The sequence below is a fragment of the Aliiroseovarius sp. genome, from assembly GCF_030148435.1.
Classification (GTDB): domain Bacteria; phylum Pseudomonadota; class Alphaproteobacteria; order Rhodobacterales; family Rhodobacteraceae; genus JASBTN01.
On the sequence record NZ_JASBTN010000079.1, the window covers coordinates 110,084 to 165,943 of the forward strand.

A 55,860-nucleotide genomic window follows, 5' to 3' on the forward strand; every position below is an offset into this window, starting at 1 on the left:
TCATCGAAATGGCGACGCCGGAAGTGGCGCTGGCGAACCCGGATCCGGCTCCCGCGCCGGCCCCGCGCGCATCCGGTCATCCCGAACGCCGACACGAAGAGCCCCGGTATGGGGAGCGCCGGGATGATCGCCGCGGCGACCGCCATGGCGACCACCGCGACGACCGGCGCGACACCTACAAATCCGCCAAACGGTACAGGAAGAAGCGGCGCAAATCCTTTCTGGAGGACATGTTCGACTTCTTCGATTGACGGTTTGATCGATGGCCCCTCTGGCCTTTTGCCCGCAGGGTGCTAGGCTGATCCTGCGCGAGCCAAATGCCAGCGGAGGAACACATGCCCGTCATCAAGAAAGACGCTGATCTTCAGACCGTCATCACCACCTATGAAGTGACCCCCGGCACCTGTGCCGATCTGTGCGAGGAAATCCGCGTCGCCTGCAACGAGTTCATCTCGAAACAGGACGGGTTTATCGGCGCCGCCCTGCATGTGAATGACGCGCAGACACGCATCGCCTCCTACACGCAATGGCGTACGCGGGACGATTTCATGCGTGTCCTCCGGTCCGAGGAAATGCGGGTTTATCATCGCAAATTCAATACCTTGTCCAAGAATTTTGCCCCAGTTCTCTATGACGTGGTGATGGTTTCTGACGGATGAGCGACCTGCCGGTCATCGGCGCGCAGCTTTCGGTGCTGGACCTCGCCCGGCACCGGGATTGGCTTTTCGCCAAGGATCGCGACCTGGAGCTGCCCGAATTCTGCATGGGCGACATTCTGGCCCAGCCTGCACCCTTCATCGAGATGGCACAGAAGACGCTGGAGGGCTGGCACGGGCGGTTGGGCATCCACGGGCCTTTCGCCGGGTTCGAGCTTGACGTGAAGGACCGGGAAATCCGTCCCGTGGTGCAGCGCCGGATCGACCAGGCCCTGGACGTTTGCGAGGCTCTGGGGGCGGTGCAGATGGTGCTTCATTCGCCCTATGACCGTTGGGACGAATGCAACCTCGACAACACGCTGGCCGGGCGCGACAAGCGGGTCTCGGCGATCCTCGACACGCTGGAACCGGCGCTGACCCGGGCGCGGGACATCGGCGTACAGATCGTGCTGGAAAACATCAAGGATACGGACCCAGCCGACCGCATGGCGGTGGTCGCCGCCGCCGATACCGCCGCGCTGGCCCTGTCGGTGGACACGGGGCACGCGCATTGGGCGCATTGGGTGGACGGCGCGCCCCCGGCGGATCGTTTCATCTCGGCGGCCGGCAGCAGGCTGGGCCATGTGCACCTTCAGGACACCGATGGCTGGGCCGACCGGCACTGGGCGCTGGGCGAGGGCAACATCGTCTGGCCGGCCGTGTTCAAGGCCCTGGCGGGCTGTGACGCGCGGCCCCATCTGATCGTCGAGATCAATGAATTCGACAGGGTCGAGGACAGTGTCGCCCACCTGGAGGCGCTGGGACTGGCGCAGTAGGCCCGTGGTCCGCGCGCCTCTGCGTCGGATGGGTTTAGCGACCGAAAACTGCCAGGATGGCCGCAGCGATTGAGGAGGAAATAATGCATTATTTCAAAGGCATGGCAATCTCGACTGCGCTTCTGGCGGTCATTCCCACCGCCGGTCTCGCACAGGAGTTGATCGGGTCTTACGTGGCCCATATCGGGCGCGAGGATCTGTACAATTCCAGCGGCGCGCGTCTGTCTGAGCCCTGGCAGATCATTCGCCAGGATCGGGCAAACTTTCACCGTTTCGGCATCCGGCACGCAGGCGACGAGTGGGACAGTTTCTTCGGGGATATCGACAACCGCGCAGCGATGGAGCGCATGATCATGAACGGTTCCATCAACCCGGTGGCCGCGCGGGATATCGTCTCGGGCGGGGCGACGGTGGTGGTCGAGGTCTGGGGATATGGGGACACCGGCAACTCGGTGCGGGTGGATGTCTATCGCTGAGGGCGGATCAGGTACCAGGCCAGCGCCACCAGCTCGCGTAGGGACATTTTCAGCAGGCGCCAGGGGCTGCGGCCCTTGAGGCCCGGATGTGCGCCGGTCGCCCGCATTCCCAGCCGCCGCGCCACCAGATGTGCACGGGGCAGGTGGTAGAGGTCGGTGACGATCACCACCGGGCCAGTCGGGTCAGGCAGCATGGGCTGCGAAAAGGCGAGGTTCCGCGACGTGGTGGTCGAGCGGTCCTCCAGCTGGATGGCCTGCTCTGGTACGCCCAGATTGATGCAAATGTCCCGGATTGCCGCAGCCTCTGCGGGCGGATGCACACCCATGCCCCCGGAGGCAATGATCCCGCTCACCCGGCCATCAAGATAGAGCCGCGCCCCATGTTCCGCCCGCAGCCTGAGCGTGGGCGAGGGCACGCCACCCGGCCAGACCGCGGCGCCGAGGATGATGGCGGTGGGTTTGCTCATGTCGGCAAGGTAGGGGGTGCGGCTGGCGAGGGCAATCCGCTGCGGCGGTCCGCGAAGCCGCGCGGTGGAAAGTGATACCGGACGGGCCGAAGGCCCGGACAGCGCCCGCCCCGCCCCGACAAGCGGGTGCTTCTCGCCCACCCGCGTGGCGGCACTGTCCTTTTTGGAGCGTAAACCTGCAAGCGGTCAATCTGCGGAATTTGAAAAAGTTACGAGCTGTTTACGAATATCGACAATTGGCATGTGAGGGGGCATCCAATTCCGTCGAAAGTGATTCCCAGTCAGTCACCGCCTCTTCCCTCGTCCCGCCCGCTGCCCCGGTTTCCCCGCGGTACTCCGCCCCTTCGGCTCGGATGCCGCCTCCACCGCCGATTGCCGTGCCAGCGGGTCGTCGGCCACGGCCAGCTCCACCGCTTCCAGACGGTGGACTTCGTCGCGCAGGCGGGCGGCTTCTTCGAATTCCAGGTTCTCGGCCGCCTTGCGCATCTCGGCGCGCAACCCGTCGAGGTGGGCCATCAGGTTGGCGCCGACCATCGGCTTGTCGACCCTGGCGGTGACGCGGTTCATGTCGACGTCACCCTCGTAGAGCCCGGCCAGCACGTCCTCGACATTCTTCTTCACCGTTTCCGGCGTAATGCCGTGCAACTCGTTATAAGCCATCTGTTTTTCGCGCCGCCGGTTGGTCTCGGAAATCGCGCGTTCCATGGAGCCGGTAACGCGATCGGCATACATGATGACGCGCCCCTCGACATTTCGTGCGGCCCGGCCGGTGGTCTGGATCAGCGAGGTCTCGGAGCGCAGGAAGCCCTCCTTGTCGGCGTCCAGAATGGCAACGAGCCCGCATTCGGGAATGTCCAGACCTTCGCGCAGCAGGTTGATGCCGACCAGCACGTCAAACGCCCCCAGCCGCAAATCCCGAAGGATTTCAATGCGTTCGATCGTGTCGATATCCGAGTGCATATAACGCACGCGAATGCCCTGTTCGTGCAGGTATTCGGTCAGATCCTCGGCCATGCGTTTGGTCAGCGTCGTGACCAGGGTGCGCAGGCCTGTTTCGGACACCCGGCGCACCTCATCCAGCAGGTCATCGACCTGCATTTCGACCGGGCGGATTTCGATCTCGGGGTCCAGCAGGCCGGTGGGGCGGATGATCTGTTCGGCAAAGACGCCACCGGACTGTTCCAGCTCCCAGCCCGCAGGTGTGGCCGAGACAAAGACCGACTGCGGGCGCATGGCGTCCCATTCCTCGAATTTCAGCGGGCGGTTGTCCATGCAGCTGGGCAGGCGGAACCCGTGTTCGGCCAGGGTGAACTTGCGCCGGTAGTCGCCGCGATACATGCCGCCGATCTGTGGCACCGACACATGGCTTTCATCGGCAAAGACGATGGCGTTGTCGGGGATGTATTCGAACAGGGTGGGAGGCGGTTCGCCGGGCGCGCGGCCGGTGAGATAGCGCGAATAGTTCTCGATCCCGTTGCAGAACCCGCTGGCTTCGAGCATTTCCAGATCAAACCGTGTGCGCTGTTCCAGCCGCTGGGCCTCCAGCAGCTTGCCTTCGTCTTCGAGCTGTTTCAGCCGCACGGCGAGCTCTTGCCTGATGCCCTGAATGGCCTGTTTCAGGGTCGGCGTCGGCGTCACGTAATGCGAGTTCGCATAGACGCGCACCTTGTCCAGAGCGTCGGTCTTGGCCCCGGTCAGCGTGTCGAATTCGGTAATGCTTTCCAGTTCCTCGCCAAAGAAGCTCAACCGCCAGCCGCGATCTTCGAGGTGGCTGGGCCAGATTTCCAGACTGTCGCCGCGCACGCGGAACGAGCCGCGCTGGAACGCGTTGTCATTGCGTTTGTATTGCTGGGCGACCAGGTCCTTCATGACCGAGCGCTGGTCGTAGTCCTTGCCGACCTCCAGATCCTGGGTCATCGCCGTGTAGGTCTCGGGGCTACCGATGCCGTAGATGCAGGAGACCGAGGCGACGATGATCACGTCGTCCCGCTCCAGCAGCGCCCGCGTGGCCGAGTGGCGCATGCGGTCGATCTGTTCGTTGATCTGGCTTTCCTTCTCGATGAACGTGTCGGTGCGCGCCACATAGGCTTCGGGCTGGTAATAGTCGTAGTAGCTGACGAAATATTCGACCGAGTTGTCCGGAAAGAAGCCTTTCATCTCGCCATAAAGCTGGGCGGCGAGGGTCTTGTTCGGGGCCAGGATGATGGCCGGGCGCTGGGTTTCCTCGATCACCTTGGCCATGGTGAAGGTCTTGCCGGTGCCGGTCGCGCCCAAGAGCACCTGGTCCTGTTCGCCCGCGTTCACACCTGCGGCCAGTTCCGCAATCGCCGTGGGCTGGTCGCCCGCCGCCGTAAAGGGGGTGTGCATGACGAAACGCTTGCCGCCTTCCAGCTTGGGACGGGCCTGGGGCGCGGTGGTGGGCGAGGTAAGCGGGCTGTCGGTCATGACTGATTCCTTCCGGGCCTCCCTAAGATGGTCGCATTCTGGTCGCGCGCAAGGGCCTGCCGCGTGGTCATCATGGCCTGTCCTGTCAGCGGCTGTCAGCATGGCGCGCATGAAGGTCTGGGATTGGCCCGGTACGGGCGAGAAAGCGTGGTTTTACGGGGGGAACGGCTTCCCCCTGGGCTTTTATGAACCGCTGATGCGGCGGCTGGCGCGGCGGGTATCCCTGTCCGGTCTGCACAACCGCGCCTGTTGGTCGGAGGCGGGGGCGCCCGGGCGCGGGGATGGCTGGCGGCGCTACGGCGCAGACCTGGCCCATGCGATCCGGGCGCGGGGGGCGGGCGTGATCGGGATCGGCCATTCGATGGGCGCCTGTTCCATGGTGCTTGCGCAGCGGGCCGATCCTTCGCTGTTTCGCGCGCTGGTGCTGGTGGAGCCTGCCGTTGTCTCTCCCCGTGCCGTGAGAGTGGCGAAAAGGATGCCGAAATGGGCCGGGCGTTTCGTGAAACCCGTGCGCGCGGCGCGGGACCGCAGGGATCATTGGCCGGATGGGGCGCAATATCTGGCCGAGCTGCAATCCCACCCCGCCTATCGCCGTTTCGACGCGGAGGCTTGGGCGGCGGTCGCGGCCCATGGGACGGTTGCAAACGGGCAGGGGGTGCAGCTGGCCTTTCCCAAGGCCTGGGAGGCGCATAATTTCTTTCATGCCGAGGCGGTGCTGGCCGATGTTGAAACGCTCGACATCCCGGTGGCGGTGATCCGCGGGCGGCCGAGCTATTTCTTCCCGGAGCCGATGTGGCATGAACTCGCCCGGGTGCGGCCGGACTTTGTTACGCTGGAAGACCCCGCTTTCGGCCATCTTTTGCCGATCGAGGCGCCCGGATCGGCATATGATCTCATCTCTCAGGCGCTTTCCCGCCTGTCCGCTTGACCCTCTCGCGGGGCCTCCTGCAACTGGGGAAAACCGCGAAAAAAGAGGGAGAGCAGAATGGTCACGATCCGACGCGCAGAGATGAAGGACGCCCCGGCAATTGCCCGGCTGGTGGAGGCACTGTTGACGGAATTGAGCGGCGATGGGCTCGCCCCCGTGGCCCCCGTGGCCCCCGTGGCCCCCGTGGCGCGACAGCTTCTGGCCGGGCAGCAGGTGATCGGGCTGTTGGCCGAATCCGACCGGCGTGCAGTGGGCGTGATGATGCTGAACCGCTGCGCGGCGATCTACGCGGGCGGCGGCTTTGGCGAGATTTCCGAGCTTTACGTCGATCCCGCCTTTCGGTCACGCGGTGTGGCGGCCGAGCTGTTGGGTTTTGCGCGCGAAGTGGCCCGGCGCGAGGGCTGGACCCGGCTGGAAGCCGGCGCACCCGCGCAACCCGCCTGGGCACGCTCGCTGGCCTTTTTCGAACGCGAAGGTTTTGCCGAGGTCGGACCGCGTCTGCGCTGGGTGGCGGCATAGGCCCTCCCCATTTCTGGGGAGGTGCGCGGACCCTGACGGCGCGGTAAAAAACCGACACGACTGGCACGTGGTTGACCGATTGGGGTCTCCGCGCTCTTTCCGCGCCAATTCCTTGAAAAGATTAACAAATCGTTACCACTTAAAGGTGATTTATTTTCAATAAAACACAACCAAAAGTGTATTTTCCTGTTGCACGATTATTCTCCTCGCGCTAGCGTCAAGGGGCAAGCAGCAAGACAGGCTGTCGGCCCTGACGAAACACCCACCCCACCCCTCGCTCCCTCGTCAGGTGCCGGCAGCCCACCTTTCCTGAGACGAGTTGTCTTGCACGAGACCAAGGGCGTTTCGGCTTGTTGTTGAGACACGGCAATCAGGCGAAGTGCACGGAACTGGTTGAAGTTGTAGGCGTTTCGAAATCAAGTTGTATCCCAACTTAATCTCGAAACGCTTCGGTAAATGGTACTACGCCCCGGGCATGTCCCGGGGCTTGTTTTTTATGGTGCCCGGGGTGTCTCGGGGCTTGCGCTGGGGGCCAAGGTTTCGGATAACATGCCCAGCCCTATCAAGGAGTCGATCCATGCGCGCCCGTATCTATCAACCCGCCCGCAACGCCATGTCCTCGGGCATGGGCAAGACGCGGGTCTGGCTGTTGGAATTTGCCAATGACGAGGCGCGCGAGATTGATCCGCTGATGGGCTGGACCGGCTCGGGTGACACGCAAAGCCAGGTGCGCCTGCGCTTTGACAGCAAGGAGGCCGCACTGGCCTATGCCGAGGCCAAGGGGATCGAAGCCACGGTGACTGAGCCCCACAAGCGCGTGGCGAACATCCGTCAGGGCGGCTATGGCGAGAATTTCGCCACCAACCGCCGCGGTCCCTGGACCCACTGAAGCCACAGGGCCGGGGGCGGGCGATCCGCTTTGCCGGTCCGTCTGCCGATGCGCGCCCGGTTTTCCGGATGCTTTCTGCCTGTGACATTTCGCCCCGGGAGCGGTCTCAGCCGTTCAGGAACATGCGCGCGGCGGCTTCGAATTCACGCGGCTTCTCGGCATGCAGCCAATGGCCGGTGCCAGGAATCTTGGCCTGTCTGGCATTCGGGAACAGCCGTTTGATCAGCGGACGGTGTTCTGCCAGCACGTAATCCGAATTCGCCCCGGCCAGGAACAGGGCAGGGCCGTCGAACCGGCCACTCACAGCCGGGAAGCCGGTGATCTTTTCCATGTCGCGTTCCAGCACTTCGAGGTTCAGCATCCAGCGCTGCCCCTTCACGTCCAGCGACTGCAGCAGGAAGGCGCGCACGTCGGGTTCCGGGATGGCGGCCTCCAGCGCCGCGTTGGCCTGGCTGCGCGTGGGGGTCAGTGTCAGGTCCAGCGCGCGCATGGCGTGGATCAGGTGCACCTGAGTGTGACTGTAGGCGACCGGCGCGATGTCCGCCACCAGCAAGCGGCGCACCCGGTCCGGGCTGTCCAGCGACAGCACCATCGCGGCCTTGCCGCCCATCGAATGGCCGATCACATCCGCCTCGCCACCGATCGCATCCACCACCTCGCCCAGGTCGGCGCCCAGGTCGTGGTAATCGTGGCTTTCTTCCCAGCGGCTGGCGCCGTGGTTGCGCATGTCCACCGTGACCACCCGGCGGTCGTCTGCCAGACGGCGGGCGATCACGCCCCAATTGCGGCCGGACCCGTAAAGGCCGTGCACGATCAGGATGGGCGGGCGGGTGGCGTCGTCGCCGAAGGTCTGCATCTCCAACATGGTCCCGACATAGCGCAGGGCGGTTGAGGCGGAAAGCCCTCTCCGCTAGGGTCGCGCCGCAACGAGAGGACACGAGATGGATCTGGACCCCCGGGTGGAAATCCTGACCCGGTTGATGGAGGAACGCCTGGGTCTTGGCGGGGAGGGGTTCGCGGCCAAGCTGGCCCGGGCCGGACGCCGCCTGCCGCGTCGTATCCGCCGTGACGGGGCGCTGATTGTCGACGCGCTGTCCCTGCAAGCCCACCCGAAACTGTCGCGCCAGCTCGACGCGGCGCGGCTGGATCGCTCGCTGACCCATGTCGAACGCCACCTGCGCGGCATCGACCCGTGGGACCGGCGCAAGGGGATTGTTCTGAACTGGCTCGCCGGGATTGCCTTCAGCCTGCTGGTGGTGGCCGCCCTGTTTGTTGCCGCGCTGCGCTGGCGTGGGCTGATCTGAGCCTTCGCAACCGGTCCGGCCACGGCGTCGGGGCGGTTTGCCTTCCGGCGCGCCGGCGCTAGGATGAACGCGGTTCATGAACAGGAGGTCCGGATGAGCGAAAAGACCAAGGCACGGCGCGCGGCCCTGGGTCAGGCCCTGGTGGACGCGGCCGAGCGCGGCGTGGTCGCCGGTGGTCTGGCCTCGGTCAAGGCGCGGGATCTGGCGGCGGAGGCAGGCTGTTCCCTGGGCGCGATCTACAATGTCTACCCCGACCTTCCGACCCTGTTCATGGAGGTGAACGCGCGGACCTTCGCGGAGCTGGACGCGGCCCTTTCCGCCAGCCAGGACGGGCAGGCAACCCCGCGCGAGGCGCTGGTCGCCATGGCGCTGGCCTACCTGGACTATGCGGAGGCCCATACCAACCGCTGGCGCGCTTTGTTTGACCTGGAATTGCCGGACGATCCCGCCCTATCGGACTGGTACCTGACCCGGCTGCGCGGGCTCTTTTCCCATATCGGGCGGGCGCTTGCGCAGCTCTGGCCCGACCGTGACAGGGCCGAGATCGAGATGATGACCCGCACCTTGTTTTCCTCGGTGCACGGAATCGTGCTTCTGGGGTTGGAACGGCGGTTTTCCAATATTCCGCCCGAAGAGGTCGGGCGCATGATCCGTGGTTTGCTGGCGGAAATCTGAGGTTGGAGCGTTCTGACCGGCGTTCGGGAAAGCTCCTCCGTCCGGGCCGAAAAACGAGAAGCTGCTTGAGGAGTTCACCGCCAAGCCGAGGCCTGGAGGCTCCGGGGAGGGCAGGCAGGCGGGCAGGCCTGCAGGCAAAGAAAAAGGGCCCCGCTGGGGGCCCTTTTGTCTGTTCGGCAATCCGCTTACAGGTTCGGATACATCGGGAAGCGGGCGCAAAGCGCGGCGACCTTGCCACGCACGGCCTCCTCCACCGCCCCGTTGCCATCCGCGCCATTGGCGGCCAGACCGTCCACGACCTCGATGATCAGATCCCCGATCTCGCGGAATTCTGCCTCGCCAAAGCCACGGGTGGTGCCGGCGGGGGTGCCCAGACGGATGCCCGAGGTCACGGTCGGTTTTTCCGGGTCAAACGGAATGCCGTTCTTGTTGGTGGTGATATGCGCGCGGCCCAGGGCGGCGTCCACGATGTTGCCGGTCACGCCTTTCGGACGCAGGTCCACCAGCATCAGGTGGGTGTCGGTGCCGCCGGACACGATATCCAACCCGCCCTTGACCAGCTGGTCGGCCAGAGCCACGGCATTTGCGCGCACGGCTTTCTGGTAGTCTTTGAACTCCGGCTTCAGCGCCTCGCCGAAGGCCGCGGCCTTGCCGGCGATGACATGCATAAGCGGACCGCCCTGGATGCCCGGGAAAATGGCCGAGTTGACCTTCTTGGCGATTGCCTCGTCATTGGTCAGGATCATGCCACCACGCGGGCCGCGCAGGGTCTTGTGGGTGGTGGTGGTGGCAACATGGGCATGTGGGAAGGGCGAGGGGTGTTCGTCGGCCGCGATCAGACCGGCGATATGGGCCATGTCGACCATCAGGTAGGCGCCAACCGAATCGGCAATCTCGCGGAACCGGGCGAAGTCGATGACGCGCGGGATGGCCGAACCACCGGCGATGATCAGCTTGGGCTGGTGCTCGGTCGCCAGCGCCTGGATCTGGTCATAGTCGATCAGGCTGTCTTCCCTGCGCACGCCGTAATGCACCGCGTTGAACCACTTGCCCGACTGGTTCGGACGGGCGCCGTGGGTCAGGTGGCCACCGGCCGACAGGTCCATGCCAAGGATGGTGTCGCCGGGCTGGATCAGCGCCTGGAACACACCCTGGTTGGCCTGGCTGCCCGAGTTCGGCTGAACATTGGCAAATTCGCAGCCGAACAGCTGTTTGGCACGGTCGATCGCCAGGTTCTCGGCCACGTCAACGTACTGGCAGCCACCATAGTAGCGACGGCCCGGGTAGCCCTCGGCGTATTTGTTGGTCAAGACCGAGCCCTGCGCCTCCATCACGGCGGCGGAAACGATGTTCTCGGACGCGATCAGCTCGATCTCGTCGCGCTGGCGGCCAAGCTCATCGGTCATGGCGCCGAACAGCTCGGGGTCACGGGTCGACAGGGATTCGGTGAAGAAACCGGGGTCGCGGGTGGTGGTCATGTGCGTTTTCCTTGGGTAAGGCGACTGGATTGCTGATTTCCTATCGGAAACATATCGGGGCGCAAAGAGCGGAATGCGACCAACTGCCGGAAAGACGCGGCATCTCTGGCGCTTCGCGGAAACATGTGGTTGTTTCGGAAACAGGGGGCAAGACAGGAAACAGCCTATGAGTCGCAATATCGCATTCGTGGCCTCGAACACGGACGTGTCCCGCGAGGCACGCGCCGAGCTGGTCTCGCGCTACGGCGACGTGGCGCCGGACAGGGCCGATATCATTGTCGCGCTCGGGGGCGACGGTTTCATGTTGCAGACCCTGCACGAGACCCAATCCCTGCCCGCGCCGGTCTATGGCATGAACTGCGGCACCGTCGGCTTCCTGATGAACAAATACAGCCCGGACGGGTTGATCGACCGGCTGTTTGCCGCCGAGGAAGAGGTGATCAACCCGCTGTCGATGCGCGCCGAGTGCCGGGATGGCTCGGTGCATGAGGCATTGGCGATCAACGAGGTCTCCCTGCTGCGCGCAGGCCCCCAGGCGGCCAAGCTGCGCATCAGCGTGGATGGCAAGGTGCGGCTGGAGGAGCTCGTCTGCGATGGCGCGCTGCTGTGCACGCCCGCCGGTTCGACCGCCTACAACTATTCCGCTCACGGGCCGATTCTGCCGATCGGCTCGGACGTGCTGGCGCTGACCGCCATGTCCGCCTTTCGCCCGCGCCGCTGGCGTGGCGCGCTGCTGCCCAAGACCGCCGTGGTGCGCTTTGATGTGCTGCAGGGCGAAAAACGCCCGGTCATGGCGGATGCGGACAGCCGGTCGGTGCGCGACGTGACTTCGGTCGAGATCCGCTCGGAAGAGGCGATCAGGCACCGCATCCTGTTCGATCCCGGCCACGGGCTGGAAGAGCGGCTGATTCGCGAACAGTTCGTCTGAGCAGGCAGGGCACAGGCCACAAGGGATAAGTTAGGGTGGGTCGGCTTCCGGCTTTTCAGCCCTTGTCGCGGTCCTCCCGCAGCCAGGCCTCGCGCTTGCGATAGATCGTCGAGGGCGAGACATCCAGCGCCCGGGCCGCACGCGGGATCGACCCGCCGTGGGTGTGAATCACCGCCTCGATCACATCGCGTTCGATTTCGGCCAGGGTGCGGCCGTGGATCGGCACGTGGGAACCGGCCTGGCCCGCCTGGTCGGCGAAGCCACGGGTGTCGGCGCTCAGTTCCTCGGGCAACATATGCGCTTCGACCGTCGCGGCGTCATGGTTCAGCACCACGTTCCAGATCACGTTCAGAAGCTGGCGCACATTGCCCGGCCACTTGTGGCGCAACAAGATGCCCTGTGCCTCCGGGCTGAAACCGGCAAAGCCACGCCCCTCGCGGGCGGAGAGATGCTTCAGCCGTGCCTGGGCAATCTCCAGCACGTCCCTGTCGCGGGTGCGCAGCGGGGGCATGGTCAGCGTTGCCACATGCAGCCGATAGAAGAGGTCGACGCGCAGCCGGCCCTCCTCCATCTCGACAAAGGGGTCGCGTGCGGTGGAACAGATCACCCGGATGGCCGTGCGGTGGGGCTGACCGGGATCCGACGCCGCGCAGCGTTGCAGGACGCGCAGGAATTGCGCCTGCACCGGAGGGGAGAGGTTGCAGATCTCGTCCAGGTACAGCGTTCCGTCGCGGGCGAGATGAAGCAGCGGTTCGGCGCCCGGTGTGCCGGGCTGCCCAGCCAGGCCCAGCAGGTCGCGTTCGATCGTCTCCGTGCGCAGGGCGGCGCAGTCCACCGGAACGAAGCTTGCCTGTCGGCGCGCCGAGCGCGCATGGATATCGCGCGCGAGGGCTTCTTTTCCGGCGCCATGTTCGCCCTGGATGAACACCGTCGCGTCAGAGCGCGCCACGGCCTCCACCTTGTCCAGCACCGCCGACATGCTGGGGGAGCCGCCGATCAGACAGATTGCATCCATATCCGTATCGCGCGACACGACCCCCAGCGGGGCGACCGGCGGTTCGGTCATCGTCGACGGGCCGGGCGGTGGCGCAACGGTTGCCGACAGGGTGGCGGGGGTCGGCGCCTTCGGGGGCGACGCTACCGCGACGCTCCCGCTGCGCGCGCCGGCGGGTGGGCGGCACTGGCGCAATGCGCTTTCAACCGTCTTGCTGAGCCGGACGCGGCTGAAAGGGGTGAACAGGCAGTCGAAGGCGCCGTTGCGCATGGCTTCGGCGGCATCGTTGATCTCGTCATTATTGGCAACCACCACGATCGTGGTCTCCGGCACGCGGGTCAGCCAGTCCTTCACATCCGCAAGCGTCGAGGCGCCGTCGAGCCGCAGCGGCAGGAAGGCGAGCTGCGGCAGCTGCGTGTCGAAAATGGCCCGTGCATCCTCCAGCGAGGCGGCCCGCAGGATCCGCAGGCCATGGTTCAGGAACGGATCGTCGGGAAACAACCAGGCCTGTTCCCGGGTGCCCACGGCCAGAACCTTGATTGCGCCATCCACGCCGCCTCCCCGCGGCGCAGGCTCGGGACTATGGCTCGGCTCACTGTTCAACTGCATGACCTTCATTTTGGCAACCTACGGCGGACAGTTTCACCCGGATCGGTTGAGCATTCTTTAAATATCACGTCCAACGAATAAAAAAACCACCCTCGGGCAGGCCCAGGGGTGGTTTTTCACCGATTGTGGCGGTGGATCTTATGCTTTCGAGTAGCCCATGTCGCTCAACGCTTCGCGAATCTCGTCCAGAATCGCGGGGTCATCGATGGTCGCGGGCATCTTGTATTCCTTGCCATCTGCGATCGACACCATGGTCGCGCGCAGAATTTTGCCGGACCGCGTCTTGGGCAGGCGATCCACCACCGCGCAGAGCTTGAAGGCCGCCACGGGGCCGATCTTTTCGCGCACCAGCTTGACGCATTCTGCGGTGACTTCGGCATCCGGGCGGTCGGCGCCGGCGTTCAGGCAGACAAGCCCCAGCGGCAACTGGCCCTTCAGCTGGTCGGTCACGCCGATCACCGCGCATTCGGCCACGTCGGGATGCGAGGCCAGCACCTCTTCCATCGCGCCGGTGGACAGGCGGTGGCCTGCCACGTTGATCACGTCATCGGTGCGCGCCATGATATAGACATAGCCGTCCTCGTCCTTGTAGCCCGCGTCGCCGGTCTCATAGTAGCCGGGGAAAGTGTTGAGGTAGCTCTTCTTGAACCGGTCCTCGGCGTTCCACAGGGTTGGCAGCGTGCCCGGCGGCAGCGGCAGCTTGATCGCGATGGCGCCCAGTTCTCCGGCGGGCATCGGGTGGCCGCCTTCGTCCAGGATGTCGACCTGGAAGCCCGGCATCGGCACCGAGGGCGAGCCCAGCTTGACCGGCAGCTCCTCGATCCCCAGCGGGTTGGCGGCGATGGCAAAGCCGGTCTCGGTCTGCCACCAGTGGTCGATCACCGGCACCTTCAACTGGTCCTGCGCCCAGACGATCGTGTCGGGGTCGGCGCGTTCACCGGCCAGGTAAACCTGTTTCAGGCAGGACAGATCGTATTTCTTCACGAACTCGCCCTTCGGGTCTTCACGTTTCACGGCGCGGAAGGCGGTGGGGGCGGTGAAGAAGCTTTTCACATTATGCTCGGAAATCACCCGCCAGAACGTGCCCGCATCCGGCGTGCCGATTGGCTTGCCTTCAAAGACGATGGTGGTGTTGCCGGCGATCAGCGGCCCGTAGGTGATATAGGAGTGGCCCACGACCCAGCCCACGTCCGAGGCGGCCCAGAAGACTTCGCCGGGATCGACGTTGTAGAGGTTCTTCATGGTCCAGTTCAGGGCGACCAGGTGGCCGCCGGTGTGGCGGATCACGCCCTTGGGCTGGCCGGTGGTGCCGGAGGTATAGAGGATATAGGCCGGGTGGTTGCCTTCGACCGGCACGCAATCGGCCGGCGCAACGCCTTGCTGGGCCTCGTTCCAGTCGAAGTCGCGACCGGGGATCAGCTCGGCCGGGTGCTCTTCACGCTGCAGGATCAGAGTGAAGTCAGGCTTGTGCGCGGACAGCTCGATGGCACCGTCCAGCAGCGGCTTGTAGGGCACGATCCGGCCGGGCTCCAACCCGCAGGAGGCGGCGATGATCGCCTTGGGCTGGGCGTCGTCGATGCGCACGGCCAGCTCGTTCGAGGCAAAGCCGCCAAAGACCACCGAATGCACCGCGCCGATGCGGGTCACGGCGAGCATGGCGACGAGCGCCTCGGCGACCATCGGCATGTAGATGATGACGCGGTCGCCTTTGGTCACACCCTTGGCCACCAGCGCACCGGCCAGCGAGGCCACGCGATCTTTCAGCTGGGCATAGGTGATCTTCTCCTGACGGCCGGTGATCGGGCTGTCGTAGATCACGGCGACCTGGTCGGCCCGGCCGCCTTCGACGTGACGGTCCACAGCGTTCCAGCAGGTGTTGACCATGCCGTCTGAAAACCATTCGTACAGGGGGGCGTTCTCGTCAAACAGCGCTTTCGACGGGGCCTTGTCCCAGTCGATCGCCTGGGCGGCCTCCATCCAGAAGGCTTCCGGGTTCGCCTGCCAGGCTTCGTAGACGTCTTTGTATCCCATGCGGTGTATCCTCCTCAGAACGCTTGAAACGGGTGTAGCGGGGGCAGGGAGGCCGGGGCAAGACCCGTGAGGCCCTGGGCGGCAATTCGGCGCAATAATTTTGCAAGGTTTCGCTGATAGCGCCTGCAAATTTTTGCAAAGCCCTTGGGGATATGTGCTGAAATTTTGAAACTTGTCGTTTTTGCAAAACTGCAAATCATGCTTGCAAAATTTTCCCGCAAAGATTCGGCGCGGGGTGGGCGGGACATGTCGGGGAGGCGGGGGGGCGCCAGGTGCAGGCGGGCCGCCCCCTGAAGCGATCAGCCGTAATGCGCCACCGGGGTTCCTGCGACCGCGGACATGTTCAGAAGCCCGCGCGCGGTGATCGACGGGGTGACGATATGGGCGCGGTTGCCCATGCCCATCAGGATCGGCCCGACCTCGAGCCCCAGCCCCTTGGTCTTGAGGATGTTGCGTACGGCGCTGGCCGCATCGGCATTGGGGAAAACCAGCACATTGGCCGACCCGTTGAACCGCGTATCGGGGAAGATGTGGCGGCGGGTGGCCTCGTCCAGGGCGGCGTCCACATGCATTTCGCCCTCATAGGTGAAATCGCACGGGGTGGCATCCAGGATGTCCAGCGCGCCACGGGCCCGCACGCCGGTGTCGCAGCCGTGGTTGCCGAATTGCGAATAGGAGCAGATGGCGACCTTCGGGTCGACCCCGAAGCGACGCACATGGCGCGCGGCGGCGCAGGCGGTTTCTGCAAGCTGCGCCGCGCTCGGTTCGGGATGCACATGGGTGTCGGCGATGAACAGGGGGCCGTCCTCCAGGATCATCAGCGACAACGCGCCGGTCGGGTGCAGCTCTTCGGTGCCCAGGATCTGGTTCACATAGTTCAGGTGCCACTGATATTGGCCGAAAGTGCCGCAGATCAGGCTGTCGGCCTGGCCGAGATGCACCATGATGGCGCCGATCGCGGTGGTGTTGGTGCGCATGATCGCCTTGGCCAGGTCCGGCGTCACACCGCGCCGGGCCATGATCCCGTGATAGGTCTGCCAATAGTCGCGGTAGCGGTCGTCGCGTTCGGGATTGACGATGTCGAAATCGACGCCGGGCTTCAGCGGCAGGCCCGCGCGTTCGCAGCGTTTCGCGATGACATCCGGGCGCCCGACAAGGATCGGCGCGTCGGTGGTTTCCTCCAGCATCGCATTGGCGGCCCGCAGCACACGCTCGTCCTCGCCCTCGGCAAAGACCACACGGCGCTCGGCGCCACGGGCGGCTTCGAAGACCGGGCGCATGATCAGGGCGGACTTGAACACCGAACCGTCCAGCTTGGCCTTGTACTCCTCGAACGAGGCCAGGGGACGGGTGGCGACCCCGCTTTCCATCGCGGCCTTGGCGACCGCGCTGGCGACCACGCCCATCAGGCGCGGATCGAAGGGTTTCGGGATCAGGTAATCGGCGCCGAAGGAGAGCTGTTCGCCCTTGTAGGCCGCGGCCGCCTCGGCGCTGGTGGTGGCGCGGGCAAGCGCTGCGATCCCCTCGATACAGCCCAGCTGCATCGCGTCGTTGATCTCGGTCGCGCCCACGTCCAGCGCCCCGCGGAAGATGAACGGAAAGCAGAGTACGTTGTTGACCTGATTGGGAAAATCCGACCGTCCGGTGGCGATGATCGCGTCGGGCGCGACCTTGCGCACTTCGTCCGGCATGATCTCCGGTGTCGGGTTGGCCAGTGCAAAGACCACCGGCTTGTCCGCCATCTTCGCCACCATCTCGGGTTTCAGCACACCGGGGCCAGACAGGCCCAGGAACAGGTCGGCGCCTTCGATCACCTCGTCCAGTGTGGCGGGGCTCTGGCCTTGCGCATACTCCGCCTTCTGCGGCGTCATGTCCTTCTCGCGGCCCTCATGGACCAGCCCCTCGATGTCGCAGAGCCAGACATTTTCCCGTTTCACGCCCAGTTTCAGAAGCATGTTCAGACAGGCAATACCCGCCGCCCCGCCGCCGGTCGACACCACCTTGATGTCGCCGAACGCTTTGCCCACGACCATCAGCGCATTGGTTGCCGCAGCACCGACCACGATGGCCGTGCCGTGTTGGTCGTCGTGGAAAACCGGGATGTTCATGCGCTCGCGGCAGATTTGTTCAACGATAAAACAATCCGGCGCCTTGATGTCCTCCAGGTTCACCGCGCCAAAGCTCGGCTCCATCGCGCAGATGATATCGGCCAGCTTTTCCGGGTCCGCCTCGTCCAGTTCGATGTCGAAACAGTCGATATTGGCGAATTTCTTGAACAGGACCGCCTTGCCTTCCATCACCGGTTTCGAGGCCAGCGCACCGATATTGCCAAGGCCCAGCACCGCCGAACCGTTGGTGACAACCGCCACCAGGTTGCCGCGCGCCGTATAGCGGCTGGCATCTGCCGGGGTGGCCTTGATCTCCATGCAGGCATCCGCGACCCCCGGGGAATAGGCCAGCGACAGGTCGCGTCCGTTCGCCATCGGCTTGGTTGCGCGGATTTCAAGTTTGCCCGGTTTCGGGTGCTCGTGATAGTAGAGAGCGGGTTTCTGCGGTGTCTTCTCGTCTTTCACGGGCGGCTCCTCCGGCTGATGGTTTAAGGTTAAACCATCCTCTTGACCTCGCGGCATACACCCAAAGTCATACACCGATCAAGCCCGGCTGTCCCGCTCTTTGCCGCCATGAGCCCCGTTTCCCCTTGCATCCGCCGGATGGTAGCGCCAACCTTGATCAATCAGTCAGAAATGGAGTCGCTCATGTCCCTGTTGGACGCGGCGAAGCGGGCGCGTGAAAATGCCCATGCCCCCTATTCGAACTTCAAGGTCGGCGCGGCGGTGAAAACCGCCTCTGGTGAGATATTCGCCGGCTGCAATGTTGAAAACGTGGCCTATCCAGAAGGCACCTGCGCCGAGGCCGGCGCGATTGCCGCCATGGTCATGGCCGGGCAGCGCGAGATCACCGAGGCGCTGGTGATTGCCGATGCGCCCCTGCCGGTCACACCCTGCGGCGGTTGCCGCCAGAAGCTCAGGGAATTTTGCGGGCCCGAAACGCGCGTCACCATGCTGACCACCGGCGGGGCCGAGCAGGTCATGACCATGGCCGAGCTTCTGCCCGGTGCCTTCACCAATGCGCATCTGGAGAACACATGACACGCGCTTTTCTTGTCGTCATGGACAGTGTCGGCATCGGCGGCGCGCCGGATGCGGATCGTTTCTTCAATGGCGACCGGCCCGACACCGGGTCGAACACGCTGTTGCACATTGCCCGGGCCTGCGCCGAGGGCCGCGCCGAGGACGGGCGCTCCGGTCCGCTTGCGCTGCCCAACCTTGATGCGCTGGGGCTCGGGGCTGCCGTTAACCTGGCCTGCGGTGAGGCCGCTCCGAACCTGGACGCGACCCCGACCGGGGTATGGGGCGCCGCCGAAGAGGTCAGCCCGGGCAAGGACACCCCGTCGGGCCATTGGGAGATCGCCGGCGTGCCCGTGCCCTGGGACTGGAGTTATTTTCCCGACACCCAGCCCTCCTTTCCGCCCGACCTGACCGCCGCCATTTGCGAGGCGGCGGGCGTTGACCGCATCCTGGGCGACAAACACGCCTCGGGCACGGTGATCCTGGACGAGCTGGGCGCCGAACACATGCGCACCGGCTTGCCGATTGTCTACACCTCGGCGGACTCGGTCCTTCAGATCGCCGCTCATGAGGAGCTCTTCGGCCTCGACCGGCTGCTTGATCTCTGCCGCGCGATTGCGCCCATGGTGCATGAGATGCGCGTGGGCCGCGTCATTGCCCGCCCCTTCGTCGGCAACACCGAAACCGGGTTCACCCGCACCACGAACCGGCGCGACTTTGCGGTGAACCCGCCCGCGCCCACGCTCTGCGACTGGGTGCAGGCGGCCGGGCGAAAGGTCCATGCGGTAGGCAAGATCGGTGACATCTTTGCCCACCAGGGCATCGACACGCTGCGCAAGGGCGCGGACGCGGCCCTGATGGAGCACCTGATCGATCTGATGGATGAGGCCGGGGAGGGGGATCTGGTGTTTGCCAATTTCGTCGAATTCGATGCCAGGTTCGGCCATCGCCGTGACATTTCCGGCTATGCCCGCGCGCTGGAATGGTTCGACCGCCAGCTGCCGCGGGTATTCGACAGGGCCCGGCCGGGGGACCTGATCCTGTTCACCGCCGATCACGGCAACGATCCCAGCTGGACCGGCACCGATCACACCCGCGAACGGGTGCCGGTGCTGATCCACGGTCTGGGCCCCGGCCAGATTGGCCTGTGCGGCTTTTCGGACATTGCCGCGAGCATGGCCGAGCACCTCGGAGTGTCGGAACGCGGGGCGGGGAGGAGTTTTCTGTGAACTGGCGTGACTTTCCCAAGATCGAGCTGCACCTGCACCTCGAAGGGGCCGCCCCTCCGGCGCTGATCAAGCAGCTGGCTTTTGAGAAGAAGTTGGACATTTCCAACATTTTCACCCCGGATGGCCAGTATGATTACCGTGATTTCTGGCACTTTCTCGAGGTTTACGAGGCGGCGACCTCGGTTCTGACCGGACCCGAGGAATTCAAGCGTCTGACCGCCGCGGTGCTGGAAGAAAGCGCCGCGCACGGGGTGATCTATACCGAGGCCTTCCTGTCCCCCGACTTTTGTGGCGGGCGCGACGTGGGGGCGTGGCGCGAGTATCTGCATGCGATCCGGGAAGCCGCCGATGAAGCCCACGCAGCCCATGGGATCACCCTGCGCGGCATCATCACCCCGATCCGTCACTTCGGCGGCGATGTGGCGCGCGAGACCGCCCGCTGCGCGCAGGAGACAGCGGGCGATTTCATCACCGGTTTCGGTATTGGCGGCGACGAGAAGGCCGGACATCTGAAGGATTTCGCCTATGCGTTCGACATGGCACGCGAAGCCGGGTTGCGGCTGACCGCCCATGCCGGGGAATGGTGCGGGCCCGAAGAGGTGCGCGCGGCGCTGGATCACCTGCGGGTCGCGCGGATCGGCCACGGGGTGAGGTCCATCGAGGATGCCGCGCTGGTCGAACGGCTGGCGCAGGAACAGATCGTGCTGGAGGTCTGCCCGGGGTCGAACGTGTTCCTCGGCGCCTATCCGCGGCTTGCCGCCCACCCGATCGAACGGTTGCGCGCCGAAGGGGTCAAGGTCACGGTCTCGACCGATGATCCACCCTTCTTCCGCACAACCATGACCCGGGAATACGAGGATCTGGAACGTGTCTTCGGCTGGGATGCCGAACGGTTCACACAGGTTAACCTCGTCGCGGCCGAGGCCGCTTTCTGCGATGATGAGACACGCGCTGCCCTGCGCGACAGACTGGAGACTCCCCATGTATGACCACCTGACGATCGTCGATCACCCGCTGGTGCAGCACAAGCTGAGCCTGATGCGCGAGAAGGAAACGCAGAGCGCCGTGTTCCGCCAGCTTCTGCGCGAGATCAGCCAGCTTCTGGCCTATGAGGTCACGCGCGAACTGCCGATGACCACGCAGGAGATCGACACGCCCCTGCAGAAGATGGACGCGCCGGTTCTGGCGGGCAAGAAGCTGGCGCTGGTGTCGATCCTGCGGGCCGGCAACGGGTTGCTGGACGGCATTCTGGAGCTTATCCCCCTGGCGCGCGTGGGCTTTGTGGGTCTGTATCGCGACGAGGAAACGCTCGAGCCGGTGCAGTATTACTTCAAGGTGCCCGAGGCGCTTGAGGACCGTCTGGTGATCGCCGTGGACCCGATGCTGGCAACCGGCAACAGCTCGGTCGCGGCCATTGATCTGCTGAAAAAGGCCGGCGCCAGGAATATCCGCTTCCTTTGCCTGCTGGCCGCGCCCGAGGGGGTTGCGCGCATGAAAGAGGCCCATCCCGACGTGCCGATCATCACCGCCTCGCTGGACGAACGCCTGAACGAGAATGGCTATATCGTGCCCGGTCTTGGCGACGCGGGCGACCGCATGTTCGGGACCAAATAGAGGGTTAACCCTCTGTGACCGCTTGTTAACCTTTGTTGCGCGCGTTGGGACAAACCGGGCGCGCGCAACGTATTGCCCCTTTACTCGCTAGGGTAACTCCTGCATCATTCCCACCATATTTTGTGTGGGGGCACAGTATGCAGAGTTTCAGATCTTTCGCCATCGCCGCAGTCGCTGCCATCCTGACGACACCCGGCGCCGAGGCCCTGACCCTGGCCCAGGGCGCGCAGCCGGCGGAAACGCCACCCTCCAGCTACCGGGCAGACGTTTATATCGACAGCCGCGGCTGCGCCTATGTACGCGCCGGGATCGATGGGCGGACCAGCTGGGTGCCGCGCGTGACCCGGGACCGCAAGGTGGTCTGCGGAATGGCACCGACCTTTGCGCGGGGGACTGTGGCACCGACACAGGCACCGACCCCGACCCCGGCATCACCATCGGCTCCCGAACCTGCCCCGGCCCGGATCGCGCGTTCTTCCATGCCGGCTACGGCGCCCGCTGCCGACCCCACCGCGCCGGCTGAGGAGCTGCGTGACACGCCCGCCGCCGACTCCGTGCGCACGGTGTATGTGGCCTGCGCCAATCCGGGGGATGAAATGCTGGTGCCCGCCGGGCGAGTCAGGATCCGCTATACCTGCACGGCGCGTGAACAGGTGGTGCGCAAGGTGCGGCTGTCCGATGGCGCGACGCTGCGCATCATTGCCACCCGCGGCCCGCGTGAAACTGTGCGCAATCGTCCGCGCGCCGCCCAGGCCGCTCCGGTTGCCGCTCCGGTTGACGGGCAGGCCGTGCCGGAGGGCTATCGCGTCGCCTGGGACGATGACCGCCTGAACCCGAACCGCGGCCCGCGCAGCGCGGCCGGGGACGCGCAGATGGCGCGGGTCTGGGATGACAGCGTGCCGATGCGCCGGGTGGCCGGGGCGGCCATTGCGTCGACGACCTACTCGACCATGTCCGCGCCCCGTCGCGGCGCAGAGGCGGGCGGGGATGCGCGCTTCGTCCAGGCCGCCAGCTTTGCCGACGCCGGGAACGCGCAACGCACCGCGCGGCGCATTGCCCGGCTGGGCCTGCCGGTGCGCATGATCAGGGTGACGCGCGGCGGCCGGGCGCTGCGGTTGGTGCAGGCCGGGCCCTTCGCCTCCCGTGCCGAGATGAACCGCGCATTGGGAGAGGTACGGGGCCTTGGCTTTGCCGACGCCTTTGCGGTGAAATAGCCCCGCCTGCCAGAAACCTGAAAGCCCCGCCGGAACGTCCGGACGGGGCTTTTTCATGCGCGGGTCATTTCATTCGCCGCATATCCCCTGCAGGCTGATCCAGCTGCCATCGTCGATCAGCGGACCGGCCTCGCTGATCGGGACAGGGTCGGCCTCGATCAGGGCCAGGCTGCGCTCGCCGGTCTGGTCCAGGGCAAAGGCATAGGGGCTGGAGCGCAGCCGGGCGTCGGCAAAGCGCGCGACCAGCATGTCGGTCGGCACAGGCGCAGGCGCGCGGGTCACAAGGGTCTGCGCATAGGTGTCCAGAGCGGCGTCGGGCATCTGCCCCGAGGTCAGAAGGCGCAGCGTTGCGCCCAGGCCTGCCTGGCTCAGCAGACTGCGCATCGGGTCGTCGAGCTCGCGGCGTAGCGCCTCGGCCAGCAGATATCCCGCCGCCACATCCGGTTCCTCGTAATCTTCTATGACGGCGCGGTTCAGCAGAAGGATGCCGCCGGGCAAATGGCTTGCGCCGGGCGGACCGCCGGGCAGCACCATGACCTGGGCCTGACCGGGCCCCAGGACGCGGGTGGCAAGCCGCCCCAGCGCGCGGCGTCCGGCCGGGTCCGAACAGGGCGCCCCGGTCACGCGCGTGATGCGCGCCAGCAGCCGTTGCCCCACTGCCGCGCGGGTCGGTTCGGGCACCACGCGGGCGGTGTAATCCGTCAGCGCGCCGGGCAGCCAGAACAGGCCCAGTGCAGCAAAGCCCAGCACCCCGGCAGCCTGCAGCCCGAAGCGCAGGCGCCCCGGGCGCGGCGTCTGGCGGGTGATCGCGTTGCGCACGCGCCCCAGCGCCTCGATCATCGTGTCGTCGTCAAGCTCGAGCTCCTCGTCCAGGTCGGTGCCGGGGGAATAGAGCGCGGGCCGAGAGCCCGGGTTCAGCCGACGCACGGCGGGCAGGGACCAATGGGTCAGCGGGTGTTCGGCCATGTCGGCAATGGTCAGCGTCGCCTCGCCCAGCAAGACGATCACATTGCGTCGCTGTTCACCTTCGCCACCGCGCCACAGGCCCGGGGCTTCCAGCCGTTCATACTGTGTGAGGGCTGTCATTCTGCTCGTATCCGCCACCCGTTTTCTGACCCTGAGCATAGCCCCAAGCAGATGTGATTTCTAGGGGGCGACGCCCCCGCCATGAGGTTCAGCCGGGCCGCTGTCGACCACAGGTTGTTTCGTGCGCAGCGAAATCACCGCGCCCGAGGCGGCGATCAGCCCCATGCCCAGGATTGCGCTGGACCCAAGGGTCTGGCCGAACATCAGCCAGCCCCAGAAGGCGGCGAAGATCAACAGCGAGTATTCGAAGATGGCAACCTGCGCCGCCTCGCCTAGCTGATAGGCCCGAAACAGCATGCCGACCGCCACCATGGAGCCTACAACCTGTACGCCGATCAGCGCCCAGCTGGTCGGGCCGGGCCAGACCAGCCCGCGCACAAGGAAACCGTCGGGACCGTCGGGGACCTCGACCGGGAACAGGGTGAACCAGGTGGTGCCGACCACCCCGAACAGGCCCAGCCAGAGGAAGAAGAACAGCAGCATGGACAGGGTGCTTTCCCCTTCGCACCACTGCCGCGTGGCCAGCGCGCCGATCGCATAGAAAAAGCCCGAGGCCATCGGGATCAGCGCGACCGGATCCAGCCCGTCCCGGAACGGTTGCAAGACCAGGAGCACCCCGCCGAAGCCCAGCACGGCGGCGGAGATCCGGGTCGGGCCGACTTTCTGGCCCAGAAACAGGGCGCTGATGAGCATGACCCAGATCGGCGCGGTAAACAGCCCGGCCGCCACCTGGCTCACCGGCATGAAGCCCAGGCTGCCGAAATAGATCAGCATCGCCACCCCGGTCACGCCGCCGCGCAGGGCGACGGCCCAGAGGCGGTTGGGCCTCAGCCGCGCAAACCCCAGCGCGCTCATCGCGGCGAGCAGCGCCGCCGCCAGCACGCCCCGCGTGGCATGGAACTGCCACAGCCCGGTGTCGCGGGCGATCACCGCGACCGCGTTGTCTATCAGCCCCAGCAGGAACATCGCGGCAAAAATCACACCGGCGGCAGCCATCGGTTTGTCGTTCGCCATAGTCTCTCCGTCGTGTTTGCCCATTGACCACGGGGCAGGGGATGCGCTCTTGTCTGTAGACCCCCCGGCACGGCGGCGACATGCCAAAAGCGACACGGGGTCCGGAAAAACGGGACAGGCCGGGCGGGCCGGGTGCCAGGAGGAGGCGCCGCCGCCGAAACGGTCAGGCAAAATACAGGGAGGAAGCCCATGGGCTGGATGAAGGACGAGACCGGATTGGACAAGCGCGCGGCAAACCATGTGCCGCTGACACCGCTGTCACATCTGCGCCGCGCGGCCAGCGTCTTTGCCGGGCGCGAGGCGCTGGTGCACGGGGATCGTCGCTTTACCTATGCCGAGTATCACGCGCGAGTCAGCCAGCTGGCCTCGGCGCTCGCAAAGGCCGGCGTGGCGCCGGGCGAGGTCGTCGCCACCGTCATTCCAAACACGTTGGCCCATGTCGAATCCTGCTTTGCCATCCCGGCCTGCGGGGCTGTTCTGAACACGATCAACATCCGGCTGGATGTGGACACCGTGGCCTATATCCTCGATCACGGCGAGGCGAAGGTGGTTCTGGCCGACAGTCAGTTTCTGGGCCTTGTCGAAGCCGCGATCAAGCGCATGGAGGGCCCCGCGCCCATGGTGATCGAGGTGGGTGCGCCCGAGGCGGGCCACCCTGCCAGCGGCAACTACCCGGAATACGAGGCATTCATGGCGGATGGCGACCCCGGTTTCGACTGGATCATGCCGCAGGATGAATGGGAAAGCCTCGCGCTGAATTACACCTCCGGCACCACCGGGCGGCCCAAGGGCGTGGTCTATCACCACCGCGGCGCCTATCTGATGACCATGGGCACGCCGATCAGCTGGAATATGGGGCTCTATCCGAAATACCTGACCATCGTGCCGCTGTTTCACTGCAACAACTGGAACCACAGCTGGATGATGCCGCTGGTCGGCGGCACCATCGTCACCTGCCGTGACGTGACCGCCAAGGCGATTTATGACGCGATCGCGGATGAGGGCGTGACCCATTTCGGTGGCGCCCCCATTGTGCTGAATACGATCATCAACGCGCCAAAAGACCACCGTCGCGATTTCGACCACGTGGTCGAAGTCTTTACCGCCGGCGCCCCGCCGCCCGCCGCCACCCTGGCCGCGATCGAGCCGCTGGGCTTCAACGTCACCCAGGTCTACGGTCTGACCGAAACCTATGGCCATATCACCGAAACCACCTGGAACGGGCCGGAATGGGACGGGCTGGAACAGGCCGAAAAGGCCGCGATCAAGGCGCGCACCGGGGTGGCCATGCCGATGATGGAACATGTTACCGTGATGGATGAACACCTGGTGCAGGTGCCGATGGACAGCCAGACCGCGGGCGAGATCATGATCCGCGGCAATTCGGTGATGAAGGGCTATCTGAAGAACCCCGAAGCGACCGAGGAAGCCTTCGCGGGCGGTTATTTCCATTCCGGCGACGTGGCGGTGCAGCACCCGGACGGCTACATCCAGATCACCGACCGGGCCAAGGACATCATCATCTCGGGCGGCGAGAACGTGTCCTCGGTCGAGGTCGAAGGTGTGCTCATGCACCACCCGGCTGTCTCGCTCTGCGCGGTGGTGGCGAAACCGGACGACAAATGGGGCGAGGTGCCCTGTGCCTTCGTCGAGCTGAAAGAGGATGAAGAGGTGGACGAGGCCGTGCTGATCGCCTTCGTGCGCGAACGGCTGGCCGGGTTCAAGACGCCCAAGCTGGTGGTCTTTACCGACCTGCCCAAGACCTCGACCGGCAAGATCCAGAAATTCGAGCTGCGCAAGGTGGCGAAGGGGATGTGAGCCACCCGGACGCTTTGAAAAATCCGGTGCCCCCTCTAGGGTGAACCCATGATCCTGTCGCGCGGACGCAATTACCTGTTTGTCCATGCCCCCAAGACCGGGGGCACGGCGCTGTCGCTCGCGCTGGAAAACCGCGCGATGAAAGATGACATCCTCTTGGGCGACACGCCCAAGGCCATTCGCAGGCGCGGACGGGTCAAGGGGGTGAACAGTTCCGGGCGGCTATGGAAACATTCGATGCTGTCCGACCTCTACGGGTTGATCACGCCCGAGGAGGTCGACCGGCTCTTCATTTTCACCCTCGTGCGCAATCCCTGGGACCGCATGGTCAGTTACTACCACTGGCTGCAGACCCAGATGTTCGACCACCCCGCCGTGGCCCTCGCGAAGACCCTCGGGTTTTCGGATTTCGTCGCCCATCCACAGACCCTCGCCGCCATGCGCCTGGCCCCCTACGGCCGCTACGTGCGTGACCGCGACGGGCGGGAGCGGTGCAACCTGTTTCTGCGCCTTGAACAGGTCGATGTGGATCTGGCCGCGCTGGAGGACCACCTCGGGTTTCGCATCGGTCCGCTGCAGCGGATAAATGCCTCCCGGCGCGACCGCGACTATCGCCGCTATTACGATGACAGAACCCGCAGCCTTGTGGCTGAAGTCTGCGCCGGGGATATTTCCCGCTTCACCTACAGTTTCGATTGAGCACGGGCTCGCGGGGGCGGGGCATTGCCGGCGGCGGAGACAATTCCAGCGTGTTCCCTGCATTTTCCCGGATGTGGCAACTCTGCCCCATTCTTGCCCCGACCGTGTCCAACTCCGGTCCAGAGAGTTTGGAAACTCTTAACCAATACTGCCGCTTCGGACTGCCACCCGGACATAGCGGCGGGTGCCGGGCTGCGTCCCGGTTCGGTGAAAAGGGGATGAGACAATGTTCGGTCTGCGCCGAAAAAACCTCCGCGAGATGGAGGAGTTGCCCGGTCCGGACGGTGCCTTTGGGGAGGCGCCGTCAGGGGCAGGGGCCAGCCAGCTGCACGGGTTCGCGGCGGGCACGGTCGTGGCCACTCACCTGGGCTGGCGGCCGGTCGAGGCTGTGACAATCGGCGATTATGTCATGACCTTCGACAATGACATGCAGCCGATCACCGCTGTGACCCGTGGGGCTTCTTGCCTGGCGACGGGCGACTTTCCCGAACATCTTCTGCCGATCGAGGTGCCCGCCGGGGTGCTGGGCAATGACCGCACCATGATCGTGCTGCCCGAACAGAGCGTGATGGTGGAAAGCGATGCTGCCGAGGAGCTGCTGGGCGATCCCTTCGCCCTGATCCCGGCGCGGGCGCTCCTGGGTTTTCGTGGCATCGACCTTTTGCACCCTGCGCATCCCATCGACGTCGTGACGCTTCATTTCGAACAGGACCAGGTGATCTATGCCGATGGCGGGGCGCTGGTGTTCTGCTCGGCGGCAATTTTCGGTGTGGCCAGTGTGGACTTCATGTCAGACCAGAAAATCCCGGTGCCCTACCAGGTGCTGGATCGTGACCGGGCCGAGCTTTTGGCCGATATGATGGCCTGGGACGAGGAGGATCCAAGCCCCCCCGTGCCGGTTCACGAAGACGCGGGCTGGCAAAAGGCCGCGACACATGTGCTGTGAGAGGTGATTCTCCGAGGGCAAACGCGGGCTGATTTTCGCGCAACAATCCCCGCTTTCTCCGCCGCATGGTTGACAGGCGGTTAACGACTGTTTCCACCCGATCATCAAAATGCCGCAATCCCCCGGGGATTGGGGCCGGTGCCGAAATGATGCCACAATCTGGCCTGAAAGCGGGCGAAATCATGGCAGATTTCGGGTGCTCCCTTTTCTCATCGCCCTTCGGGGCCCGGCCCGGATGCCGGATGGATCAGATCAGGAGAGACACCATGTTCATGCAATCCCACACCGCTTTCGCCCAGGCCCAGCCGGTTGAGCTGGACATCCTTTCGCACGGCCAAATTCGCGCCCGTGGCGGGCTGGTGGCCGGAACCCGGCTTGAAGCGGCCGACGGCTGGCGCCCGGTGGAGCGGCTGATGCGCGGTGACGCGGTCTATACGCTCGATGGCGGACTGCGGCAAATCATTGATATAAAACGTGAAGACCTGATCCCGCCGCGCCGGATCATGGTGCCGGGCGGGGCGCTGGACAACTGCGCCGGGATGGCTCTGCTGCCCGGTCAGCACGTGCTGATCGAGGCCGGGATCGCCGAGGATGCATTCGGCTCGCCCCTTGTTCTCCTGCCCGCCGCCGCGCTGGCCGGTTATCGTGGCATACATTGGCAAGAAGGGCAGGACCGTGTCGAGATCGTGACCCTGGGCTTTGAGGAAGATGAGGTGGTTTATGGCAATACCGGGGCGCTTTTGCACTGTCCCGCGACCACCTGCATGGGCGAAAGCGCGCCGCAGTCGGATTTCTTTACCGTTCTGGGGATGAAACAGGCCCGCGCGCTGGTGGGGCTCCTGTCACACGGCAGCCCGTTCGCCCGGGCGGCCTGACCGGCGCGAAAGGGCGTCCCGCAGGCGGTGCCCCTGTTGCGCAGGAAACCGGGAACGGCAGGTCTGCCCGTCCGTATTCAGGCCAGGAAGATGCCCAGCACAACGACCATCAGTCCGAGGGTCGACAGGGCCAGCGCGCCCATGTTCAGGACCAGCGCCTTCTGCATGCGGGCCTTCAGGGCGTCCTCTTCCAGCCCCGCCTTCCTGGCGCGCATAACCAGCAGGGCCGAGGCCACAAGCCCGACCAGGCCGATGATCGAGACGATCGCACCGATGATGATGAGCCAATCCATGGGAGCCTCCGGGATGAGTTGCGCGTCCGTGCGGCTCTGCGCCTAACCCGTGGGGCCAGCGTGCGCAACCCCTTGAAGCCCCGGCGGCCCTTGGGTAGTCAGGGGCATTGCCCACCCGGAGGATCCCATGGACGGTATGGAAGAAGAGCACAAACCCTCGAGCTACCGTGTTACGGCCGACGAACTGCGCCAGTTCATAGAGCGGTTCGAACGGCTGGACGCCGAGAAGAAGGACATTGCCGAGCAGCAGAAAGAGGTGATGGCCGAAGCCAAGTCGCGCGGCTATGACACCAAGGTCATGCGCAAGGTGATCGCGCTGCGCAAACGCGACCGAGACGACATCGCCGAGGAAGAGGCGATCCTGGACATGTACAAGGAAGCGCTGGGCATGTGAGCCCGGCGGGGCGGTTTCCGCCCGTTCCCCAGAACAGTGGCCCCGTTCACGCCGGTGAGCGGGGTTTTTTATTTGGTTGTGCTGGTTTCGTGAACGCACGGCGCGCGCCGCATGGGGTGGATGGGGGCGCTGCCCCCGCGGCAGACCCTGCAGGGCCTGCCGCTCCCCCGGGATATTTTTGGCAAGATAAAGAGGGGAGGCCGGCGCGCGGTCGGCCCGGTCACGTGAGGCGGGCAAGGGACCGGGCGGGCGCGGTGCAGGGGGCGCTTGTTTCCGACCCGCGCCGCCCGGCCCGGGGGAGGGAGAGGGCGTTTGGCGTGCAGGCGGAGGTGGCACAGGACCGCTTTTCGCCTGAGACGCGCCCTTCGGCATGGCAGCCCGCCTCGATCCGTGCTTCGGGGGCAGCCGGGTGTGGTCGTGCAGGGGCGGTCCGGTCGGTCACGCCGTCAGCAGCGTTACCCCGTGGAGTCGTTTCACCTCCAGCATGTCGTCGTCACAGGCCTCTGTCATCTCGGCAACCAGGTCCGCGCTCCAGCCGGGCAGGTCGACTTCTTCCTCGATCTCGTCGTCCAGGGCGAATTTGTCCAGGAAGGCCGACAGGATGCGGCGGCGCTGGATCTCGGTCTGGGCCGGGTGGGTCTTCATGTAGGCGCGCAGGCGTTTCATGCCCTCCTGGGCGGTGATCCGGCTCATGACATCCAGCCCGCCCTTCAGCGCCACGGACGGGTCCAGCCCGGTAATTTCGTGCAACAGTTCCTTCCAGATCAGCGGTGTATCCTCGTTACACCAGACCGTGACCGGGCAATCCGGATTGGCTTCGCGGATGGCGTGGATCACGTCGGACCAGTAAAGCGCATGGGGGCGGAAACGGGACAGGAACTCTGTCAGCTCCATGGTGTTCGACAGCCGGGTCCAGAGCTCGGGGACGAAGCTGGCCGGGTCGCGCAGGCCTATGAAGAATTCGACCGGGTTGTCGGGAAAGAGGTTGCGCAGCCATTGCGTGTTGCGCGCCGCCATCGGGTAGAGAGCGCCGCCCTCCAGCGCCTTTTTCGGGCCGCCCAGGAAATTGTCATGCGACAGGATCAGCCGATCTGCTTCGTCCACGTCCAGCATCGCGTCCAGCAGCATGTCCTGCGTGTCGCGATTTGCGGGCTGGCCGGCCAGTTTCGGCACGACATCGGACAGGAGCTTGCGATATCGCCCCGGTCCCGGCACGATCACACCTTCCTCTGCCAGACGGCCCTTGTTCTTGAGCAGGGATTTCACCAGCAGGTCGTCGTCGGTGCAATGGGCGCCGAGGTGGAACGAGATGTGCATGTTGTGCGGTCCGGGCCTGATCCGTGAGAGTTGCCCCACTATATGGCGCTTCTCTGGACAGGCAAACCGGTTTGGCGTAGAGCCGGGGCATGACCGAGCAAAACACTCAGGCACCGACCGCCGCCCGTCAGACCCTGCACCTGCCCGACCGGTGGGGGCTGATCGCGCTCGTCATTGCCGCGACGGTGCTGGGGCCGATCCTGGCGATCCTGTGGATGGCCTTCAATCCGGTGGAAAACATCTGGCCGCACCTGATGGCGACGACCCTGCCGCGCTACCTGGCCACCACGCTGTTGCTGTGTCTGGGGGTCGGGCTGTTGTCGGCCTCGGTGGGCACCGGGGCGGCCTGGCTTGTGACCATGTACCGGTTCCCGGGCTCCCGGATCCTGCAATGGCTGCTGCTGTTTCCGCTGGCGATCCCGGCCTATGTGGGGGCCTATGCGCTGGTCGATTTCCTGGAATACGCAGGCCCGGTGCAAACGGCGATGCGCGACATGTTCGGCTGGCAGAACGCGCGCGACTACTGGTTTCCCGAAATCCGCTCGCTGGGCGCCGCCATTGTCGTTCTGGCCGCCGCACTGAACCCTTACGTTTTTCTGCTGGCCCGCGCGGCGTTTCGCGAACAGTCGGGATCCACCTTCGAAGTCGCCCGGGCCCTGGGGGCCGGCCCCTTTGCCCGGTTCTGGCGGGTCGGTCTGCCGCTGGCCCGTCCGGCCATCGCCGCCGGTGCCGCCATCGCGATGATGGAGACGGCGGCGGATTTCGGCGTGGTGGATTTCTTTGCGGTGCAGACCCTGACCACCGGCATCTTCTCGACCTGGCTCGAGGCGCATAACGCCGGCGGGGCGGCACAGATCGCGCTTGTGGTGCTGGTGCTGGTGCTGCTTCTGGTCGGTCTGGAGAAGCTCAGCCGCCGTCGGTCGCGCTTTTACAACCTGTCGCGCGCACAGCGCCCGATCGAGGCGACGCGGCTGACCGGTCTGCCTGCGCTGCTGGCCTTTCTGCTCTGCGTCGTGCCCTTTGCCCTGGGCTTTGTCCTGCCGGTGGGGGTGATGCTCGGCCATGCGCTCGCAAATCCCGAAAGCTGGGTCGAGCCGGGGCTCGTGCGGGCCTTGTTCAACACCGTGACAGTGGGGGGGATTGCCGCCGTGGTGACAGTCACCGCCGCGCTGTTCCTGGTCTACGGGGTGCGCCTTGGCCGGTCGCGGGCGGCCACCGCGATCCTGCCCTTCACCACGCTTGGCTATGCGGCGCCGGGTGCGGTTCTGGGCGTGGGCATCCTGGTGCCGCTGGCCATCTTCGACAACTGGCAGGCCGATACGATCCTGGCGCTGACCGGCTGGGATCCCGGCCTGGTGCTGACCGGCACCGCCTTTGCCCTGGTGCTGGCTTATTGCGTGCGATTCTTCGCCATTGCCCAGGGGGCTGCGGATGCGGCGATGGGCCGGGTCAGCCCGAGCCTGCCGATGGCCGCGCGCTCGTTGGGTAGGTCTGCCGGCGGGGCCCTGCGCGAGGTCTATGTGCCGCTGATCAGGGGGTCGGTCGGCACCGCGCTGCTGCTGGTTTTCGTGGACAGCGTGAAAGAGCTGCCCGCGACCCTTCTGCTGCGCCCGTTCAACTACAACACGCTGTCGACCCGGGTCTATGAACACGCCTCGCTGGAGCGGATCGGCGATGCCTCCCCGGCGGCGCTTCTGGTCAGTGCGGTCGGGCTGGTGGCGGTCGTGTTCATGGCGCGCTCGAACACCGAGATGACCTGAGGGCAGCATTGACCCGGCGTCCGGGGCTCCCCACCTTTCTGTCAGAGAGACCGGCCCCGTGGCGCGATGTCCCCGTCGATTGGCGCAATCCGTCAATGTTGACGGCGGGCCCGCGCGGCAGGGCCGCAAGTTCACTGTCTCCGGGCAGAACGGGAGAATGGCGCATGAAACTGACGGTCAATGGGGTGAACCACGAGGTGGATGTCGAAGAGGACATGCCGCTGCTGTGGGTGCTGCGGGACGAGCTGGGCTACAAGGGGGTGAAATACGGCTGCGGCGTGGCCGCCTGCGGCTCCTGTACCGTGCATGTGGATGGCGTGGCGGTGCGGTCCTGCCAGACCTTCGTCGGCGATGTCGAAGGCGCCGAGGTGACAACGATCGAAGGGCTGGGCCAGCCCGACGCGCTGCACGCGGTGCAGGCGGCCTGGATCTCCCACCAGGTTGCGCAATGCGGCTATTGCCAGTCCGGGCAGATCATGCAGGCGGCCAGTCTTCTGGCCGGGACACCGGCCCCCACGGACGCGGAAATCGACGAGGCCATGGCTGGCAATCTCTGCCGCTGCGGCACCTATCCCCGTATCCGCGCGGCGATCCACACCGCCGCCAAGTCGCTGCAGGAGGGCTGATTCATGTCGCGTATCGGAAAAATCGCCCGCCGCAGCTTCCTGATCGGCTCGGCCGCCGTGATTGGCGGCGTGGCCTTCGGCTATTACAAATACAGGCGGCCCCACGACAACCCGCTCCTGAGCGGGCTGGGCGAGGGCGAAGCCGCGCTGACGCCTTACGTGCTGATCAACGCGCAGGGCATTACGCTGATTGCGCCGCGCGCGGACATGGGGCAGGGATCCCGGGCGGTGCAGGCCGTGCTGATTGCCGAGGAGCTCGATGTCGGGCTTGACCAGATCAAGGTGGACCCCGGCCCCCCCGCCAAGGCCTATTACAACACCGCCCTGGCGAACGAGGCGGTGCCGATTCCCTCCACCGACCATGGCACGCTGGCTTCTGCCATGCGTGGCACCGTGGATGCGGCGATGAAATTCATGGGCATGCAACTCACCGGCGGCTCGACCACCGTGCCGGACGGGTTCGAGAAACTGCGCGTCGCGGGTGCTGTCGCGCGCGAGACGCTGAAGGCCGCGGCCGCTGAACTGGCAGGCGCTTCGACCATCGGCATGACCACCCGGGCCGGCAAGGTCATCCTGCCCGACGGGCGCGCGTTTACCTACCAGGAACTGGCGCCGGTCGCCGCCACCATAGACCCGGTCACAGACGTGACCCTGCGCGATTCGTCCGAATGGCGCCTGATCGGCAAACCGATGCAGCGCCTTGATATCGTGGCGAAATCCACCGGAACACAGGCCTATGGCATCGACTTCGAACCCGATGGCGTCGTGCATGCCGCGCTACGCGTGAACCCGCGCAAGGGCGGTGGCGTCCTGTCCTTCGACGCCTCCGCAGCCGAAGCCATGCGCGGTGTCTCGCATGTCATTCCCGTCACCGGCGGGGTGGGTGTGGTGGCCGACAACACCTGGCGCGCCTTCATGGCGGTGGACGCGGTGGAGATCGATTGGGGTCCCGCGCCTTATCCCGCCGCGCAAAAGGACCACTGGCAGGCGCTTTCGAACGCTTTCGACGGGGATCGCGACAGCCGCCAGCGCAACGATGGCGACGTGACCACGCTTGCCGACCCGATCACCGCCGAATACCGCGCCCCCTACCTGGCCCATGCGCCGATGGAACCGGTGAACGCCACCGTTCTGGTCACACAGACCCGCGCCGATGTGTGGACAGGCAACCAGATCCCGCGCATGACCCAGGCCTCGGTCGCCAGGATGACGGGCCTGCCCGCCGACGACGTGCATGTGCACATCCAGATGATGGGCGGCAGCTTTGGCCACCGGCTGGAGGACGAGGTGGTCAAACGCGCCACCGAACTGGCGATGGAGCTGAAAGGTACGCCGGTCAAACTGACCTACAAGCGCGAAGAGGACACGGCCCAGGACTTTACCCGCCCGATCGCAATGGCCCGCCTGTCGGGCGCGGTGGCGGATGGCACGGTCACGGGGATGGACATCAGGGTGGCCGCGCCCTCGGTGATGGACAGCCAGATGGCCGAACGCCAGGGGCTGGGCATTCCCGGGCCGGACTCGACCATCGTGCAGGCGCTTTGGGATCAGCCCTATGCGATTCCGAATTACCGCGTCACGGGCTACCGCGCGCCCCGGCTGGGGCCGGTCAGTTCCTGGCGCTCGGTCGGCGCCTCGCAGAACGCCTTCTTTCACGAGGGTTTCCTCAATGAGCTGATCCACTCCGCCGGGGCCGACCCGATCGAGGAACGCCTGCGCCTGATGACCGACACCCCCTCGCGCAAGGTCATCGAGGCCGTGGCTGAAATGGCCTCCTGGGGCGGCGAACTGGCGCCGGACAAAGGCCGTGGCGTGGCTTTCTGCCTGTCCTTCGGCACGCCGGTGGCCGAGGTGATCGAGGTGACGAACACAAACAGCGGCATTCGCCTCGACAAGGTCTGGGTCGCAGCCGAGGTGGGCCGCGTGATCGACCCGGTGAACTTCGAAAACCAGGTGCAGGGCGGGGTGATCTGGGGCCTGGGCCACGCGATCAATTCCGAGATCACCTATGCAGACGGCATGGTGGAACAGGAAAACTTCTTCGATTTCGAAGGGTTGCGCCTGCACCAGGCCCCCGAGATCGCGGTGCGCGGGCTGGAGAACGGCGCCCATGTGCACGGCATCGGCGAGCCGCCCGTGCCCCCGGCCGCCCCCGCACTGGCTGCCGCGATCTTCGACGCAACCGGCACTCGTCTGCGCGAAATGCCCTTCGCGCGCAACATTGCCTTTGCCTGAACATCGGCCCGCCTCCCCGCATGGGGGCGAACCCGTCCCGGCGCGCAGCGGCATTGCCGCTGTCGCGAAGGGAACAAAGGGGGGGATGGTGCCGGCACCAGGGATCGAACCCGGGACCCCCTGATTACAAATCAGGTGCTCTGCCAGCTGAGCTATACCGGCCTGACCCCTCCCTATCAGAGCCCCCACAGGGCGGCAAGCCGCTTTCCGGGCCGCGCGGGGGGGGGCTGACTGGCCCGGCTGCGGCCGCGTCCTCCCGCGCGTGAAATCCGCAATCAGGAGGTGGTCTGCGCGCGCATGACCTCCTACCATGCGCACCAACAGGTTTTCACCGCGCGGGCAGGGTATCTGCGCCACGCGCTTACGGTCGCCAGCGGCGGTCAGCGGTGCGACAGATTTGAAAGGGCAGGCACATGACACGGGTATTCATCACCGGAACCGCGGGTTTCATCGGTTTCCACCTGGCCCGGCTGCTCCTGGACGAGGGCATGCAGGTGCACGGTTTCGACGGCATGACGGATTACTATGATGTCAGCCTGAAACAGCGCCGCCACGGGATGCTGCACCAGAAACCGGGGTTTTCCGCGACCGAGGCCATGCTGGAGGACGGCACCCGGGTGCAGGAGGCCGCCGAAGCCTTCACCCCGGACGTGATCGTGCACCTCGCCGCCCAGGCCGGCGTGCGCTACAGTCTGGAAAACCCGCGCAGCTACGTGGATGCGAACCTGGTCGGCACGTTCAACGTGATGGAGGCCGCACGGATCACCCGGCCCCGCCACCTTCTGATGGCCTCGACCAGCTCGGTCTATGGCGCGAATGAAAAGATCCCCTTTGCCGAGACCGACAAGGCCGACGCGCCACTGACCATCTATGCCGCCACCAAGAAGGCGAACGAGGCCATGGGCCATTCCTATGCCCATCTGTGGGACATCCCCACCACCATGTTCCGCTTCTTTACCGTCTACGGCCCCTGGGGGCGGCCCGACATGGCGCTTTACAAGTTTGTCGATGCGATTCTGGACGGGCGTCCGATCGACATCTACAACCACGGCGACATGTGGCGCGACTTTACCTATGTCGATGATCTGGTGCGCGCGATTCGCCTTCTGATGGATGCCGCCCCCGTGCGCCCCGACAGCGCCGACCAGATCGAGCCGGGCGACAGCCTCTCGCCCACGGCACCGCACCGCATCGTCAATATCGGCAACTCCGACAAGGTGCGGCTGCTGGATTTCGTCGATGCCATCGAGCAGGCGCTGGGGCAGAAGGCCGCGCGCAACTACATGGACATGCAGCCCGGCGACGTGCCGGCCACCTGGGCCGACGCAGCGCTGCTGACGCGTCTTACCGGCTATGCGCCCCAGACCGATTTCCGCGACGGGGTCGGACGTTTCGTAGCCTGGTTCCGCGACTATTACGGCAAGTAGAGGCGCGGTCCCCACCCGGACGCGGGGCAGGGACCAACGGGCTCAGACCCCCGCAACTGTCACCGAGGGCGCGGCCAGTGCAACCGTGCCGGTGTCGAAATCGCTGACAGGCACTTTCAGGTCCATCCTGCCCGCGCTTGCCCCGGTCGTGACCGGTTTCAACGCCGCCAGCGGCTCGGCCCGGACCGAGACGCCCGTGACCCAGAGGCCGTGGGTCGGACCGGTGTCCGGATGGCCCGACCAGCCGCCGGGGCGGTTGGAATAATTGGCCAGCCAGAAAGGCTGTACAAAGGCGGTGCCGGGCGGGAAATTGAGGCCCTCGTTGGTGCCGGACAGGTCCAGCCCGCCGATATGTGACAGGCTGCGATACCACTTGTCGGTCTGCGCCACATAGAGCGCATCGTAGAAGCAGGACCGCCAGCCGGCGGTGGCGCTGCTGTTGGCAATCGGCGTTCCGGCGGGCCAGGTGCCGTTCGTGTCGTCCGGATTGCCCAGGCTCGCGGGAAGCGGCTGGTTCAGGGTGACAACCTGGGTGGTCTTGTTCACCTGCCCCAGGTCAAAGAGCCCGTATTCCACCAGGCGGCTGTATTGGTCGTAGAGCCGCCCGTTGCCGTCCCTGTAGGCAAAAACCGTTACCCCGCGCGCGCTGGCATCCGCGATATCCTCGTTCCAGCCCGCGGCATCCGAAAGCGTGATCGTCGTGTCGCCCGGGGTCAGGGGCGCGGCCAGGGTGGTCAGGCTGTCGGTGCCGCCTTGACGGTGGCGCATGTGATGCTGGCTTTCGATCTGCACGCCCTCGGCATCGAAGAAATCCAGCCCCATGTACTGGCTGTGGCGTTCGCCGTTGGCATAGGCCGACCAGTCGCCGCTCTGCCCTTCCTGCATGAGATAGCTTTCCAGGCGATAGACCTGGTTCGGATCGACCGGGATCTTCTCGGTCATTGCGGTCTTTCCGGCGTAGTAGCCCGCGTGACGGAAGCCCGCCGGCAGGTGCGGCGCCCGCGCCGGGTCATGGGCGAAACTGGCGGGGTAGTTGTAATTGCTCCCCAGCAACCCGGTGGCATTGGCGATCGGCCCGGGGTACTGCGAGGCGACATAGGCGGTTGTGACCAGCGGCCCGTTGCCGAACTCGGCCGGGCTCAGCCCGTCGGTGCCCGAAGGAAAGCTGACCCTGCCGGTGTCGGCATCGGCCAGCAGCGCGGTGTTGAACGTGGCGCCATCGGCGCTGACCTTGATCTGGAAATCGTCATTGCCGACCGTGCCCATTTCCGCGCGGCCCGACCAGTTGCTCTGAAACAGAAGGCTGGCAGTGTCGGCGGCAGCCGCCTTGTTCACCTTGACCTGGTGGCCGGTCCCCGCGTGGGTCAGCAGCGTGTTGGGCGAGGAAACCGCGAGGCGGTTGGTTGCGTCCGCCGTGGTGCTGATACCCACGAGGTCGAGGTTCTGCAGATCACCCGGGGCCCCTGCCAGCACCCAGGCGGTGCCGTCATAGGCCTGCATCTGACCCAGGTCGGCGACCCAGGCCAGCCAGCCGATGTTCGGGGCCAGGAAGCTCCAGGCGCTGTCGGTCCACACCGCCAGGCTGCCGTCCTGCCCGGCCCAGGACCCGGTCGCCCCCGCGGGCACAAGGTAGCGGTCGCCATCCGCCGGCGTGGCGGGCGGATCGGTCAGGTCGGCGGCGATGACGCTCAGCTGCACGACACTGTCGAGGATGCGCAACGCCTCGTTATGGGTCACGTGCTTCTGCGCCTGGGACGCCTGAAGATAGGGCAGTGAAAGTTTGGCGGAATTGTCGGACATGAAGGCCCCCGGACTGCGGATTGGAATTTCCGCAAACCATTGATGAAAACCTTTACGGATTATTTACCCCACCGTGCGCAGAATTGGGCACATCAGGCGCAAAACATGCCCGATTGTGCCCTGCTCTCGGAACTTCATGCAAAGTCGGGGAACCGGTGACTTTTGCAAGGGGGGGCGGGTAAGACGGGCGAATCCAACACTGCGAGGCCGTTTCGGACAGGACATGGTGTGTGCTCCAAATCCCGATTACGTTCCGAACCCCGGCCCCCTTGGCCAGGCCACGTCGCGTCCCGTGCTGAACGCGGTTGCACGCCGTGCGCTGGACATTGCCGTGGCGCTCGTCGTCCTGGTTCCCACCAGCCCCCTGCTGCTGCTGGCGGGGCTGGGAATTCGCTTGGCCTCCCCCGGCCCGGTGTTCTTTCGGTCGCAACGCGTCGGGCAGGGGGGGCGCGTTTTCGCCATCCTGAAATTGCGAACGATGCACACCGGCGGGCCGCGTGGTTCCTTTCTGGTGGCCCGGGGCGATGCCCGCGTCTTCGCTCTGGGTTGGTTCCTGCGCAAAAGCCGCATCGACGAGCTGCCGCAGCTCCTGAACGTGCTGGGAGGGCAGATGGCCCTTGTCGGCCCGCGTCCCCGCGTGCCCGAGGTGATCGACCGTTTCTACACGCCCGAAATGCGCCGCTCGCTCGACCTGCGCCCGGGCCTGACCAGCCCCGGCACGCTCTACCAGCTGACCCTGGAACGGGCGCCTGCCGCGCAAGTCGGTCTCTCGGACGAGGATCGCTACGGCGCCGAGCTCCTGCCGCGTAAAGTGGCGATGGACCGGGCCTATTTCCACCGGGCCACCCTGGGCACGGACCTGGGGGTGCTCGCCCTGACAGCGCGCTTCCTCCTGCGCCGGGCCACCGGCCGTCCGCTGGACCTGCCCACAGGGTACACCCGCCCCGCTGAAGGCGGCTAACTTCAGCCCATCGGAAAGCCCTGGCGTCAGCAAACTGGCCCCGGTGCCGCGAGTTTCGCGGACTTAAACAGAAAATTCATTCCTCGCTGCCAAGGTCGGCACAAATGATCCACTTGGATGGACGGGTCTCGCGACTCGCCTTGGCAGCCGGACGGTCCGGCAGGCCGGGCAGCCGTCCACCGGTTTTGTGCCACTCTGGAGATGCCCAATGCGCTTTCTCAACAAGTTTCCGATTTCGGTAAAACTGCCGATTTTCATGGTGTTCCTGGTCGTCATGGCGGCCGGTGTGTCGGGCCTCGTGTCCTACCTATCCGACCGTCAGGGCCTGCGAAGCCAGGCCGAAACGCTGCTGACCACCATCCGCAGCGGTCGCGCGCATAACCTGGCGGGGCTGTTTCGGCAGAATCAGGCGGACCTGGCTGTGCTTGCGGCGCGAACGTCCACGGCGCGCGCGGCCTCCAGCTTCAGCCGTGGCTGGCGGGTGATCGGGCAGGATCAGACCGAGCTGCTGCAACGGCTCTATATCGACGAGAACCCCAATCCGGTCGGTGAAAAGCAGAACCTGGATTGGGCCGGGGATGACAGCACCTATTCGACCGTGCACGCCCAGACCCACCCCGAGTTTCGCGCGATCCAGCAGAATTACGGCTATTATGATGTCTTCCTATTCGATATCGAAGGCAATCTTGTCTACTCGGTGTTCAAGGAAAGCGACTACGCCACCAACATGTTTACCGGCGTTTGGCGGGACACCGGGCTCGCGCGCGCCTACCGCGCGGCCAACGAACTGCCCGATGGGCAGTACGCCTTCGAGGACTATGCGCCCTACGGCCCGTCCTTTAATGCGCCGGCCAGTTTCCTGGCCGCACCGCTGTTTGACCGTCAGGGCAAGCGGGTCGGCGTTCTGGCCTTTCAGTTGCCGACCGAGATTGCGTCGGCAGTGATCAACCAGGCCAATGGCCTGGGGGAAACCGGGGAGGCGTACCTGGTCGGGCCGGACGGGCTCCTGCGCTCGAATTCGCGCTTTTCGGACGAGGTGCTGGTCGGGAAGGTGGAAGCCGGGACCGAGGCAGCGCGCCGGGCCCTGGCCGGTGAGACCGGTGTGTTCGAGTCGCTTGGGCGCAACGGTCGCCCGGTCATTGCTTCCTACCAGCCGATCGAAGTCTTCGGTCAGACCTGGGCCGTGGTGGTCGAACAGGATCAGGCCGAGGTTTTCGCCCACGCCAGCGAGTTGATGCAGAATCTCATCATCAAGGCGGTCCTGATCGCCCTGGGGGTCTCGGTTCTGGCCGTGCTGTTCTCTCGCAGCCTGTCGCGCCCTCTGAACCAGCTGACCGCAACCATGGAGGCCGTGTCCAACAGTGATTTCGAACGCGAGATCCCGGCGACGGCTCGCGGCGATGAGATCGGCGGCATCGCAAATACCCTGTCACGTTTCCGCGACAAGCTGATCGAGGCCGAGAAACTCCAGATTGAAAGCCGGTTCCGCGGCGCGGCTTTTTCAGGCTCCTCGGCGGCGATCATGATGGTGAATGCCGACCTCGACATCATGCATGTTAATGCGACGGTGAAGACCATGCTTGAGAAATACGAGGAGGAAATCCGCTCCGTCGTGCCGGATTTCGACAGTTCCGTCGTGGTCGGCCGTTGCATTGACGAGTTCCATCCGGCCGGGCTGCGTGAGCGCGTGCGGGCGATCCTCGCCGATTCCGAAAATCTGCCCTACAACGCGCATATCGCCATGGGGGATGTGCGCCTGTCGCTGGATATCTCTTCGGTCGAGGATGAGAAGGGCGATCAGATCGGCTATGTCGTCGAATGGCTCGACGTGTCCCGGGACTACATGAACCAGGCCCTGCTGTCCTCTATCGACGCCAATCAGGTAAAGGCGGAGTTCTCTCTCCAGGGGGAACTGATCGACGCCAATTCGCTGTTCTGCCAAGCCATGAATGCCGAGCTGGATGAGCTTGCGGGCCGCAAGGGTAGAGAAGTGTTCCGGTTCGACGAAAAGATGGCAGCCGAACGCGGCGCGGTATTCGACCGGCTGCGCGAGGGTCAGTCGGTGTACGGTCGTTTCGACCTGCCGCGGCACGATGGCAGCACCGCCGCCATCGAAGGTGGGTTTGCCCCGGTGGTGGACAATCACGGCAGTGCCCTGCGCATTGTTCTACTTGGCAATGACGTGACGGCGGCGCGCGCAGCGATCGACGAGGCGGAGGCGAAGCGCGCCGGGATGGAAGCGGCGCAGGCCCAGGTGGTGGACGCACTGCGGGTCGGGCTCGGGCAGCTGTCGGAGGGCGATCTGACCGCGCGCATAGACGTGGCCTTCAGCGCCGATTACGAACAGTTGCGGCTCGACTTCAACCAGGCGGTCGACAAGCTCCTGGGGGCGATGCGCGGGGTGATTGAAAACGCGGGGCTGATCAATGGCGAAGCGGTGGAGATTTCCAACGCCGCCGACGACCTCAGCCACCGCACCGAGACACAGGCGGCCACGCTGGAACAGACTGCTTCGGCGCTGGACGAGCTGACCAACTCGGTGCGCTCGGCCGCCGATGGCGCAAGCCATGCCAACGAGGTGGTGGACGGCGCGCGCCGCAATGCCGAGGCTTCTGGCGAGGTGGTGCGCGAGGCGGTGGGCGCGATGGGAGAGATCGAAAGCTCGTCCAAGCAGATATCTAAGATCACCGGGGTGATTGACGATATTGCGTTCCAGACCAACCTGCTTGCGCTGAACGCAGGGGTCGAAGCGGCCCGTGCCGGCGAGGCCGGGCGAGGTTTCGCGGTCGTGGCCTCCGAGGTACGGGCCCTGGCGCAGCGCAGCTCGGACGCCGCGCGCGAGATCAATGACCTGATCTCGGCCTCCGGAGGCCAGGTAAAACGCGGGGTGGAACTGGTCGATCAGGCCGGCGCGGCTTTGGCAGGAATCGTCGACAGCGTGACCGAGATCAGCCGCAACGTGTCGGGAATCGCAGTCTCTGCACGTGAGCAGAGCGCCGGGCTGGCCGAAATCAATGCGGCGGTGAACCAGCTGGACCAGGTGACCCAGCAAAACGCCGCCATGTTCGAGGAAACCACGGCCGCCAGCCACGCACTGAGCCGCGAGGCGGAGGCATTGACCCAGACCATGGCGCGGTTCCGCACCGGCGCGGCGGCGCCGGCCAGTGCCGAGGTCGTGGCTCCGGCCGCCTTCACCAGCCGCCGCAACCCGGCCAAGATCCCCCCGGACACGCACGCGGCAACCCTGGCGCCCGTCGCCGCAACCGCCGCAGTCGCCACCGCCCCGGTCACGGACCAGCTCGAAGAGCATGTCGAGGATGACTGGGACGACTTCTGAACTTGGGGGGACCAGGGCGCGCGGCGGTGATCGCGGGCCCCGGCTCTGTGTGTCTGAAACGGGTTCCGGCGGTTTCAGACGCGCAGGAAACCCTGGTCACTTTACTTCTTCGGCGCAGGTCAGGAAGGCCTGCCCAAGTGCGGCCAGCGTTTCCCCGTAAAGCGCTTCGCCCGGTGTCTGGCGGCTGCCCAGCAGGTCGAGTTCCAGCACCACAATATCCAACCCGTTCAGCATGGCGGCGGTCCGGGTGGCGTCCAGTTCCGGTTCGGTGAACAGACAGAACTTGCCCAGGGGCGCGAGCCTGTCGCGCAGCTCGGAAATATGCCCGGCCGAGGGGGCGGCGGCATCGCTGAGGCTGACATAGCCGGGCAGCGGGATCGGGAACCGGGCGGCGAAATGGCCATAGGCCTGGTGCGCCGTGACCAGCGCGGGCAGTTCCACGGCGTCAAGCCGCGCCGTCAACTCTTTGGTCTGTTCGGACAGTGCGAATCTGGCTGCGACCGCATTCTCTCGATAGGTTGCCGCGTGTTCCGGGTCGATCCTGGCCAGGTCTTCGGCAATTGCTACGAGCCATGCCGCGCCGTTAACCGGATCCAGCCAGGCATGCGGGTCGATCCTGCCATGGCCATGGTCCTGGGTGTCCGCTTCTCGATCGTCATGGTCATCGGCTGGATCCTCATCGTCGGCGTGCTCCTCTTCCGCCGCGGCGTCAAAGGGGCGGTTCTGCGTGGTGGGCAGGTCCAGCAGCCCCAACGTGTTCGCCGGACTCAGCCCGTCCAGCGCGCGGCCCAGCCAGGGGGTCAGCTCGGGTCCCACCCAGACCAGCAGATCGGCTTGCTCCAGCTTGCGGGCCTGGCTTGGGCGCAGTTGGGTTTGATGCGGGCTGGCCGGCTGCTCAGCCAGCAGATCCGGACGGCCCACCCCTTTCATGACCTGGGCGACAAGGGAATGGACCGGGGCGATATCGGTGACAACACGGGGGGCTTGCGCCAGCGAAGGCAGGGTCAGCAGTGCCAGCGAAAAAAACAGCGGCAGGGCGTATTTGATCATCTGGGTGTCCTTGTGTTCCCATGGTCGGTGCTTGATTTGGGTGCTTGTGCACCCCGATGTTATGTTATAATATCACCGGTATGAGGACACAAGACACAAACGCCTTCCAGTCTCACGATCATGCCGCCTGCAGCAGCGATGCCTTGGCCGAAGCCGAAAGGCTCTGTACCCAAAAGGGCGCGCGCCTGACCCCGGTACGCCGCCGGACCCTGGAGATCCTGCTGGAAGGGCACCGGGCGCTCGGCGCCTACGAGGTTCTGGAACGCCTGTCGGCCGAGGGGTATGGACACCAGCCGCCGGTCGCCTACCGTGCGCTGGATTTCCTGGTCGATCAGGGGCTGGTGCACCGCATCCGCCGCCTGAACGCCTTTGCCGCCTGTGTACACCCGGGCGAGGCCCACGCACCGGTCTTCCTGATCTGCCGTTCCTGCGATGCGGTGGCTGAGGCGCCGGGCCAGCTGATCCGCGCCGCGGCCGAAGAGGCAGCGCATGCGCTGGGGTTCGAGATCGAGCGTCTGAATGTCGAAGCCCTGGGCCTGTGCCCCACTTGCAAGGGCGCTCCATGACATTGATATCGGCGAAAAATCTCGGCTTTGACCCGGGGGGCGGCGCAATTCTGCGCGGCGTGGATTTTCGCATTGATCCCGGCGAGATCGTCACCATCGTCGGCCCGAACGGGTCCGGCAAGTCGACCCTTTTGCGCTTGTTGCTGGGCGTCCTGCCGGCCAGTTCCGGTCGAGTGACACGCCAGAAGCGCCTGCGCGTGGGCTATATGCCGCAGAAGCTGGGGATCGACACCAGCCTGCCGATGTCGGTCGACCGTTTTCTGCAACTGCCCGGCCGCCATCCGGAACCCGATCGGCGCCGGGTCATGGCCGAGGTCGGCATCGAAGGGTTGGAGCGGCGCGCCCTCACCGCGCTTTCCGGCGGGCAGTTACAGCGCGCCCTGCTGGCGCGCGCCCTTCTGACCCGGCCCGAGATCCTGGTGCTGGACGAGCCGACCCAGGGGCTTGACCAACCTGGGGAGGCCGCCTTCTACCAGCTGATTGAACGGGTTCGCACGGACACCGGCTGCGCGGTGCTGATGGTCAGCCACGATCTGCATGTGGTCATGGCGGCCTCGGACCGGGTGATCTGCCTGAACGGCCATGTCTGTTGCGAGGGCACGCCCCACGTGGTGCGCGAAGCGCCCGAATATCGCGCGCTCTTCGGCCTTGGCACCGGCGGCGCCCTGGCGCTCTACCAGCATGAGCATGACCACGGCCATGACCACGGACATGACCACGGCGAGGCCTGCGACCATGTTTGACGATTTCCTGGTCCGTGCCGCTCTGGCCGGGGGCGGCCTGGCCCTGGCGACCGGACCCCTGGGCAGTTTCGTGGTCTGGCGGCGCATGGCCTATTTCGGCGATGCGACCGCGCATGCGGCAATCCTGGGCGTGGCCCTGGCCATGCTGTTTTCCGCGCCGGTGACGGCGGGCACCCTGCTGACGGCCCTGGCCATGGCGCTTGCGGTCAGCGTCCTGTCGGCCCGGGGCCACGCGATGGATGCGGCCCTGGGGGTGCTCAGCCACGGGGCACTGGCATCGGGCCTGGTCGCGATCAGCTTCGTGCCCGGGGTGCGGGTTGACCTGGCGGCCTTTCTATTTGGCGATATCCTGACGGTGACACGCGCGGATCTGGCGGTGATCTGGGGTGGGGCGGCGGTGATCCTGGCGCTTCTGGCCTGGCGTTGGTCGCGGCTGCTGACGGCCACGCTCAGCCCTGACCTGGCCGCGGCCTCCGGGATCCGGGCGGGCCGCGAGGGGCTGGTTCTGACCCTCAGCCTGGCAATCGTCGTTGCCGTCGCGCTGAAGGTGGTCGGCGCGCTTTTGATTGCGGCGATGCTGATCATCCCGGCCTCCGCCGCGCGCGGCCTGTCGGCAACGCCCGAGCGCATGGCGGTGCTGGCGGTTGCGGCAGGTGCGGCCTCGGCGCTCGCGGGCCTGTGGATGTCGCTGGAGCTCGACACGCCCGCAGGCCCGTCCATCGTCGTTGCCGCCTGCGCGCTTTTCGCGCTCTCGACTTTGTTCAGACGGCCTTGACGCCAGCCCGGGTGGTGCTTTTCATGGCGCCATGACCGCGCTCGACACCGCATTTGCCACCGCCCGCGCCCGCCAGGCTACCGTTGTCCTGCCGGAACGCGACGACCCCCGCATCGCCGAGGCCGCCCGACGGCTCGAAGCCGAGGGGCTGGCCCGCGTCGTGCCGCTGGCCGACCCCTCCGGCCACCTGCTCGAGGCGCTGATGGCGCAGCGGCCGATGAAGGAAACCCTGGCCATGCGGATGCTGTCCAAACCGCTGATCCGCGCCGCCGCCATGATCGCGGCGGGCGATGCCGAGGTCATGGTCGCCGGCGCCGTCGCTTCCACCCGCCGGGTGATCGAGGCCGCCGCCATCGCGGTCGGCATGGGCGAGGGGGTGACGACGCCCTCGTCCTTCTTCCTCATGACCTATCCTGATGGGCGCGAGGTGATCTTTGCCGATTGCGCGGTGAACGTGGATCCCACCGTGGCCGAGCTGGCCGACATCGCCCGGGCCTCGGAACGCTCCGCCCGCGCGCTGCTGGGCCGTGCCGAGGTGGCGATTCTGTCCTTCTCGACTGGCACCTCTGGGGCGGGTGACAGTGTTGAAAAGGTGCGTCAGGCGGCACAGATGACCGGATTTACCGGGCCAATTCAAGGGGATGCGGCGCTGAATCCGCAGGTGGCCGCGCAGAAGGGTCTGGGAAGGGGCGACGCCAACGTGCTGATCTTTCCCGATCTCGACGCGGGCAATATCGCCTACAAGCTCGGGCAGGAGCTGGGCGGTGCGCAGGCCCTGGGGCCGATCCTGCAGGGGTTTGCGCGGCCGATCTGCGACCTCAGCCGTGGCGCGACGGTGGAGGATATCGTCGCCGCCACGGTGGTGTCGATCGCCCTGGGAGCGGAATAGCGAGCCGGATCGGGCTGGCCCCCGGGGCGGAGACGGGCGCAGAGTGGGGTGCGCCCGCCGGGGAGGTGAACGGCGAGGTCAGGCGCCTTTCTGCGGGCGCATGTCGGCGGCGTCGATGCCGGCCACCACGACCGGTTTCTTCATCGCATCGCGGCGGAAGGGCTCACCCAGTTCCTGGTTGATCATCGCCTCGATCAGGGTGGTGATGCCGTTCTTCTGGTCGATGATCGCCTGATTCAGCGCGTCGGTCAGCTCGTCCATGGTGCGTGCGATCACGCCCTTCAGCCCGCAGGCCGAGGCGATGCCGGCGTAGCTGACCTGCTGGTCCAGCTCGGTGCCGACGAAGTTGTCGTCGTACCACAGCGTCGAGTTGCGCTTCTCTGCGCCCCATTGGTAGTTGCGGAAAACGACCTGGGTGATCGCGGGCCATTCCTCGCGGCCGATGGCGGTCAGTTCCGTGACCGCGATGCCGAAGGCCCCGTCGCCCGAGAAGCCCACGACCGGCGTGTCAGGGCAGCCGATCTTGGCGCCGATCACCGAAGGGAGGCCATAGCCGCAGGGGCCGAACAGGCCCGGGGCCAGGTATTTGCGACCTGCCTCGAAGGACGGGTAGGCATTGCCGATCGCGCAGTTGTTGCCGATGTCCGACGAGATGATCGCCTCTTTCGGCAGCGCAGACGAGATCGCCCGCCAGGCCATGCGCGGCGACATCCACTCGGGCTTGTCGGCGCGGGCGCGCTCGTTCCAGGAGGTGCCGGGATCGTCGTCCTCGTGATCCATCGAGGCCAGTTGCTGTGCCCAAGCGGATTTTATCTGTGCAATCCGTGCCTTACGCTCGTCGCGGCCGGCGTCACCGGCGGTATCGGCGAGCTGCTCCAGAATGCCCTCGGCGACCTTCTTGGCGTCGCCGACGATGCCCACGCTCACCACCTTGGTCAGGCCGATGCGGTCGGGGTTGATGTCGACCTGGATGATCTTGGCGTCCGTCGGCCAGTAGTCGATGCCATAGCCGGGCAGGGTCGAGAACGGGTTCAGGCGGGTGCCCAGGCACAGGACCACGTCGGCCTGGCTGATCAGTTCCATGCCCGCCTTCGACCCGTTGTAGCCCAGCGGGCCCGCGAACAGCGGGTGCGAGCCGGGGAAGGCGTCATTGTGCTGGTAGCCGCAGCAGACCGGCGCATCCAGTCGTTCGGCCAGCGCCATCGAGGCCGGGATCGCCCCGCCGATGACCACGCCCGCACCGTTCAGGATCACCGGGTTCTTGGCCTCCGACAGCAGCTTGGCGGCTTCGGCCACCGCGTCCGCACCACCACCGGGGCGTTCAAAGTCGACCACGGCGGGCAGCGCCACATCGATCACCTGGGTGAACATGTCGCGCGGCAGGTTGATCTGTGCCGGCGCCGAATTGCGCTTGGCCTGCATGATCACGCGGTTCAGCACCTCGGGAATGCGCGAGGGGTCGCGGACCTCTTCCTGATAGCAGACGCAGTCCGAGAACATGCGCATCTGTTCCATCTCCTGGAAACCGCCCTGGCCGATGGTCTTGTTCGCCGCCTGCGGCGTGACCAGCAAAAGCGGGGTGTGGTTCCAGTAGGCGGTCTTGACCGCGGTCACGAAATTCGTGATGCCGGGGCCGTTCTGCGCGATCATCATCGACATCTTGCCGGTGGCGCGGGTATAGCCGTCGGCCATCATCCCGCCCGAGCCCTCGTGGGCGCAGTCCCAGAAGGTAATGCCGGCCTTGGGGAAGATGTCGCTGATCGGCATGAAGGCGGAACCGATGATGCCAAAGGCATGCTCGATCCCGTGCATCTGCAGGGTTTTCACGAAGGCTTCTTCAGTGGTCATTTTCATGGGGCGGTATCCCTGTCGCAGTCATGAATGGGGTCCCCTTTTGGTCGGGGAAATCGACTTCCAGTTTTAGGCTCTGAAACAAGGGGTCGATAGGGCCAGTTGCGCGGGCGATTTAAGGCCAAAACTGGCGGTTGGCCATGCCTTGCATATGTTTGCCGTTTTTAAACGCGGGCCCGTGGGGGCGTTAACAAGTTTAAACATTGCGCTTTGGAAGCATTAAGACCCTTAAACTCCGGCCCGGCGCCTCAGGACCGGGGGAAGGCCCGGATCGCATCCCGAATCCGCGCGATGCCTTCCGGGATGCGCTCCTGCGGGATCGAGCTGTAGGCCAGCCGATAGAAGTTGCGCGGCCGTCCCACACCGGCAAAGAAGGCCGCGCCCGGTTCGATCAGGACACTCTGGTTGAGCAGCTCCTCGGCCAGCAGCGCAGTGTCTACATAGGCCGGCGCGCGCATCCAGAAACTGGAGCCGCCAAAGGCGCCGGAGCCCGCGACATGCAAGCCGCAGTCGGCAATCGCCGCATCCATCACTGCGCGCCGCTCGTGATAGGCCTGCCCCATGCGCCGGATCAGCGCATCGTAATGGCCGAGCGACAGGAAATAGGCGACCGTGCGCTGGATCAGCCCCGGAGGGTGGCGCAGGATGGTTGAGCGCAGCGCGCGGGCTTCGCGAATAAAGGGTTCAGAACCAACAAGATAGCCCAGCCTCAGCCCCGGAAAGAGCGACTTGGAAAAACTGCCGACATAGATCACCCTCCCTTCGCGATCGAGGCTTTTCAACGCCGGGGAGGGCGGGCCGAGAAAGGACATCTCGAACTCGTAGTCATCCTCGACGATCAGCGCATCCAGCTCGCGGGCGCGGGCCAGCAGGGCCTGGCGACGTTCCAGCGGCATGGTCGATGTGGTTGGGCACTGGTGGCTGGGGGTGGTAAAGATCACGTCGGTTTCATCGGGCAGCGCCTCGGGCGGCAAACCGTCGCCGTCCACGCCGACCGGGGTCACGTGACAGCGGCTCTGGCTCAGAATGTCGTGCAGCGTGTGGTAACAGGGGTTTTCGATCGCCGCCGTGCGCCGTTGCGTCAACAGCACCTGCGCCGACAACCACAGCGCATTCTGCGCCCCCAGAGTCACCAGAATCTCTTCCGGCGCGGCCTGAATGCCGCGTCTTGGCAGGATGTGACGGGCGATGAATTCGACCAGTTCCGGGTCATCGCGGTCATAATAGTCCCGCGTCATTGCCGCGTGGTCCTTCTGCCCCAGCGCCTTCAGCGCGCAGAGCCGCCAGGAATTGTGATCGAACAGCGTCGCGTCCGACTGGCCGTAGGTAAAGACAAAGCGGTGCCGGCGCCAGTCCTGTGGTTTCTCGGGCGTGACCCGGTCGGTAAAGCGTGCGCCGATCGCGCGGTGCCAGTCCACCTTGTCCTCGCTCGTTTTGCGGGGCGGGGCGAAAGCCGGAGGTTCTGGAGCATTTTCAGAGACATAGAAGCCGCTACGCCCGCGGGAGGACAGGTAGTCATTGGCCTGAAGCTCGGTATAGGCCAGCGTCACGGTGATCCGGCTGACACCCAGATGTGCCGCGAGTTTTCGGGTCGACGGCAGCTTCTCGCCGCGTGGCAGGCGTCCGGACAGGATCGCCTCGGCGATCATCTGCTGGATCTGCGCTTGAAGGGTGCCCTGGGACTCGGGGTCCAGAAAGAAGGTTTCGACGGGAGCGGCCATGCGGGCCAGCCTATACTGGACTTATCCAGAGTGCAATCTGGCCTGATGCCACCTTAGCGGTTCGAGTCGATCCAGCGCGACATCATCCCGGAGTCGCGGAAACATTCGTCCGGGATGGCGCGGCGCTTGGCGCGGGCGATGCGTTCGGCATAGGCGACCTGTCGCGAGGTGGCCCCGGGGCCACGGGCGGGCCGGGCCGGGCAGGCCGATTTGTGCCGGTCGATCCATTCCGACAGCCGCCGCCGGTCGCCTGCATCATCCGGCGGGATCACCACGCCCAGACGGGAGGCAATGGCGCGGGCGTAATCGACCTGTTTCGGCGTCGGCGGCAACTGGTACTGGGCGTTCAGCATTTGTTCTCCTCCGTTCGGGGTAGAACAAATATAGAACAATTGTCAAATTTGTCGAGTCCCGTCGCCGATCACACCCCCTTCAATCGCGGGGTTTCGCCAATTGCCAGGTCAGGTTTGCCTTCACCGCAGGCCATTCTGCAGGCAGGATCGAATAGACCGCCGTGTCCCGTAACGTCCCGTTTTCCATGGCAATATGGTTGCGCAGCACTCCGTCCAGCTTGGCACCCAGCCGTTCGATGGCGCGGCGTGACTGGTGGTTCAGGAAATGGGTGCGCAACTCCACGGCGATACAGTCCAGTGCGTCGAAGGCATGGGTGAGCAGCAGCAGCTTGGCCTCGGTGTTCAGCGGTCCGCGCTGCGCCGCGCGCCTCACCCAGGTCGAGCCGATCTCGACGCGCCGGTGGGTTGCGTCGATGTTCATGTAGGTGGTCATGCCGACCGCCTTGCCGTCCGGGGTCAGCACGGCGAAAGGCTGCATGTCGGGCAGGTTCAGACGGCGTTCGATCTCGGCTTCGACAGCCTCCGGTGCGGGCACGGTTGTGTACCAGAGCCGGTGCAGCTCACCGTCGCGCACGGCCTCTTCCAGATCGCTGCGATGGGCCTGGCGCAGAGGCGCCAGGGTGACGTGTTTGCCGGTCAGGGTCACGGGGGCGGGCCACATGGTCGGTCTCCTTCTTTGTGCCCCAGAGACGTCAAAAGGCGGACCCGGGAAAGGTCCGCCTTTCGCAAATTTTTCCAGTCCAATCTGGCGTGAATCAGCCGAAGACCTTGCTCAGCGCGCGGTCGACCGATGCGCAGATCGCGTCCACGTCCTCGGCGCTGGCGATCAGCGCGGGGCTGAAGCAGAGCGTATTGTTGAAACCCGGAACCGAACGGTTGGTGGCGCCGATGATCACGCCCTGCGCGCCGCAGTCGGCGACGACCTGGCCGACCAGCGCCTCGGCCACCGGGGTCTTGGCGTCGCGGTCCGAGACCAGTTCGACGCCCAGGAACAGGCCCTTGCCGCGCACGTCACCGATCACTTCATGCTTGTCCATCAGCGCCTTGAGGTTCGCCTTCATCCGGTCGCCCATCAGGGTGGTATTTTCCAGAAGTCCCTCGTTTTCAATGATCTGCATGTTGACCAGCGCCGCGGCCGGACCGGCGGTGCAGCCGCCGAAGGTCGAGATGTCGCGGAAGTAGTTCAGCGGGTCGGACACGTCGTCCTTGAACATCTCGAACACCCGTTCCGAGGTTACACAACAGGCAATCGCCGCATAGCCCGAGGCCACGCCCTTGGCCATGGTGACGAAGTCGGGCTCGATACCGTAGTGCTGATATCCGAACCATTCGGTGCCGGTGCGCCCGACGCCGCAGACCACCTCGTCGATGTGCAGGAGGATGTCATGTTTGCGGCAGATCTCCTGCACGCGGGGCCAGTAGCCCTCGGGCGCTTCGATCACGCCGCCGCCGGCGGTGACAGGCTCTAGGCACAGCGCGCCCACGGTGTCGGGGCCTTCGCGCAGAATGACTTCCTCGATCTGGTTCGCGGCCCATTCGCCATAGCTGCCCAGGCTGGCATCCCATTCGGCCTGGGCGCGGTATTCCATGCAGTGGGGCACACGCACGAAACCGGGCGCGAAGGGGCCGTATTGCGCGTTGCGCTCGTCCTGGCCGCCCGCGGACATCGCCGCCAGGGTCGAGCCGTGGTAGTCACGCTCGCGATAGAGGATCTTGTGTTTCTTGCCGCCGTAACGCTTGTGCGCGATTTGGCGCACCATCTTGAAGGCTTTCTCGTTCGCTTCGGACCCGGAGTTGGTCTGGTAGACCCGCTTCATCCCGGGCATTTTCGAGATCAGCTTCTCGGCAAACAGCGCGCCGGGGATCGAGCCCGCCGAGCCCGCGAAATAGGGCAGTTTCACCAGCTGTTCGCGCACCGCATCGGCAATCTCGGTGCGGCCGTAGCCGACGTTCACGGTCCAGACACCGCCCGAGACGGCGTCGATATATTCCTTTCCGTTCTGGTCCCAGACGCGCATGCCACGGCCTTCGACGATGACGCGCGGGTCGCCCGTCTCGAAGGGTTTGTGCTGGGTCAGGTGGTGCCAGACATGGGCCTTGTCGGCCTCGACGACGTGGCTCAGATCATTCGGGTTGCCGTCCATGGCTCTCTCCATCCGTTGGGGCCCGGCTGACGCAGGGCGCACTTTTCTGATCATATTTAGAGGGTGAATCGGGCCCGTGGAAATAGGGCCAGTTGCTTTTCTTGCTTAAGTCCAGTGAGGCGTTTTGATTTTGGTAAAATATTTGGCGTTTTGAGTGTAAATTTTTGAAAAAAAACGAAAAAGACGTGACCGAATTGCCGCGGCCAACTGGTTTTTGCGGGGCGTGACGTCTTTCGCGGCATAAAAAATCGTTGATATGCGCCCTTCATGGCCTAGGCTTTGAGGACAGCGACCGGGACCACCCGGCGGGGCGACACGGCCCGACTTCTTTTCAACACGGGAGACACTTATGACAATGAAATCAAAACTTCTCGGCGCAGCCGCTTTCGCTCTGTTCGGTCAGGCGGCAATGGCCCAGGACATTACCGTTGCCTATTTCCTGGAATGGCCGATGCCCTTCCAATATGCCAAGGCCACCGGCATGTATGACGAGGCACTGGGCGGCACCGTGACATGGCGCGCCTTCGGCTCGGGCACGGAAATGTCTGCCGCGATGGCGTCGGGTGACGTGCAAATCGCGGTCAGCCAGGGCGTACCGCCCTTCGTGGTTGCGGCCTCTGGCGGTCAGGACCTTCAGATCGTCGATGTCGCGGTCAGCTATTCCGAGAACGACAACTGCGTTGTGGCCGAAGCGCTGGAGATCGACAAGATGTCAGCTGGTGAATTGGCCGGGCGCAAGGTCGCCGTGCCGCTGGGCACCGCCGCGCATTACGGTTTTCTGAGCCAGATGAATTACTTCGGTGTCGACATCGCCTCGCTGGACATCGTCAACATGAACCCGCCCGAGGGCGCCGCGGCGCTGGCCCAGGGCGCGGTGGACATGGCCTGCGGCTGGGGAGGCTCGCTGCGCCGCATGATGGAACATGGCAATGTGCTGCTGACCGGTGCCGAGAAGGAAGAGATCGGCATTCTCGTCTTTGACGTGACCTCGGCCCCGGCCGGCTATGTCGCCGAGAACCCGGAAACCGTCGCCACCTTCCTGGAAGTGACCGCCAAGGCGAACGCCATGTGGGCTGACCCGGCCAACCAGGCCGAGATGCTGCCGGTGATCGCCAAGGACGCGGGCATGGACGAGGCCGCCACCCGCGCTACCATCGACACGTTCAAGTTCCCCACCGTGGATGAACAGCTGGGCGAAGGCTGGCTGGGCGGCGGTGCGCAGGCCTTCATGAAGGGCGTGGCCGACATCTTCGTCGACGCAGGCTCGATCGACGCGGCGCTGGACAGCTATGACGCTGCGGTCAACACCGGTCCGCTGAAAGCCGTCGGCGGCATGTAAAACCCTTGATTTCAAGGTGCCTGGCGGCGGGCCGAAGCCTGCCGCCGGGCCTTATGCACCCACTCACAACCTGAAAAGGAGGGACCGCATGGGCGGGATTTCCATCCAAGGCATTTCCATGCGCTTCGACCTGCCGAACGGCAGCCATGTTCAGGCGCTGCAAGATGTCTCACTCGACCTGAAACCGGGCGAGCTATTGAGCGTGCTGGGCCCCTCGGGCTGCGGCAAGACCACACTTCTGAACATCGTGGCGGGCTTTCTGGCCCCGACCGAAGGACAGATCGAGCTGAACGGCCACGTGGTAACGGGACCGGATGCGGAACGCGGCATGGTATTTCAGCAGGGCGCCCTGTTCGAATGGATGTCGGTGCGCGAAAACGTCAGCTTCGGCCCGCGCATGCGCGGCCAGCGCGAGGCTGAATGGGCCGAACGTGTCGACCACCTGCTGGATGTCACCGGCTTGGGCGATTTCAAGGAAAAGTCGGTCTATGAACTTTCCGGCGGCATGCAGCAGCGCGTGGCGCTGGCCCGTTGCCTTGCCAATGATCCGGACGTGATCCTGATGGACGAACCGCTGGGCGCACTGGATGCGCTGACGCGCGAGAAGATGCAGGGTCTGGTCCTGAAACTCTGGAAAGAGACCGGCAAGACCATCATCCTGATCACCCACTCGGTTGAAGAGGCGCTGCTTCTGGGGGAACGCCTGCTGGTGATGGCCCCACGTCCGGGCCGCATCCACAAGGAATACAATCTGCCGTTTGCCGACATGGGTGTCGACATGGACCTTCGCGAGGTCAAGAAGAACCCGGATTTCGCCGAAAAACGCGAGGAAATCCTGGGCATGATCTGGGACATGGAAGAAGAAATCATGGGTCGGTCGGAGGATGCGGCATGAGCGGGCTTCTGATCTTCATCATCTATGTCGCCAATTTCGTCGGCGCCTTCTTCGTCGTACGATTCATCGTAAGCCGCATGACCGCGCGGGCGGATTTCACCTCGCTGAAAACCGTGACCTTCGGCGACGAAAGCGCCGTCAGGCCCAACCGGGCGGCCAGTGTCATCTCGGTCGTGACCATCTACCTGATCTGGGGCGCCTTTACCGGTTCCTCCTATGTGCCGCTGCACGCGCCGGGGCCCTTCGTTGGGGATACCTCCTTCACCTATACGGTGTCGGATGGCAACCAGTCCGACGATGGCACCGTGCATGTGCGTGTCTTCAGGGTTGGCGAAGAAGTCGAGGACATTACCGCCGAACCCGGCGAGGGCTTCGCCAAGAACGACGCCGCCAACATCGGCGCCTGGCGCTCGGGTCTGATCCGGGTCGACAGGAATGACGAACTGGGCCGTGACGCCGGCATGGTCGTCACCGCCGTCGACGGCGAGCCGATCGAGCCCGGCGGCGAGGTCCGCGTGGCCGATGGCACAGTGTCGATGACGGCCAA

The 55,860-nt window shown here is 65.3% G+C and carries 51 protein-coding genes and 1 tRNA gene (2 of these 52 only partly in view); 33 read left to right on the forward strand and 19 right to left on the reverse strand.

Features of this window, described 5'->3' with window-relative positions; all coding sequences use genetic code 11:
* From Q1V43_RS14295 to Q1V43_RS14310, 4 genes are all read left to right on the forward strand, one after another.
* Positions 1–251 carry the 3' portion of a zf-TFIIB domain-containing protein gene (locus Q1V43_RS14295; protein ID WP_300519336.1) on the forward strand. It extends 115 nt beyond the left edge of the window, so 251 of the gene's 366 nt are visible here — the last part of the coding sequence; the start codon falls outside the window, past its left edge; it ends in the stop codon at positions 249–251.
* Positions 252–335: 84 nt separating this feature from the next.
* Complete coding sequence (locus Q1V43_RS14300) at positions 336–659, forward strand: antibiotic biosynthesis monooxygenase family protein (protein WP_300519339.1); 324 nt, start codon at positions 336–338, stop codon at positions 657–659.
* Positions 656–1,471 carry a TIM barrel protein gene (locus Q1V43_RS14305; protein WP_300519342.1) on the forward strand — a complete coding sequence of 272 codons (816 nt, stop codon included), beginning with the start codon at positions 656–658 and terminating at the stop codon, positions 1,469–1,471. Before Q1V43_RS14300 ends, Q1V43_RS14305 begins: the two co-directional genes overlap by 4 nt.
* A gap of 83 nt (positions 1,472–1,554) precedes the next feature.
* Entirely contained in the window at positions 1,555–1,947 is a 393-nt protein-coding gene (locus Q1V43_RS14310) for a hypothetical protein (RefSeq protein WP_300519345.1), read from the forward strand.
* On the opposite strand, the gene Q1V43_RS14315 is transcribed toward Q1V43_RS14310, so the two are convergent.
* Positions 1,938–2,414, reverse strand: a complete 477-nt coding sequence (locus tag Q1V43_RS14315) for a YdcF family protein (RefSeq protein ID WP_300519348.1) — start codon at positions 2,412–2,414, stop codon at positions 1,938–1,940. The genes Q1V43_RS14310 and Q1V43_RS14315 overlap by 10 nt on opposite strands.
* Positions 2,415–2,699: 285 nt before the next feature.
* Positions 2,700–4,859 carry an excinuclease ABC subunit UvrB gene (uvrB, locus tag Q1V43_RS14320; RefSeq protein WP_300519351.1) on the reverse strand — a complete coding sequence of 720 codons (2,160 nt, stop codon included), beginning with the start codon at positions 4,857–4,859 and terminating at the stop codon, positions 2,700–2,702.
* Positions 4,860–4,959: 100 nt separating this feature from the next.
* On the opposite strand from uvrB, the gene Q1V43_RS14325 reads away from it, so the two are divergent.
* From Q1V43_RS14325 to Q1V43_RS14335, 3 genes are all read left to right on the forward strand, one after another.
* Positions 4,960–5,787, forward strand: coding sequence for an alpha/beta hydrolase (locus Q1V43_RS14325; RefSeq protein WP_300519353.1), 828 nt, complete (start codon positions 4,960–4,962; stop codon positions 5,785–5,787).
* A 57-nt stretch (positions 5,788–5,844) separates the two neighbouring features.
* Positions 5,845–6,306, forward strand: a complete 462-nt coding sequence (locus tag Q1V43_RS14330; RefSeq protein WP_300519355.1) for a GNAT family N-acetyltransferase — start codon at positions 5,845–5,847, stop codon at positions 6,304–6,306.
* A 577-nt stretch (positions 6,307–6,883) separates the two neighbouring features.
* Positions 6,884–7,195, forward strand: a complete 312-nt coding sequence (locus tag Q1V43_RS14335) for an ETC complex I subunit (protein WP_300519357.1) — start codon at positions 6,884–6,886, stop codon at positions 7,193–7,195.
* A gap of 106 nt (positions 7,196–7,301) precedes the next feature.
* Here Q1V43_RS14335 and Q1V43_RS14340 read toward each other — a convergent pair whose 3' ends face one another.
* Positions 7,302–8,060 (reverse strand): alpha/beta fold hydrolase, encoded by a 759-nt coding sequence (locus Q1V43_RS14340; protein ID WP_300519359.1) that lies wholly within the window; start codon positions 8,058–8,060, stop codon positions 7,302–7,304.
* A 76-nt stretch (positions 8,061–8,136) separates the two neighbouring features.
* On the opposite strand from Q1V43_RS14340, the gene Q1V43_RS14345 reads away from it, so the two are divergent.
* The gene (locus Q1V43_RS14345) at positions 8,137–8,499 is read left to right on the forward strand and encodes a hypothetical protein (RefSeq protein WP_300519362.1); all 363 of its coding nucleotides are present in this window, start codon (positions 8,137–8,139) and stop codon (positions 8,497–8,499) included.
* 93 nt (positions 8,500–8,592) lie between these two features.
* Positions 8,593–9,174, forward strand: a complete 582-nt coding sequence (locus Q1V43_RS14350; protein WP_300519365.1) for a TetR/AcrR family transcriptional regulator — start codon at positions 8,593–8,595, stop codon at positions 9,172–9,174.
* 185 nt (positions 9,175–9,359) lie between these two features.
* Here Q1V43_RS14350 and glyA read toward each other — a convergent pair whose 3' ends face one another.
* On the reverse strand, positions 9,360–10,652 hold the full coding sequence (gene glyA / locus Q1V43_RS14355; RefSeq protein ID WP_300519367.1) for a serine hydroxymethyltransferase: 1,293 nt from the start codon (positions 10,650–10,652) through the stop codon (positions 9,360–9,362).
* Between the two features lie 166 nt (positions 10,653–10,818).
* On the opposite strand from glyA, the gene Q1V43_RS14360 reads away from it, so the two are divergent.
* Positions 10,819–11,580, forward strand: a complete 762-nt coding sequence (locus Q1V43_RS14360) for an NAD kinase (RefSeq protein ID WP_300519369.1) — start codon at positions 10,819–10,821, stop codon at positions 11,578–11,580.
* A gap of 55 nt (positions 11,581–11,635) precedes the next feature.
* Here the strand turns inward: Q1V43_RS14360 and Q1V43_RS14365 are convergent, their stop codons facing one another.
* The 3 genes from Q1V43_RS14365 to Q1V43_RS14375 all read right to left on the reverse strand — a co-directional run bounded on the left by Q1V43_RS14365 (position 11,636) and on the right by Q1V43_RS14375 (position 17,787).
* On the reverse strand, positions 11,636–13,126 hold the full coding sequence (locus tag Q1V43_RS14365) for a sigma 54-interacting transcriptional regulator (RefSeq protein ID WP_300519371.1): 1,491 nt from the start codon (positions 13,124–13,126) through the stop codon (positions 11,636–11,638).
* A 195-nt stretch (positions 13,127–13,321) separates the two neighbouring features.
* Positions 13,322–15,214, reverse strand: coding sequence for a propionyl-CoA synthetase (locus Q1V43_RS14370; protein ID WP_300519375.1), 1,893 nt, complete (start codon positions 15,212–15,214; stop codon positions 13,322–13,324).
* 299 nt (positions 15,215–15,513) lie between these two features.
* Positions 15,514–17,787, reverse strand: a complete 2,274-nt coding sequence (locus Q1V43_RS14375) for an NADP-dependent malic enzyme (RefSeq protein ID WP_300519378.1) — start codon at positions 17,785–17,787, stop codon at positions 15,514–15,516.
* 138 nt (positions 17,788–17,925) lie between these two features.
* On the opposite strand from Q1V43_RS14375, the gene cdd reads away from it, so the two are divergent.
* The 5 genes from cdd (at position 17,926) to Q1V43_RS14400 (ending at position 22,399) form a co-directional block, all read left to right on the forward strand.
* Positions 17,926–18,363 carry a cytidine deaminase gene (gene cdd / locus Q1V43_RS14380; protein ID WP_366146223.1) on the forward strand — a complete coding sequence of 146 codons (438 nt, stop codon included), beginning with the start codon at positions 17,926–17,928 and terminating at the stop codon, positions 18,361–18,363.
* Complete coding sequence (locus Q1V43_RS14385) at positions 18,360–19,571, forward strand: phosphopentomutase (protein ID WP_300519381.1); 1,212 nt, start codon at positions 18,360–18,362, stop codon at positions 19,569–19,571. Before cdd ends, Q1V43_RS14385 begins: the two co-directional genes overlap by 4 nt.
* A complete protein-coding gene (locus Q1V43_RS14390) occupies positions 19,568–20,560 on the forward strand; it encodes an adenosine deaminase (protein ID WP_300519384.1) in 993 nt (330 codons plus the stop codon). The genes Q1V43_RS14385 and Q1V43_RS14390 overlap by 4 nt, the downstream gene beginning before the upstream one ends.
* On the forward strand, positions 20,553–21,185 hold the full coding sequence (gene upp, locus Q1V43_RS14395; protein ID WP_300519387.1) for a uracil phosphoribosyltransferase: 633 nt from the start codon (positions 20,553–20,555) through the stop codon (positions 21,183–21,185). Before Q1V43_RS14390 ends, upp begins: the two co-directional genes overlap by 8 nt.
* Positions 21,186–21,322: 137 nt before the next feature.
* On the forward strand, positions 21,323–22,399 hold the full coding sequence (locus Q1V43_RS14400; RefSeq protein ID WP_300519390.1) for an SPOR domain-containing protein: 1,077 nt from the start codon (positions 21,323–21,325) through the stop codon (positions 22,397–22,399).
* A gap of 69 nt (positions 22,400–22,468) precedes the next feature.
* Here Q1V43_RS14400 and Q1V43_RS14405 read toward each other — a convergent pair whose 3' ends face one another.
* Both Q1V43_RS14405 and Q1V43_RS14410 read right to left on the reverse strand, forming a co-directional pair.
* Positions 22,469–23,485 carry a hypothetical protein gene (locus Q1V43_RS14405; protein WP_300519393.1) on the reverse strand — a complete coding sequence of 339 codons (1,017 nt, stop codon included), beginning with the start codon at positions 23,483–23,485 and terminating at the stop codon, positions 22,469–22,471.
* Positions 23,486–23,545: 60 nt separating this feature from the next.
* Positions 23,546–24,499: a DMT family transporter gene (locus Q1V43_RS14410; RefSeq protein WP_300519396.1), complete on the reverse strand. Its 954-nt coding sequence runs from the start codon at positions 24,497–24,499 to the stop codon at positions 23,546–23,548.
* 189 nt (positions 24,500–24,688) lie between these two features.
* On the opposite strand from Q1V43_RS14410, the gene Q1V43_RS14415 reads away from it, so the two are divergent.
* From Q1V43_RS14415 to Q1V43_RS14430, 4 genes are all read left to right on the forward strand, one after another.
* Positions 24,689–26,317, forward strand: coding sequence for an AMP-binding protein (locus tag Q1V43_RS14415; RefSeq protein ID WP_300519399.1), 1,629 nt, complete (start codon positions 24,689–24,691; stop codon positions 26,315–26,317).
* A gap of 48 nt (positions 26,318–26,365) precedes the next feature.
* Complete coding sequence (locus Q1V43_RS14420) at positions 26,366–27,016, forward strand: sulfotransferase family 2 domain-containing protein (protein ID WP_300519401.1); 651 nt, start codon at positions 26,366–26,368, stop codon at positions 27,014–27,016.
* Between the two features lie 226 nt (positions 27,017–27,242).
* Positions 27,243–27,962, forward strand: a complete 720-nt coding sequence (locus Q1V43_RS14425) for a Hint domain-containing protein (protein WP_300519404.1) — start codon at positions 27,243–27,245, stop codon at positions 27,960–27,962.
* Between the two features lie 266 nt (positions 27,963–28,228).
* Positions 28,229–28,837, forward strand: coding sequence for a Hint domain-containing protein (locus tag Q1V43_RS14430; RefSeq protein ID WP_300519407.1), 609 nt, complete (start codon positions 28,229–28,231; stop codon positions 28,835–28,837).
* Between the two features lie 77 nt (positions 28,838–28,914).
* Here Q1V43_RS14430 and Q1V43_RS14435 read toward each other — a convergent pair whose 3' ends face one another.
* Positions 28,915–29,130, reverse strand: a complete 216-nt coding sequence (locus tag Q1V43_RS14435) for a hypothetical protein (RefSeq protein WP_300519408.1) — start codon at positions 29,128–29,130, stop codon at positions 28,915–28,917.
* 127 nt (positions 29,131–29,257) lie between these two features.
* On the opposite strand from Q1V43_RS14435, the gene Q1V43_RS14440 reads away from it, so the two are divergent.
* Entirely contained in the window at positions 29,258–29,524 is a 267-nt protein-coding gene (locus Q1V43_RS14440; protein WP_300519411.1) for a DUF2312 domain-containing protein, read from the forward strand.
* Positions 29,525–29,962: 438 nt separating this feature from the next.
* Here the strand turns inward: Q1V43_RS14440 and Q1V43_RS14445 are convergent, their stop codons facing one another.
* Positions 29,963–30,841, reverse strand: a complete 879-nt coding sequence (locus Q1V43_RS14445; RefSeq protein WP_300519414.1) for a hypothetical protein — start codon at positions 30,839–30,841, stop codon at positions 29,963–29,965.
* 89 nt (positions 30,842–30,930) lie between these two features.
* Here Q1V43_RS14445 and Q1V43_RS14450 point away from each other — a divergent pair, with 89 nt between their 5' ends.
* The 3 genes from Q1V43_RS14450 to Q1V43_RS14460 all read left to right on the forward strand — a co-directional run bounded on the left by Q1V43_RS14450 (position 30,931) and on the right by Q1V43_RS14460 (position 35,462).
* Positions 30,931–32,601 (forward strand): iron ABC transporter permease, encoded by a 1,671-nt coding sequence (locus Q1V43_RS14450; protein ID WP_300519416.1) that lies wholly within the window; start codon positions 30,931–30,933, stop codon positions 32,599–32,601.
* Between the two features lie 164 nt (positions 32,602–32,765).
* Positions 32,766–33,227 carry a (2Fe-2S)-binding protein gene (locus Q1V43_RS14455; RefSeq protein ID WP_300519419.1) on the forward strand — a complete coding sequence of 154 codons (462 nt, stop codon included), beginning with the start codon at positions 32,766–32,768 and terminating at the stop codon, positions 33,225–33,227.
* A gap of 3 nt (positions 33,228–33,230) precedes the next feature.
* Positions 33,231–35,462, forward strand: coding sequence for a molybdopterin cofactor-binding domain-containing protein (locus Q1V43_RS14460; RefSeq protein WP_300519422.1), 2,232 nt, complete (start codon positions 33,231–33,233; stop codon positions 35,460–35,462).
* A gap of 86 nt (positions 35,463–35,548) precedes the next feature.
* Here Q1V43_RS14460 and Q1V43_RS14465 read toward each other — a convergent pair.
* Positions 35,549–35,624: transfer RNA gene (locus Q1V43_RS14465), tRNA-Thr, on the reverse strand.
* A 251-nt stretch (positions 35,625–35,875) separates the two neighbouring features.
* Between Q1V43_RS14465 and Q1V43_RS14470 the strand changes: the two genes are divergently transcribed.
* The gene (locus Q1V43_RS14470) at positions 35,876–36,889 is read left to right on the forward strand and encodes an NAD-dependent epimerase/dehydratase family protein (RefSeq protein WP_300519425.1); all 1,014 of its coding nucleotides are present in this window, start codon (positions 35,876–35,878) and stop codon (positions 36,887–36,889) included.
* 42 nt (positions 36,890–36,931) lie between these two features.
* On the opposite strand, the gene Q1V43_RS14475 is transcribed toward Q1V43_RS14470, so the two are convergent.
* Complete coding sequence (locus Q1V43_RS14475) at positions 36,932–38,689, reverse strand: DUF2793 domain-containing protein (protein WP_300519428.1); 1,758 nt, start codon at positions 38,687–38,689, stop codon at positions 36,932–36,934.
* A gap of 292 nt (positions 38,690–38,981) precedes the next feature.
* Here Q1V43_RS14475 and Q1V43_RS14480 point away from each other — a divergent pair, with 292 nt between their 5' ends.
* Positions 38,982–39,650 carry a sugar transferase gene (locus Q1V43_RS14480; protein ID WP_300519431.1) on the forward strand — a complete coding sequence of 223 codons (669 nt, stop codon included), beginning with the start codon at positions 38,982–38,984 and terminating at the stop codon, positions 39,648–39,650.
* 208 nt (positions 39,651–39,858) lie between these two features.
* A complete protein-coding gene (locus Q1V43_RS14485; protein WP_300519433.1) occupies positions 39,859–42,987 on the forward strand; it encodes a methyl-accepting chemotaxis protein in 3,129 nt (1,042 codons plus the stop codon).
* Between the two features lie 96 nt (positions 42,988–43,083).
* On the opposite strand, the gene Q1V43_RS14490 is transcribed toward Q1V43_RS14485, so the two are convergent.
* Positions 43,084–44,037: a zinc ABC transporter substrate-binding protein gene (locus Q1V43_RS14490; protein WP_300519435.1), complete on the reverse strand. Its 954-nt coding sequence runs from the start codon at positions 44,035–44,037 to the stop codon at positions 43,084–43,086.
* A gap of 80 nt (positions 44,038–44,117) precedes the next feature.
* Between Q1V43_RS14490 and Q1V43_RS14495 the strand changes: the two genes are divergently transcribed.
* Genes Q1V43_RS14495 through Q1V43_RS14510 form a run of 4 tightly spaced genes read left to right on the forward strand, consistent with a single transcriptional unit; the run spans position 44,118 to position 47,010 of the window.
* On the forward strand, positions 44,118–44,603 hold the full coding sequence (locus Q1V43_RS14495; RefSeq protein ID WP_300519438.1) for a Fur family transcriptional regulator: 486 nt from the start codon (positions 44,118–44,120) through the stop codon (positions 44,601–44,603).
* On the forward strand, positions 44,600–45,346 hold the full coding sequence (locus Q1V43_RS14500; RefSeq protein ID WP_300519441.1) for a metal ABC transporter ATP-binding protein: 747 nt from the start codon (positions 44,600–44,602) through the stop codon (positions 45,344–45,346). Before Q1V43_RS14495 ends, Q1V43_RS14500 begins: the two co-directional genes overlap by 4 nt.
* Complete coding sequence (locus Q1V43_RS14505; RefSeq protein ID WP_300519524.1) at positions 45,339–46,121, forward strand: metal ABC transporter permease; 783 nt, start codon at positions 45,339–45,341, stop codon at positions 46,119–46,121. Before Q1V43_RS14500 ends, Q1V43_RS14505 begins: the two co-directional genes overlap by 8 nt.
* A gap of 31 nt (positions 46,122–46,152) precedes the next feature.
* Positions 46,153–47,010, forward strand: coding sequence for a phosphate acyltransferase (locus Q1V43_RS14510; protein ID WP_300519444.1), 858 nt, complete (start codon positions 46,153–46,155; stop codon positions 47,008–47,010).
* Positions 47,011–47,088: 78 nt separating this feature from the next.
* Here the strand turns inward: Q1V43_RS14510 and xsc are convergent, their stop codons facing one another.
* The 5 genes from xsc to Q1V43_RS14535 form a co-directional block, all read right to left on the reverse strand.
* Positions 47,089–48,864 carry a sulfoacetaldehyde acetyltransferase gene (xsc, locus tag Q1V43_RS14515; RefSeq protein WP_300519447.1) on the reverse strand — a complete coding sequence of 592 codons (1,776 nt, stop codon included), beginning with the start codon at positions 48,862–48,864 and terminating at the stop codon, positions 47,089–47,091.
* Between the two features lie 245 nt (positions 48,865–49,109).
* Positions 49,110–50,582, reverse strand: coding sequence for a PLP-dependent aminotransferase family protein (locus Q1V43_RS14520; protein ID WP_300519450.1), 1,473 nt, complete (start codon positions 50,580–50,582; stop codon positions 49,110–49,112).
* Between the two features lie 53 nt (positions 50,583–50,635).
* Positions 50,636–50,935 (reverse strand): hypothetical protein, encoded by a 300-nt coding sequence (locus tag Q1V43_RS14525; protein WP_300519452.1) that lies wholly within the window; start codon positions 50,933–50,935, stop codon positions 50,636–50,638.
* Between the two features lie 79 nt (positions 50,936–51,014).
* The gene (locus Q1V43_RS14530) at positions 51,015–51,596 is read right to left on the reverse strand and encodes a GNAT family protein (protein WP_300519455.1); all 582 of its coding nucleotides are present in this window, start codon (positions 51,594–51,596) and stop codon (positions 51,015–51,017) included.
* A gap of 94 nt (positions 51,597–51,690) precedes the next feature.
* Positions 51,691–53,079: an aminotransferase class III-fold pyridoxal phosphate-dependent enzyme gene (locus Q1V43_RS14535; protein ID WP_300519457.1), complete on the reverse strand. Its 1,389-nt coding sequence runs from the start codon at positions 53,077–53,079 to the stop codon at positions 51,691–51,693.
* Positions 53,080–53,428: 349 nt separating this feature from the next.
* Here Q1V43_RS14535 and Q1V43_RS14540 point away from each other — a divergent pair, with 349 nt between their 5' ends.
* The 3 genes from Q1V43_RS14540 to Q1V43_RS14550 form a co-directional block, all read left to right on the forward strand.
* Positions 53,429–54,418 carry an ABC transporter substrate-binding protein gene (locus tag Q1V43_RS14540; RefSeq protein ID WP_300519459.1) on the forward strand — a complete coding sequence of 330 codons (990 nt, stop codon included), beginning with the start codon at positions 53,429–53,431 and terminating at the stop codon, positions 54,416–54,418.
* Positions 54,419–54,506: 88 nt separating this feature from the next.
* A complete protein-coding gene (locus Q1V43_RS14545; RefSeq protein ID WP_300519461.1) occupies positions 54,507–55,313 on the forward strand; it encodes an ABC transporter ATP-binding protein in 807 nt (268 codons plus the stop codon).
* Positions 55,310–55,860, forward strand: partial view of an ABC transporter permease subunit gene (locus Q1V43_RS14550; RefSeq protein ID WP_300519464.1) — the start only. It continues 721 nt past the right edge of the window; only the first 551 of its 1,272 coding nucleotides appear in the window; its start codon is at positions 55,310–55,312; its stop codon lies beyond the right edge, outside the window. The genes Q1V43_RS14545 and Q1V43_RS14550 overlap by 4 nt, the downstream gene beginning before the upstream one ends.

Coding starts and splice junctions, on each gene's coding strand:
- Q1V43_RS14505 (WP_300519524.1), top strand. CDS start 45,339: ATGTTTGACGATTTCCTGGTCCGTGCCGCTCTGGCCGGGGGCGGCCTG.
- Q1V43_RS14490 (WP_300519435.1), bottom strand. CDS start 44,037: ATGATCAAATACGCCCTGCCGCTGTTTTTTTCGCTGGCACTGCTGACC.
- Q1V43_RS14425 (WP_300519404.1), top strand. CDS start 27,243: ATGTTCGGTCTGCGCCGAAAAAACCTCCGCGAGATGGAGGAGTTGCCC.
- Q1V43_RS14340 (WP_300519359.1), bottom strand. CDS start 8,060: ATGTTGGAGATGCAGACCTTCGGCGACGACGCCACCCGCCCGCCCATC.
- Q1V43_RS14500 (WP_300519441.1), top strand. CDS start 44,600: ATGACATTGATATCGGCGAAAAATCTCGGCTTTGACCCGGGGGGCGGC.
- Q1V43_RS14455 (WP_300519419.1), top strand. CDS start 32,766: ATGAAACTGACGGTCAATGGGGTGAACCACGAGGTGGATGTCGAAGAG.
- Q1V43_RS14450 (WP_300519416.1), top strand. CDS start 30,931: ATGACCGAGCAAAACACTCAGGCACCGACCGCCGCCCGTCAGACCCTG.
- Q1V43_RS14345 (WP_300519362.1), top strand. CDS start 8,137: ATGGATCTGGACCCCCGGGTGGAAATCCTGACCCGGTTGATGGAGGAA.
- Q1V43_RS14330 (WP_300519355.1), top strand. CDS start 5,845: ATGGTCACGATCCGACGCGCAGAGATGAAGGACGCCCCGGCAATTGCC.
- uvrB (WP_300519351.1), bottom strand. CDS start 4,859: ATGACCGACAGCCCGCTTACCTCGCCCACCACCGCGCCCCAGGCCCGT.
- Q1V43_RS14530 (WP_300519455.1), bottom strand. CDS start 51,596: ATGTGGCCCGCCCCCGTGACCCTGACCGGCAAACACGTCACCCTGGCG.
- Q1V43_RS14440 (WP_300519411.1), top strand. CDS start 29,258: ATGGACGGTATGGAAGAAGAGCACAAACCCTCGAGCTACCGTGTTACG.
- Q1V43_RS14525 (WP_300519452.1), bottom strand. CDS start 50,935: ATGCTGAACGCCCAGTACCAGTTGCCGCCGACGCCGAAACAGGTCGAT.
- Q1V43_RS14305 (WP_300519342.1), top strand. CDS start 656: ATGAGCGACCTGCCGGTCATCGGCGCGCAGCTTTCGGTGCTGGACCTC.
- Q1V43_RS14385 (WP_300519381.1), top strand. CDS start 18,360: ATGACACGCGCTTTTCTTGTCGTCATGGACAGTGTCGGCATCGGCGGC.
- Q1V43_RS14350 (WP_300519365.1), top strand. CDS start 8,593: ATGAGCGAAAAGACCAAGGCACGGCGCGCGGCCCTGGGTCAGGCCCTG.
- Q1V43_RS14370 (WP_300519375.1), bottom strand. CDS start 15,214: ATGGGATACAAAGACGTCTACGAAGCCTGGCAGGCGAACCCGGAAGCC.
- glyA (WP_300519367.1), bottom strand. CDS start 10,652: ATGACCACCACCCGCGACCCCGGTTTCTTCACCGAATCCCTGTCGACC.
- xsc (WP_300519447.1), bottom strand. CDS start 48,864: ATGAAAATGACCACTGAAGAAGCCTTCGTGAAAACCCTGCAGATGCAC.
- Q1V43_RS14520 (WP_300519450.1), bottom strand. CDS start 50,582: ATGGCCGCTCCCGTCGAAACCTTCTTTCTGGACCCCGAGTCCCAGGGC.
- Q1V43_RS14485 (WP_300519433.1), top strand. CDS start 39,859: ATGCGCTTTCTCAACAAGTTTCCGATTTCGGTAAAACTGCCGATTTTC.
- Q1V43_RS14445 (WP_300519414.1), bottom strand. CDS start 30,841: ATGCACATCTCGTTCCACCTCGGCGCCCATTGCACCGACGACGACCTG.
- Q1V43_RS14540 (WP_300519459.1), top strand. CDS start 53,429: ATGACAATGAAATCAAAACTTCTCGGCGCAGCCGCTTTCGCTCTGTTC.
- Q1V43_RS14475 (WP_300519428.1), bottom strand. CDS start 38,689: ATGTCCGACAATTCCGCCAAACTTTCACTGCCCTATCTTCAGGCGTCC.
- Q1V43_RS14360 (WP_300519369.1), top strand. CDS start 10,819: ATGAGTCGCAATATCGCATTCGTGGCCTCGAACACGGACGTGTCCCGC.
- Q1V43_RS14410 (WP_300519396.1), bottom strand. CDS start 24,499: ATGGCGAACGACAAACCGATGGCTGCCGCCGGTGTGATTTTTGCCGCG.
- Q1V43_RS14325 (WP_300519353.1), top strand. CDS start 4,960: ATGGCGCGCATGAAGGTCTGGGATTGGCCCGGTACGGGCGAGAAAGCG.
- Q1V43_RS14315 (WP_300519348.1), bottom strand. CDS start 2,414: ATGAGCAAACCCACCGCCATCATCCTCGGCGCCGCGGTCTGGCCGGGT.
- Q1V43_RS14495 (WP_300519438.1), top strand. CDS start 44,118: ATGAGGACACAAGACACAAACGCCTTCCAGTCTCACGATCATGCCGCC.
- Q1V43_RS14335 (WP_300519357.1), top strand. CDS start 6,884: ATGCGCGCCCGTATCTATCAACCCGCCCGCAACGCCATGTCCTCGGGC.
- Q1V43_RS14300 (WP_300519339.1), top strand. CDS start 336: ATGCCCGTCATCAAGAAAGACGCTGATCTTCAGACCGTCATCACCACC.
- Q1V43_RS14435 (WP_300519408.1), bottom strand. CDS start 29,130: ATGGATTGGCTCATCATCATCGGTGCGATCGTCTCGATCATCGGCCTG.
- Q1V43_RS14430 (WP_300519407.1), top strand. CDS start 28,229: ATGTTCATGCAATCCCACACCGCTTTCGCCCAGGCCCAGCCGGTTGAG.
- upp (WP_300519387.1), top strand. CDS start 20,553: ATGTATGACCACCTGACGATCGTCGATCACCCGCTGGTGCAGCACAAG.
- Q1V43_RS14310 (WP_300519345.1), top strand. CDS start 1,555: ATGCATTATTTCAAAGGCATGGCAATCTCGACTGCGCTTCTGGCGGTC.
- Q1V43_RS14405 (WP_300519393.1), bottom strand. CDS start 23,485: ATGACAGCCCTCACACAGTATGAACGGCTGGAAGCCCCGGGCCTGTGG.
- Q1V43_RS14470 (WP_300519425.1), top strand. CDS start 35,876: ATGACACGGGTATTCATCACCGGAACCGCGGGTTTCATCGGTTTCCAC.
- Q1V43_RS14400 (WP_300519390.1), top strand. CDS start 21,323: ATGCAGAGTTTCAGATCTTTCGCCATCGCCGCAGTCGCTGCCATCCTG.
- Q1V43_RS14535 (WP_300519457.1), bottom strand. CDS start 53,079: ATGGACGGCAACCCGAATGATCTGAGCCACGTCGTCGAGGCCGACAAG.
- Q1V43_RS14420 (WP_300519401.1), top strand. CDS start 26,366: ATGATCCTGTCGCGCGGACGCAATTACCTGTTTGTCCATGCCCCCAAG.
- Q1V43_RS14510 (WP_300519444.1), top strand. CDS start 46,153: ATGACCGCGCTCGACACCGCATTTGCCACCGCCCGCGCCCGCCAGGCT.
- Q1V43_RS14545 (WP_300519461.1), top strand. CDS start 54,507: ATGGGCGGGATTTCCATCCAAGGCATTTCCATGCGCTTCGACCTGCCG.
- Q1V43_RS14460 (WP_300519422.1), top strand. CDS start 33,231: ATGTCGCGTATCGGAAAAATCGCCCGCCGCAGCTTCCTGATCGGCTCG.
- Q1V43_RS14415 (WP_300519399.1), top strand. CDS start 24,689: ATGGGCTGGATGAAGGACGAGACCGGATTGGACAAGCGCGCGGCAAAC.
- cdd (WP_366146223.1), top strand. CDS start 17,926: ATGGTAGCGCCAACCTTGATCAATCAGTCAGAAATGGAGTCGCTCATG.